The organism is Streptomyces sp. NPDC018693, from assembly GCF_044391385.1.
Classification (GTDB): Bacteria; Actinomycetota; Actinomycetes; order Streptomycetales; family Streptomycetaceae; genus Streptomyces.
Genome location: NZ_JBIRZZ010000001.1, coordinates 806,583 through 863,004, shown reverse-complemented (window position 1 = coordinate 863,004; position 56,422 = coordinate 806,583). Strand labels below are relative to the sequence as shown.

Genomic DNA, 56,422 nt, shown 5'->3' with positions numbered 1-56,422 from the left:
TGGCCGGCCAGCTGTTCGCGATGCAGGCCGTCCTGATAGCGGTCGTCGTCGCGGGATACGCGCTGTTCACGTACGTCGGCGACCGGCGGCAGGCCGAGGAGGCGGCGGGCCGGCAGGCGACGGCGGTGGCCCGTACGGTGGCGGACTCGCCGTCGGTCCGGGCGGCGATCGGCACCGACGACCCGTCACGCGAGCTCCAGCCGTACGCGCTGCACGTGATGCGCGACACCGACGTCGACTTCGTGACGATCATGAACCCGCAGGGCATCCGCTGGACCCACCCCGACCCCGAGCAGATCGGCAAGCACTTCCTCGGCAACACCGGGCGGGCCCTGAAGGGCGAGACCTTCACCGAGACCTACACCGGCACGCTCGGCGCGTCGGTCCGCGCGGTCGCCCCCGTCGAGGACGACGACAAGCGGATCATCGGCCTGGTCAGCGCGGGCATCCGGGTGGAGGCGATCAGCGAGCGCGTACAGGACCAGGTCTACGCGCTGTTCGGATGGGCGGCCGGCGCGCTGGTCCTGGGCGCCGTGGGGACCTACGTCATCAACGCCCGGCTACGACGGCACACGCACGGCATGAACGCGGCCGAGCTGAGCCGGATGCACGACTACCACCAGGCTGCGCTGCACGCGGTGCGTGAGGGGCTGCTGATGCTGGACGGGCAGTTCCGGGTGGCGCTGATCAACGACGGCGGGCGGGAGCTGCTGGGGCTGGGCGCCGACGCGGTCGGCACCTCGGTGGCGGAACTGGGGCTGCCGGCACCGCTGACGGGGGCGCTGCTGGCGTCGGAGCCCAGGGTGGACGAGGTGCATCTGACGGCGGACCGGGTGCTGGTGGTGAACACCTCCCCGGTGTCGGGCGGGGAGCGCCGGGGCACGGTGGTGACCCTGCGCGACGTGACGGAACTCCAGTCCCTGATGGGCGAGCTGAACTCGGAGCGGGGTTTCACCCAGGCGCTGCGCTCGCAGGCGCACGAGGCGGCGAACCGGCTCCACACGGTCGTCTCGCTGATCGAGCTGGGGCGGGCCGAGGAGGCCGTCGACTTCGCGACCGCCGAGCTGGAGCTGGCGCAGGCGCTCACCGACCAGGTGGTGGCGGCGGTGAGCGAGCCGGTGCTGGCGGCTCTGCTGCTGGGCAAGACGGCCCAGGCGAACGAGCGGGGCGTGGAGCTGGTGGTGTCCGACGACAGCCGGCTCGACGACGGGGTCCTCCCCGAGGGCCTGCCGGCCCGTGACCTGGTGACCATCCTCGGCAACCTGATCGACAACGCGGTGGACGCGGCGCAGGGCAGCGTGGGGGCGCGGGTGACGGTGACGGCGTACGCGGGCCAGGAGGAGCTGGTCCTGCGCGTCTCGGACACCGGCGAGGGCGTCGACCCCGCCCACGCCGACCTCGTCTTCCAGCGCGGCTTCTCGACCAAGCCGGCCGGGCCGGGGGGCCGGGGTCTCGGTCTGGCGCTGGTACGGCAGGCTGTGCAGCGCCACGAGGGGACGCTGTCGGTGACCCAGGCCGACGGAGGTGGGGCGGAGTTCGCGGTGCGGCTGCCCTTGCGGGCGGGCGCGGCGGCGGCGTCTTCGGCTTCGGCGCCGGTGAGTGGAGGCAGCGCGTGAAGAGTGATCAGCCGATCCGGGTGCTGGTCGTCGAGGACGACCCGGTGGCCGCGGACGCGCATGTGATGTACGTCGGGCGGGTGCCGGGGTTCGTCGCGGTCGGGAAGGCGCACACGGGCGCGGAGGCGCGGCGCCTCCTCGACCGGACGCCGGTCGATCTGCTCCTGCTGGACCTGCATCTGCCGGACGGGCACGGCCTGCAGCTGGCGCGGTCGCTGCGGGCGGCGGGGTATCACGCGGACGTCATCGCGGTGACGTCCGCCCGGGATCTGGCGGTGGTGCGCGAGGGCGTCTCGCTGGGTGTCGTGCAGTACGTTCTGAAACCCTTCACTTTCGCGACGCTGCGGGACCGGCTGGTGCGGTACGCGGAATTCCGGCGAGCCGTCGGGGAAGCGAGCGGCCAGGACGAGGTCGACCGTGCGCTGGCAGCCTTGCGCGCGCCGGGACCCGCGGCGCTTCCGAAGGGGCTGAGCGCACCCACGCTGGAGCGGGTCACCGGGGCTGTGCGGGAGACGGAGGAGGGGCTCACGGCGGCGGGGGTCGCCGAGGCGGTGGGGATCTCCCGGATCACGGCTCGGCGGTATCTGGAGCACCTGGTGGAGGCGGGGAGGGCCGAGCGGAAGCCGGTTTATGGGCAGGTGGGGAGGCCGGAGCTGGTCTATCGGTGGGTGCGGGGGGTGGAGCGGGGGCGGTAGTCGCACGTTCTCGGGCCTGGGAGTTGCCGAGTCCCACGGCCCAGGCACGGGCATGGGCGGCCCTGTCACCGGCGTTGGCACGGGTGAAGGCGTCAGCGGCCCGGAGCACATAGGCGATGGCTTCGGCACGACGGCCGGCCAGTACGTGTGCGGTGACCAGGGACAGGAAGTCCTCTCCCGCCCTGTACCAGTCCTCGACCTCCAGCCAGATCCCCACGGCTTTGGTGTGCGCCTCGATCGCCTCGTCGCCCTTGTGCATGTCCGTCAGGACGTGACCGAGATGACGCCAGACCTGGGCCACGCCGGGACGATCGCCGACAGCCTGGAAAAGATCACGCGCCTGAGTCAGGGCGGGCACCGACTTCTCCACCCGGCCGGCCTTCCACAGGGTGACACCGAGGCCGGCCCACGCGAGGGCCTCGCCAGAGCGGTTCCCAGCAGTCTGGAACCGGTCGTGGGCTTGGACGTGCGCCTCGATCGACTCGTTCAGTCGGCCCGCCGCCCCCAGGGCGACAGCAAGACCCAGCCCGGTCCATGCCAGTGCCTCACTGCCGTGGTTCCCGGTGGTCTGGCAGAGGGCGTGGGCGCGAGTGTGCGCGTCGAACGCCTCCTCCACTCGGCCCGCCTTCTGCAGGGCAATGCCGAGACCGGTCCACACGATGGCCTCACGGCTGTGGTCACCGACGGCCTGGCACAAGTCGCGAGCGCGAGTGTGTGCCTCGATCGCCTCTCCCAGTCGCCCCACCTTCTGCAGGGCGCTGCCGAGTTTGTCCCACGCCCTGGCCTCGCGACGACGGTCGCCCACGCGGTGGGCGGCCTCCTGCGCGACGCGGGAGACGGCGATCCAGTCATCGAAGAACCGCCGCCAATCGAGATACACCCCCAGGGACTCCACCAACCGCCCAGCTGTGTCCGCGAACCGCTCCTCCCGCACCCACTGCGCCGCCGCCACAAGGCCGGCCCGTTCACCGTCCAGCCAGGCCAACGCCTGTCCCTGGTCGGCGAACCGCCCCGGCTCCAACGTACGCGAGAGCCACCGCAACCGGGCATCGGCCTCACGCGCCCACCGGTCGTAGAACTCCAGCACCCGCTTCCGCGCAGCCATCCCCTCCTCCCGCAACTCCGCGTCCGCAGCCACCACCGCCAGCCCGAAGGCCCGTACCAGGTCGTGCAACCGCCACCACCCTCGCGTGCCCGCCTGCTCGACGAGGTGAGCCCGGGCCAAGGCTCTCAATTCCCGCGACGGAGCAGCCTCGGCACCGACCAGCGCGGCCACGACTTCGTCGCTCACCTCAGGCCCGGGCGCGTGAGCGAGCAGTCGTAAGAGCCGGGCCTGCTCGGCAGGCAGCCGACGGTAGGAGAGGTCAAAGGCGGCACGGACGCTGCGGTCGCCGTCGTCGAGGTAGTCAAGGCGGTCGCGTGACGCCGCCAGTTCGCCGGCGAGTTCCGCGACGGGCTTGTGAGGGTCCTCGGCCAGCAGCGCCGCCGCGATCTGGAGCGCCAGCGGCAAGTGGCCACAAAGTACGGAGAGTTGTGTGACAGCTTCGGGAGCGCCGGAGATCCGTCGATCAGCGGGGTGGGCGATCCTCAAGGCACAGTCCAGGAGTTCATACGCTCCCTTCGCCGTGAGCTGGTCCAACGACATGAGCCGAGCCTGAAGTTGAGGCAGCTGTTCCCGGGACGTCACCAGAACCCGGTGACGGCTGTCTCCCGGCAACAATGGCCGCACCTGCTCAGGCGACGACGCATTGTCCGCCAGGATGAGCACCGCACCCCGCTCCTCCGCCCACCGAGCCAGCAACGACCGGTACAACGCAGCCCGCTCATCCGCCGTGGCCGGAATGTGCTCCGGCTCGACACCCAGCGCCCTCAACAACGACTGAAGCGCCTGGTCAGCAGAGACCGGCGCCTCGTCATACCCATGCAGATCCACGAACAGCACCCCGCCCGGAAACCACCCCCGCCCCCGGGCCTCATGAGCCGCGGCCACCGCCAGCGCCGTCTTCCCGATCCCCCCGAGCCCGGACACGGCAGCCACCAGCACGGCCTCCTCGGACGCCCCGCTCAACGCGTCCAGCAGCCGCGCCAACTCCTCATCGCGCCCGGTGAACCCGGCGGCCCTCGCCGGCAACGAGTCCAACGCCGTCGGCGCCGCCGCCTGTCTCCGGTACTCGATCTTGCCGATGACGGGACCGGCGTACTGCCCACCCGCGAAGTGCACATGATCGTCGTACGCCGGACTCATGCGGCACCGTCACCCCGTCCCCGCTCGCCCAGCGCATACCGCACCACGAACACCCCCAGCCCCATCACGGCCCCCGCCTCCACCACCGACACCGTCAACAACCCACCCGACACCTGCCCGCCACCCCAGTACACGGCCAGCGCACTCAACGGCACGACACAGAACGCCAGCAGATCCACCACACACTGCACGACCTTGCGCGACGCCCTGCGCGCGTCAGTCCGATGAAAGGTCTCCCAGCCGAACGCGTCGGCGGAACCCGCGAGTTGGGCGAGCCGAGGGCCCAACTCCCCCCGCACATATCGCCCGATCGCCGAGATCTTCTCGTCGTTGACCAGATAGGTCCACCCCAGCACCACGCACACCGGCGGCAGCCCGAGCAGCATCTCCGTCCGCTTCGCCTGTGCCGCCGCCGCGACGACGGCCGCGACGACCGTCAGTGTCACGTACAGCAGATTGTCCCGGAACCCGATCCGCGACTTCTGCTCGTCCTTGATGCTCTGGTACTCGGCCAGCAGCAACTGCCCCACCGTGACGTCCCGTTCGGCCACCGCGACCCCGCCCTTCCCCCCAGCGCTTGGCAGTACCTTAAGGGTGTGCCAGAGACAAAACCCACCGTTGTGGTCCTCACCGCACTCGCACTCGAATACGCCGCGGTGCGCACGCACCTCACCGACCGCGAGGAGAGAGTGCTCCCGGGCCGCAACCGCGTCGAGATCGGCCGCCTCCACCGCACCCCCTGGCAGGTGGCCCTGGCCGAGCTGGGCGAAGGGGCCCTCAACACGACCGCGTTGACCACCCAGATCCTCACCGCGCTCGACGCCGAGGCCGTGCTGTTCGTCGGTGTCGCGGGCAGCCTGAAGGAGGACATCGGGATCGGGGACGTCGTCCTCGGCACCAAGGTCTACGGCATCCACGGCGGCAAGTGGGCCGACGGCCGCTTCCTCTCCCGCCCCGAGTCCTGGCACGCGTCCGTCCCCCTGGTCCAGGCGGCCCGTTCCGCCGTACGGGACATGGACGACGTACGCCCCCACTTCAAGCCGATCGCCGCAGGGGACGTCGTCCTGGCCGACGCACGCGCCGAGATCGCCACCCACCTCCGCGAGCACTACAACGACGCCGCCGCGATCGAGATGGAGGGCTCGGGCGCGGCCCACGCGGCGCATGTGAACGGGCAGTTGGACGCGCTGGTGATCCGGGGCGTGAGTGACCGGGCCAACGGGGGCAAGAGCTCGGCAGACGCCGCAGGCTCCCAGGAACTGGCCGCAGCCCGGGCCGCCAAGGTCGCCATGGCCGTACTGCGCAAACACCGACCCCGCGACCGAGCCCCGTCCGGCACCGAGGAGGGCCCCCAACACACCGGCGATCACATCCACTTCGCCGGCGGCACCTTCCACGGACCGGTCATCGGGAAGATCGAGTACGGAAAGCCGTAACCACGGCCCCGTCCCCCGCGCCACCGCCACCCTCCCACCCCGTCCCCTCGGCTTCACCGGCCGCACCACCGACCTGAGCCGGGTCCTGCGCTGCCTGGCCCCGCCCACCCCCGGCGAGGACGACGCCCGCCCGGTCGTCATCTCCGCCGTCACCGGCATGGGCGGCATCGGCAAGACGGCCCTGGCGGTGGAGGCGGCGCACCGGGCCTGCGGGACGGACTGGTTCCCGGGCGGGACGCTCTTCGTCGACCTGCGCGGCTACGACGACAACCCGGTCACCGCCGACCAGGCGGTGCTCGCGCTGCTGGACGCGCTCGGCGTGCGCGGGGCGGATCTGCCGCCGACGCCGACGGGGCAGTACGACGCGTACGGGGCTCTCCTCGCCAAGGAGCGCGAGCGGATGCTGCTGATCCTGGACAACGCCTCGGACCCGTCCCAGTATCTGCCGCTGCTGCCCGGCACCGACCGCCACCGGGTGCTGATCACCTCCCGGGACCGCCCGGACAGCCTGCCCGTCCGCCGTATCGACCTGGACGCCCTCGATCCGGAGGAGTCCGTCGCGCTCGTCACCCGCGCCCTGCGCGACAGCGACGAACGTGACGACCGTCCGGCCCGCGAACCGACCGCCCTGCGCCGACTGGCCCGCCTCTGCGGCCACTTGCCCCTCGCCCTGCAGATCGCCGCGGCCATGCTCCGCCGGCGCCGCCACCGCGACCTCGCCTCGCTGGTCGCCGAGATCGAGCGGGCCGGGGACACGGCCGCCGTCCTCGACCGGGGCAGTCCGGGTGGTACGGATCTGTACGGGCGGTCGCTCGCGCTGCGCCCGGTGCTGGAGACGTCGTACCGCCGGCTCCCGCCCGACCAGGCCCGTCTGCTGCGGCTCCTCGCCGTCGCGCCCGGCGCGGAGACCAGCACGGAGGCGGTGGCCGCGCTGACCGGCCTGGACCTCGACGCGGCGCTGTGCGCGCTGGAGGAGCTGGCGGCCACGCATCTGGTGACGCCGGTCCGAGGCGTGCGCTGGCGCGTGCACGACCTGGTGCGCGCCTTCGGGGCGAGCGTCGTCACGGCGGACGCGGAGCTGCGGAAGGAGGGGGAGGCGGCACGCGAACGGGTGCTGGCGTTCTACCTCCGCTGGGCGACCGCCGCCGACGAGCGGCTGAACTGGGTGCCGGGGATGCCGGAGCCGGAGCGGTTCGCCGACTGGGCGCAGGCGCTGGAGTGGCTGGACGGGGAGCGGGCGTGCCTGGTGGCGGCGGCACAGTGGTCGGACGAGGAGCGGCACTCGGAGCTCGCGGTGGAGCTGACCGTGCGCATGGCCCGGTACCTGGACCACCGGCGCTACAACGACGACTGGGTCACCGTCGCCCGTACCGCCCGCGACTCCGCGCACCGCGCGGGGAACACCCTGGCCGAGGCCCATGCGTCGAACCGGCTCGGTCTCGCTCTGGGACGGCTCGGCAGGGCGGAGGAGGCGATCGCCGCGCATACGCACGCCCGCGACCTGTTCGAGACCGTGGGGGAACCTCTGGACCTGGCCCACGCATGGGAGGGAATCGGCATCGCCCTGCAAGATGCGGGCCGGCTGGAGGAGGCCCTGGACGCCGACCTCCGCGCGCTCCGTCTGCACCGCGCCGCCGGGAACCGGCGCGGCGAGGGCAACGCGTGGAACCATCGCGGCATCGCGCTGGACGAGGCCGGCCGGCTGCCGGAGGCCATCGAGGCGTTCACCCGCGCCATCTGTCTGTACGACGGCGTCGGCGACCTCAACCGCGCGGGCATGGCGTGGAACAACCTCGGCTCCGCCCAGGGGCGATCGGGGCGTCTGACGGAAGCCGCGCTCGCCTGCGCCACCGCGTTCGAACGCCACCAGGCGTTCGGCGCCTGGTACAACGCGGGGTGCGCCCTGTGGAATCTGGCCTGCGCCCACGAGCTGGCCGGCCGCGCCTCCGAGGCCCGGTCCACCTGGCTGCGTGCCGCCGAGTTCCTGACCCGCGGCGAGGCGCCCGACGAGGCAGCCCGGGCCCGCGCCCTCGCCGAGGCGCTGCCGGGCACGGAGTGAAGCCGTCCTCCCGGGCCTCCCGGGCCTTCCGGTCTCCTGTCCTACCCGCCGGTACCCGTACATTCCTACAATGCGTGATTGTGTCCGAACCGATCGTAGTCAGACCACCCCCACGCCCCTAGCTTGGTGCCCCGTGCGCCGACCCTCACCTCACACCCGTCAGCCAGGTCCCCCGTTCAACGCCCCCGCCGCCCGCCGGCTGCGTGCCGCGCTCGGGATGGGGCCCGAGCATGTCGCCCACGGGCTGCGGGTCTCGTACGGGCTCCCCTATGTCACCCCGGATCTCGTGATCGCCTGGGAGCGCGGGACGCTCACCCCGAGCAGTCCCGAGCTGACCGCGCTCGCGGGTGTGCTGTGGTGCTCCCCGGGGGAGCTGATCGGGCGGGCCCGGACCCTGCGTGAGCACCGTATCGCCCGTGGGCTGGCGCCGGAGGACGTCGCCCGTGCGGTGGGGTGTGAACTGTCCGCTTATCTGCGGATGGAGGAGACCGGGCAGTGGCGCGGCAGCGAACGGCAGGGCGCCGCGCTCGCCGACGTCCTGCGGTTGTCCCTGGCGGACTTCGTCACCGTGACCGGGCGACAGGAGCGGCTCACCGAGCTGCTGCACAGTGCCGTGACGACGCGCTGGCAGGCGTACGTCCGCCCGGTCGGGAAGATCGTGCCGCTGGACCGGCGGGTGCTGGAGGGCACCCTCCAGCACCTGCACCAGGACTACCAGGGCCATATGGCCGCCACCCTCAGCTGGGGCGGCGGCAGCGGGGACGCCGGCGAGGCGGGGCGTGCCTACCTCGCCGGGATCGTCGACACCTTCTGGGCCGCTGTGGAAGACGCGAGCGGCTAGAAGACCGACTCCGTCTCGTCCATCCGGTCCGTCGGCACCGTCTTCAGCTCGGTGACCGCCTCGGCCAGCGGCACCATCACGATGTCGGTGCCGCGCAGCGCGGTCATCCGGCCGAACTCGCCCCGGTGTGCGGCCTCCACCGCGTGCCAGCCGAAGCGGGTGGCGAGGACCCGGTCGTACGCCGTCGGCACGCCGCCGCGCTGGACATGGCCGAGGATGACCGGGCGGGCCTCCTTGCCGAGCCGCTTCTCCAGCTCGTACGCCAGTGCCGTACCGATGCCGCGGAAGCGCTCGTGGCCGAACTGGTCGATCTCGCCCTTGCCGTAGTCCATGGTGCCGTCGGCGGGGTGGGCGCCCTCGGCGACGCAGATGACGGCGAACTTCTTGCCGCGTGAGAAGCGTTCCTCGACCATCTTGACCAGGTCGGCGGGGTCGAAGGGGCGTTCGGGCAGGCAGATGCCGTGGGCGCCGGCGGCCATGCCGGACTCCAGGGCGATCCAGCCGGCGTGCCGGCCCATGACCTCGACGACCATCACCCGCTGGTGGGACTCGGCGGTGGTCTTGAGGCGGTCCATGGCCTCCGTGGCGACACCGACCGCGGTGTCGAAGCCGAAGGTGCGGTCGGTGGAGGAGATGTCGTTGTCGATGGTCTTCGGGACGCCGACGACCGGCAGGCCCGCGTCGCTCAGCATGCGGGCGGCGGTCAGCGTGCCCTCGCCGCCGATCGGGATGAGGGCGTCGATACCGAAGTCACGGGCGATGTCGGGGGCGTTGTCGCACGCCTCACGCAGCCGGTCGCGCTCCAGGCGGGAGGAGCCGAGGATGGTGCCGCCGCGGGCCAGGATGCCGCTGACGGACTCCAGGTCGAGGTTGCGGTAACGGGCGTCCAGCAGGCCCGCGTAGCCGTCCACGAAGCCGATCACCTCGTCGCCGTAGTGCGTGACCGCTCGGTGCACGACCGACCGGATCACTGCGTTCAGGCCGGGGCAGTCGCCGCCTGCGGTGAGAACTCCGATACGCATCGTGCTGTGTCTCCTGCTCGCTGTTGATTCGGTGAGCCATTGCCGATTGTTTCATGCCCCTCGGGCCGTTGCCGCTCCCGAGCGTCCGGCCTGACGGCCCCTCCTCGCGGGACCTTGGTCCCGGCTGAAGGGTCCGGACACCGACGGGCGCCTTATCCAGCCCGGAGGGTATTGTCAAGAGGGTTCTGCTCACCTTGGTGGGCGATTTTTGTACACCGAGGTGTACACCGTGGCGTACCCGAGGCGTACCCGAGGTGTACGTCGAGACGCGAAGGAACGGAGAGCACACGTGACGCGCAGCGTGTACGTGACCGGCATCGACCGCGGCGACGGCCGCCAGGTCGTCGAGCTGGGGGTCATGGAGCTGCTGACCCGGCAGGTCGACCGGGTGGGTGTCTTCCGGCCCCTCGTCCACGACGGACCCGACCGGCTGTTCGAACTGCTGCGGGCCCGCTACCGACTGGCGCAGGACCCGACGACGGTCTACGGCCTGGACTACCAGGAGGCGTCCACACTGCAGGCCGAGCGCGGCACCGACGAACTGGTGGCCACCCTCGTGGAGCGCTTCCACCTGGTCGCGCGGGACTACGACGTCGTCCTCGTCCTCGGCACCGACTTCGCCGACACCCAGCTCCCGGACGAGCTGTCCCTGAACGCGCGCCTCGCCAACGAGTTCGGCGCGTCGGTGATCCCGGTGGTCGGCGGCCGCAAGCAGACCGCCGAGTCGGTGCGCGCGGAGACCCGCAATGCCTTCCGCGCGTACGACGGGCTGGGCTGCGACGTGCTGGCCATGGTGGTCAACCGGGTGGCCCGCGCCGACCGCGAGGTGATAGCCGAGCGGCTCGCCAACCGCCTCCCGGTGCCCTGCTACGTACTGCCCGACGAGCCCGCGCTGTCCGCGCCGACGGTCGCCCAGATCAGCCACGCCCTCGACGCGAAGGTGCTGCTGGGTGACGACTCGGGGCTCGCCCGGGACGCCCTCGACTTCGTGTTCGGCGGTGCGATGCTGCCGACGTTCATCAAGGCCCTCACCCCGGGCTGCATGGTCGTCACCCCGGGCGACCGCGCGGACCTGGTGGTGGGCGCGCTGGCCGCGCACAGCGCCGGCACCCCGCCGATCGCCGGTGTGCTGCTCACCCTGGACGAGCGGCCCGGCGACGAGATCCTCACCCTGGCCGCCCGGCTCGCCCCCGGCACCCCGGTGCTGTCGGTGCCGGGGTACAGCTTCCCCACCGCCGAGCAGCTCTTCGCCCTGGAGGGCAAGCTGAACGCGGCGACCCCGCGCAAGGCGGAGACCGCGCTCGGCCTGTTCGAGCGGCATGTCGACACCGCCGAGCTGCTGAAGCGGGTGTCCGCGCCGAGCAGCGACCGGGTCACGCCGATGATGTTCGAGCACAAGCTGCTGGAGCAGGCCCGCGCCGACCTGCGGCGGGTCGTGCTGCCGGAGGGCACCGAGGAGCGCGTCCTGCACGCGGCCGAGGTGCTGCTGCGCCGGGGCGTGTGCGACCTGACCCTGCTCGGCCCCGAGGACCAGATCCGCAAGAAGGCCGCCGACCTCGGCATCGACCTCGGTGGCTGCCGGTTGATCGACCCGGCGACCAGCGAGCTGCGCGACGCCTTCGCCGAGAAGTACGCCGACCTGCGCGCCCACAAGGGCGTCACCGTGGAGCTCGCCTACGACGTCGTCTCCGACGTCAACTACTTCGGCACCCTGATGGTCCAGGAGGGACTGGCCGACGGCATGGTGTCCGGGTCGGTGCACTCCACGGCGGCGACCATCCGCCCGGCCTTCGAGATCATCAAGACCAAGCCGGACTCGTCGATCGTGTCGTCCGTCTTCTTCATGTGCCTGGCCGACCGGGTCCTCGTCTACGGCGACTGCGCGGTCAACCCCGACCCGAACGCCGAGCAGCTGGCCGACATCGCCGTCCAGTCGGCCGCGACGGCCGCGCAGTTCGGTGTGGAGCCGAGGATCGCGATGCTGTCGTACTCGACCGGTACGTCCGGTACGGGTGCCGACGTCGACAAGGTGCGGGAGGCCACGGAGATCGTGCGTTCGCGCCGGCCCGACCTGAAGGTCGAGGGGCCGATCCAGTACGACGCCGCCGTGGAGCCGACGGTCGCCGCGACCAAGCTGCCCGGGTCCGAGGTCGCCGGGCAGGCGACGGTGCTGATCTTCCCGGACCTCAACACCGGCAACAACACGTACAAGGCCGTGCAGCGGTCGGCCGGCGCGATCGCCGTCGGCCCGGTGCTGCAGGGTCTGCGCAAGCCGGTCAACGACCTGTCCCGGGGCGCCCTCGTCCAGGACATCGTCAACACCGTCGCCATCACGGCGATCCAGTCCCAGAGCCCCGTCGAGAAGGCGTCCCAGCAGTGATCCCCACCCGCATCCTCGTCCTCAACTCCGGCTCCTCGTCGGTGAAGTACCAGCTGCTCGACATGCGCGACAACGGCCGGCTGGCGGCGGGTCTCGTCGAGCGCATCGGCGAGCAGACCTCCCGTCTGAAGCACAGCCCGCTGGCGCACGGCGGCGAGAGCCGGGAGTGGACCGGCCCGATCGCCGACCACGACGCCGCGCTGAAGGCCGTGGCGGCGGAGCTGGCGAAGGACGGGCTCGGGCTGGACTCGCCCGAGCTGGCCGCGATCGGGCACCGGGTGGTGCACGGCGGCAAGCACTTCACCGAGCCGACCGTCATCGACGACGCCGTCCTCGCCGAGATCGAGCGGCTGATCCCGGTCGCCCCGCTGCACAACCCGGCCAACCTCACCGGTATCCGCACGGCCCAGCATCTGCGCCCGGATCTGCCGCAGGTCGCCGTCTTCGACACCGCGTTCCACACCACGATGCCGGAGTCGGCCGCGCGCTACGCGATCGACGTCCGCACGGCCGACGAGCACCGCGTCCGCCGCTACGGCTTCCACGGCACCTCGCACGCGTACGTCTCCCGGGCGACGGCGAAGCTGCTCGGCAAGGCGCCCGAGGAGGTGAACGTCATCGTGCTGCACCTGGGCAACGGGGCGTCCGCGTCGGCGGTCGAGAAGGGCCGGTGCGTCGACACGTCCATGGGGCTGACCCCCTTGGAGGGGCTGGTGATGGGTACACGCTCCGGAGACATGGACCCGGCGGTCATCTTCCATTTGGCGCGTGTTGGCGGAATGTCCATCGACGAAATCGACACTCTTCTCAACAAGAAGAGCGGGCTGATCGGCCTGTGCGGCGACAACGACATGCGGGAGATCCAGCGCCGGATCGACGAGGGCGACGAAGAGGCGAAGCTCGCCTTCGACATCTACATTCACCGTTTGAAGAAGTACATCGGCGCCTATTACGCCGTGCTCGGCACCGTGGACGCGGTCGCGTTCACCGCCGGGGTCGGTGAGAACGCGGCACCGGTGCGGGCGGCGGCCGTCGCGGGCCTGGAGGCACTGGGCCTGGCGGTGGACGGCGAGCTGAACGCCGTACGCGGCGACGAGCCGCGGCTGATCTCGCCGGAGCACGCGCGGGTGGCCGTCGCCGTGGTGCCGACGGACGAGGAACTGGAGATCGCCACGCAGACCTACGCGCTGGTCGGAAGGAACACCTGAAGGAACACCTGAAGGAACCACTGAAGGAACCACTGAAGGACAACCGAGAGGAAAGCAACTGAGCGGCAGTCCTCTCATTTGTATCTTCCGCCAGACGGATTATTCCGCCGCGAAACAAACGGATAGGATCGCCCCATGCGCCGTTCGAAAATCGTCTGTACTCTCGGCCCCGCGGTCGACTCCCATGAGCAGCTCGTCGCACTGATCGAGGCGGGCATGAACGTGGCCCGCTTCAACTTCAGCCACGGCACGCACGCAGAGCACCAGGGGCGGTACGACCGCGTCCGTGCCGCCGCGAAGGAAGCCGGCCGGGCCGTCGGTGTGCTGGCCGACCTCCAGGGCCCGAAGATCCGTCTGGAGACCTTCGCCGAGGGTCCGGTGGAGCTGGTGCGCGGTGACGAGTTCACCATCACCACCGAGGACGTACCGGGCGACAAGACGATCTGCGGCACCACCTACAAGGGCCTGCCCGGCGATGTCGCGCGCGGCGACCAGATCCTCATCAACGACGGCAACGTCGAGCTGAAGGTCCTGGACGTCGAGGGCCCCCGGGTGAAGTCGATCGTCATCGAGGGCGGCGTCATCTCCGACCACAAGGGCATCAACCTGCCCGGCGCGGCGGTGAACGTCCCCGCCCTGTCCGAGAAGGACATCGAGGACCTGCGCTTCGCCCTCCGCATGGGCTGCGACCTGGTCGCCCTGTCCTTCGTCCGGGACGCCAAGGACGTCGAGGACGTCCACCGCGTCATGGACGAGGAGGGCCGCCGGGTCCCCGTCATCGCCAAGGTGGAGAAGCCGCAGGCGGTGGAGAACATGGAGGACGTCGTGATGGCGTTCGACGGTGTGATGGTCGCGCGCGGCGACCTGGCCGTCGAGTACCCCCTCGAAAAGGTCCCCATGGTGCAGAAGCGGCTCATCGAGCTGTGCCGCCGCAACGCCAAGCCGGTGATCGTGGCGACCCAGATGATGGAGTCGATGATCACCAACTCCCGCCCGACCCGCGCGGAGGCGTCGGACGTGGCCAACGCGATCCTGGACGGCGCGGACGCGGTCATGCTCTCCGCCGAGTCCTCGGTCGGCGCGTACCCCATCGAGACCGTCAAGACGATGTCGAAGATCGTCACCGCGGCCGAGCAGGAGCTTCTCTCCAAGGGCCTGCAGCCCCTCGTCCCGGGCAAGAAGCCGCGCACCCAGGGTGGTTCGGTCGCCCGCGCGGCCTGCGAGATCGCCGACTTCCTCGGCGGCAAGGGCCTGATCGCCTTCACCAAGTCCGGCGACACGGCCCGCCGCCTGTGCCGCTACCGCGCGGCCCAGCCGATCATCGCCTTCACCACGGACGAGTCCACCCGCAACCAGCTGACGTTGAGCTGGGGCGTGGAGTCCCACGTCGTCCCCTTCATCAACAGCACCGACGAAATGGTCGAGTTGGTCGACCAGGAGGTCACCAAGCTGGGCCGCTTCAGCACCGGCGACACGGTCATCATCACCGCCGGCTCGCCCCCCGGCGTCCCCGGCACCACCAACATGGTCCGGGTCCACCACCTGGGCGGCGGCGCCCGCGACTGACCCGGTCCTTCTACGACGCTGAGGGCGCCCCCTGTGGCAGGGGGCGCCCTCGGCGTTCCTCGGGTCAGTCGACCAGGCCGGACTCCGCCGGGAAGCCGGGGGGCCAGGGCTTGGACGTGTCGTACAGGGCCTCCCGGTCGCCCATCAACTCGTACTCGGCCTCACGCCAGCTCGGTTTGCGGCTGATGACGAAGCTGTCCCACGACTCGCGTGACAGACACGCGACGGTCCCGTGGCCCGCTCTCACCCGCGGGAAGCGGCAAGGGCGGGTCACATCCAGATCAGCCGGTGATGTACTGGTGCATCCCTGGGATGGTCAGGGTGCCGCCGAACTGGGCGGCCTGTACCACCTTGACGTTGGTGAAGTAGATCAGCGGGATGTCCAGGGGCGGCGGGCTGTCGGGGCTGAAGGTGACCGGGATCAGGCCGAAGAGGTTGCCCGAGATGCTCTCCGTGTACATCACGGTGTCGCCCTTACGGATGGTGGACATGGTGCCCTTGCCCGCCTGCACGTGGTACGTCTTGCCGATCTGCTTGTCCTTGACGATCTGGTGCAGGTCGCCGATGTCGGTACCGCCGGTGATGACGTACTTGAGCACCTGCTTCTTGACGCCGTTCCTGGTCTGCACCTGGACGACGCCCTCGTAGCGCGCGCCCTTGAGCAGCAGGGAGCTGGCCTCCAGGTGCCAGGGCTCGTCCGCCACCGCGATCTTGTTGTCGACGCCGCTCTCGTCGTCCGTGGCGAGGGGGCAGTCCTCCGGGTCCACGGCGGAGGTCTCGCTCGGGCTCGGCGAGGCAGTTGCCGCGTCGGCCGCGTCCTCGGCGGCCTTCGGGGCCTTCTGTGTGGTCCTGGCGGCCGTGTCGTTGGTGTCCTTGGCCGTGTCCTTGACCGTCTCGGTGACCTTGTCGGTCGTCTCCTTGGCGGTGCCGGACCCGCTGTCCGAGGAGGGCTTGTCGTCGCCCGACCCCTCGCTCGACGGGGCCGTCTCCGTGGCGGACGGCGACGGGCTCGCCGTCGGCTCGGCGTCCGAGCCGGAGTCGTCACCGCTGCCGCCGGTGAAGAAGTCCGTGATGGCGCCGCCGATGGTCTCCAGCAGGTTCTCGCCGGTCGGGGACTCCGACGGGGACTCCGGCGCGGTGTCGGAGTTGCCGGACGAGGAGGACGACTGCTCGGTCCTCTTGGCCGGTTCGGAGTCCGGGGAGGCGGACGGGTCGGGCTCGGTCTTGTCGCCCGTGTCCGCCTTGTCGCCCGTGTCTTCCTTGGCCTTGTCCTTGTCGTCGGAACCTGAATCCGGCGAAGAGGAACCGGGCTTGTCCTCGGAGCCCGAGGAGTCCTGCGTGTCCCCGGAGTCGCTGTCGGTCTTGTCCTCGGAGCCGCTCGCGCTCTCCGACGAGTCGTCGTCGGACGCCTCGATGGCCGCCATGCACGCCTTGTACTCGTCGGCCGTCAGCTCCTTGGAGGTGGCCGCCGGGTTGTTGTCGGCGACCGCGAGGGACCCGGTGAAGCCCATGCCCATCAGCACCGCCGTGGGCATCGCCGCCATGGCTATCGCCCGGCCGCCCGGCATGTGGAACCTGGTGAACAGCGGCTTCTTGGGTGCCGCGTGGCGCGGTCCGGATCTCTCACGGGCTGATTCCGCGTCAGCCCCGTGGGTGACCTCGTCAGTCGGCACTGTGCCTCCCGTTCGCCCCGTTGGCCGGGATCGTTCCTGACAGATCGTTCGGCTCGCCCGTCGCGTCCTCGGCCACCGGGGTGTCGACGCCCGAGGGCTCGCCCCCCGGCGCATCTCCGCCACCCGCCACGTCCTTGACGACCGCGGACTCCTCGGGCTTGCCCGGCCCCCAGGCGACGGCCATGGCTCCGCCGACCATCGCGAACAGGAAGCCGATGAGGAACCCGCCGAAGTTGGACACGGGGATGGACACCAGGGCCAGAAGAATCGCGGCGACGCCCGCGAAGGTCCTTACGTGCTGCTGGAACCAGAGGCTGAAGCCCAGGACCACCAGCAGCACGCCGATGATCAGCGAACCGGCTCCGGCGGTGGTGGACATGGCCAGGGTCAGAGCCCCGAGCTGGATGTGCGCATACGGGAAGTACATGATCGGCACACCACCGATCATCACGTACAGACCCGCCCAGAACGGGCGGTTGCCCCGCCAGGCGCGGAAGTTCCGCCGAAAGACCCGGAGGTAGTGCTCATCGTGGCCGGGCGCGGCAGGAGTCTCTGCGCTCATGGAAAACAGCTCCCTGGTACGGCTGTGGTGAGGTGGTACTGCGTGGAGATGCACGAGGGTGCGGAGTTGAGGGCTGAGAGGTGACGGGCGGGGGCGCTACCGGACCACCGGCCCCCCCGCCCGTTACGAAGTGCCTAGTAGCACTCGTACTTCGGGCCGTCGCCCCACGCCAGCTTCATGCTGAGGTTGGCGAGCTTGAAGGTACCGGCGGTGGTGGCCCACGCCGTCTGCTCCACGTTGGTCAGCGTCGCCCGATCGGCCTGCTGGGCGAACCCGTACGGGTGCGCCTGCTTGTTCTGGACCTCGCCGGCCTTGGGCTGCGGGCCCTTGTTGATGCTGCCGGCCGCCACACCGATGTCGATGCCCTCGAACACCGCGTCTTCGGCGTCCAGTTGGGCGACATCGATGTAGAGCTGGGAAGCCTCGACGTCCGTGCCCTTGTTGCCGGCGGTCAGCTTCAGGGTGACCTTGCCGAACGGCGTCGGCGTCACCACCGACTGGCACATGTTGGTGATCTTGGCGTTGTTGAACGCCGACACCGCTACCGCATGGCGCTCCGTCTCACCCTCAAGGCTCTTGCCGGTGTCGATGGCGCCGTACTGGCTGAAGCCGGTGCCGACGAGCTTGCCCGCCTTCACCTTGAAGTCCTGCCCCGACACACTGAACGACGCGGCGAGAGCACCCTGCGCGAGGGCGACACCTATCGCGGCTGTCGCGGCAACGCTGGGCACCATGACCACAGCGAACCGCTTCCATCTGGTCCCGCCACGCACCTGGGACTCCATATTTCCTCCTTCTCGGACGTACATCTCCTGCTCCGGATCGCCTCCGTCGACGGCGGCTCGGCCGGGCAGGGATGGGAGAAGTGCTACGTCCTCGGGAAGGGGAGCGCCCGCGCTCGGCGGCACGGATACCGCGCCCGAATCACCGGCGATCACCCCCGAGCGACAACCACTGGTCGCGCCTGACACGCATCACGCACAACCTTGCTGGACAGGCTTCGCGTTGGGAGACACCCGCTGCGAAGACCCCCCTGTCCAAGAGCCGGCGCCACTGCCGTCGGCTCTGCTCGGTGGGGACCCAGGAAGTCCCGTGACCCGATTGGCTGTCGGGGTACGGGAAGGGACCGAGCGTCGCCGATCGTGGTGCATTCTCGGCCCGGGCACAAGGGGGTTCGTTACTCGCTAGTAACGGCCGGATAACCGAACCACGGCTCCAAGGTCTCGACCGGCGACGCTGGGTGGCCTCAAGTGCCGAGACAAAACTATTGATCGTTGGACAGAAGCAGACAGATCAACAGCCGCGACTTACTGCTAGTAACAGCGGCGGCGATTACCAAGATTTGGTAAAGCGCGGCCGCATCGGGGCCCCGTCGGCAGAACCTTCACTCAGGCACCACGCAGTCGACGGGACCCCCGACCCGGTCGGCTCAGAACAGCGCGCGCGCCAGCGCCCGCCGAGCCGCAGCCACCCGCGGGTCGTCCGCGCCCACGACCTCGAACAGCTCCAGCAGCCGCAGCCGTACGGCATCCCGGTCGTCCCCGGCCGTTCGGGCCACCGTGTCGATGAGCCGCCCGAAGGCGTCCTCGACATGCCCGCCCACCAGGTCCAGGTCGGCGGCGGCGATCTGCGCCTGCGGGTCGGTCGGCTTGGCGGCCGCGTCCCGGCGCACCTGCTGCGGGTCCATGCCCTGCACCCGCTGGAGCAACTCCGCCTGGGCAAGGCCGAGTCTGGCCTCGGTGTTGCCCGGGTCGTCGGCGAGCACGTTCTTGTACGCCTGGACCGCGCCGCCCAGATCACCGGCGTCCAGCGCCCGTACGGCGGCCTCCAGCAGGGCGTCGTAAGGCCCGGCGGGCACCTCTGCGGACTCCGTACGCCCCCCCGGCTCGGCCTCGGGGTCGACGGTCAGGCCGGTCAGGCCGAAGCGCTGCTCGGCGACCTGCACCAGCTGGTCGAGGGTCTGCCGGATCTGCTGCTCACCGGCGGCCCCCTGGAAGAGCGGCAGTGCCTGCCCCGCGACGACCGCGAAGACGGCCGGGATCCCCTGGATCCCGAACTGCTGCATCAGCATCTGGTTGGCGTCGACGTCGATCTTGGCGAGCAGGAACCGCCCGTTGTACTCGACGGCGAGCCGCTCCAGGACGGGGCTCAGCTGCTTGCAGGGCTGGCACCACTCGGCCCAGAAGTCGATGACGACGGGCACCTCGGCGGAGCGCTGCAGAACATCGCGCTCGAATCCGGCCTCGTCCACGTCGATGACGAGATCGGCGGGCGAGACACCCCCTCCCCCGCCCTTCCGGGCCGCTTCGGCGCGCGCCTGCTCCGCCTTTGCCTTGGCCTCCTGGGCCGCCTTCACCGCGGCGAGGTCGACGACTCCGCTCATGGACATGTTCCGTGGCTGCATGAGTCCTATCCTCCCCCGTCCGCGCGCGTGCGTGAAAAACCGGGCGACGCTCCAGCGCCGGGTCCCCACCCCGCACATCCGCTCGTACACCCGTAGGCACCCGTGTACGTCCCACACAGGCTTACGCTACGAGTCGTAGCGTAATGCCGGGGAGGCCCGACGGCCCCCCGCACCTAGGTGATCTCCCTCACGACCGCCCGTAAAACCGCCGGCGTTATGGTCGGGGAATGCAGAGCCGCAGTCCCGCCGGCCGTCCCGGCCGCCCGCGCAGCGCCACGGCGGACGCGGCGATCCTGGCCGCGACCCGCCAGGCGCTGGTCGAGCTGGGCTGGTCCAAGCTCACGCTCGGGGACGTGGCGACGCGGGCCGGGGTCGCCAAGACGACCCTCTACCGCCGCTGGTCCGGCAAGAACGAACTGGTCGTCGACGCGGTCGCCGAACTCTTCGACGAGCTGTACCTGCCCGACCGCGGCAGCCTCGCCGCCGACATCGAGGGCGTGGTCCTCCAGTTCGCGGCGATCCTGGCCCGGCCGGAGGCGAGGAGCGGGCTGATGGCGGTGGTCGCGGAGTCCACGCGCGACGACGCCCTGCGGGCCCGCATCCGCGACTCGATCGTCGAGCGGCAGAAGCGGCTGGTCGTGGAGGGCCGCGCCCGCGCCCGACAACGCGGCGAGCTGCCCCCCGAGACGAACCCGCAAGAGGCAGCCCGCACGGCCGACCTCGTCTTCGACATGGTCGCCGGCGCGGTGGTCCACCGCACCCTGGTCAGCGCGGAACCGGCCGACGAGGAGTGGGTCCACAGCTTCACGAGAGTGCTACTGCTGGGGCTGAAATCCGCAGCGGCTTAGCAACGGCCGTCTTCAGTCGCAGCGGCACCCCGCGACGCCGGGCTGCGCACCCACCCCCGCCCAGCCCCTAGAAGCCCGCGGGCTCCGTGTACACCCCCCACTCGTCCCGCAGCACCCCGCAGATCTCCCCGAGCGTCGCCTCCGCCCGCACCGCGTCCAGCATCGGCTCGATCATGTTGGCCCCGTCCCGCGCGGCCGCGAGCATCGCGTCGAGGGCGGAGCGGACCCGGGCGTCATCGCGAGCCGCCTTCCGGTCCCCCAGCAACCGCACCTGCTCCCGCTCCACCTCATGGCTGACCCGCAGGATCTCCAGATCCCCGGTCACCGACCCGGTGTGCACATTGACGCCGACGACCTTCTTCTCGCCCTTCTCCAGGGACCGCTGGTACCGGAAGGCGGACTCGGCGATCTCCCCGGTGAACCAGCCGTCCTCGATCCCGCGCAGAATGCCGGAGGTGATCGGCCCGATCGGGTGCTGCCCGTCCGGGTGGGCCCGCAGCCCCCGCTCCCTTATCTGCTCGAAGATCTTCTCCGCGTCGGCCTCGATGCGGTCCGTCAACTGCTCGACGTACCACGAACCGCCCAACGGATCCGCGACGTTGCCGACCCCGGTCTCCTCCATCAGCACCTGCTGGGTGCGCAGCGCGATCTCGGCGGCCTGCTCGCTGGGCAGGGCGAGGGTCTCGTCCAGGGCGTTGGTGTGCAGGGAGTTGGTGCCGCCGAGGACGGCGGCGAGGGCCTCCACGGCCGTCCGTACGACGTTGTTGTACGGCTGCTGCGCGGTCAGCGAGACCCCGGCGGTCTGGGTGTGGAAGCGCAGCCACTGGGCCTTGTCCGTCTTCGCCCCGTACACGTCCCGCATCCACCGCGCCCAAATGCGCCGCGCCGCACGGAACTTGGCGATCTCCTCGAAGAAGTCGACGTGCGCGTCGAAGAAGAAGGACAGCCCGGGCGCGAAGACGTCGACGTCCAGCCCACGACTGAGCCCCAGCTCCACGTACCCGAAGCCGTCCGCCAGCGTGTACGCCAGCTCCTGTGCGGCCGTCGCGCCGGCCTCGCGGATGTGGTAGCCGGAGACGGACAGCGGCTTGTAGGCGGGGATGCCGGCCGCGCAGTGCTCCATGAGGTCGCCGATCAGGCGCAGGTGCGGCTCGGGCTGGAAGAGCCACTCCTTCTGGGCGATGTACTCCTTGAAGATGTCGGTCTGGAGGGTGCCGTTGAGCACGCCCGGGTCGACGCCCTGCCGCTCTGCGGCGACGAGGTACATGCAGAAGACGGGGACGGCCGGCCCGCTGATGGTCATGGAGGTGGTCACGTCCCCCAGCGGGATGTCCCGGAACAGCACCTCCATGTCGGCGGCGGAGTCGATGGCGACCCCGCAGTGCCCGACCTCGCCCAGCGAGCGCGGGTCGTCGGAGTCCCGCCCCATGAGCGTCGGCATGTCGAAGGCGACGGAGAGGCCGCCTCCGCCGTTGCCGAGGATCATCTTGTACCGCTCGTTGGTCTGCTCGGCGTTCCCGAACCCGGCGAACTGCCGGATGGTCCACGTCCGCCCTCGATATCCGGTCGGATACAGGCCGCGCGTGAAGGGATACTCCCCCGGCCACCCGATCCGCTCGAAGCCGTCATAGGTGTCCCCCGGCCGGGGCCCGTACACCGGCTCCACGGGATCGCCGGAGAGCGTGGTGAAGTCAGCGTCGCGCTTACGCGCGGCGTCATACCGGGCCTGCCAGCGTCGGCGGCCCTCCTCGATGGCGTCAGCGTCCATAGCTTCGAATTTACTAGGACGTCCTAGTAAATGATAGTCGTGCACGTCAGGACGCGCGTGCAGGACACCGCGGGGCACCGGCTACGCTCGACGTCATGAAGAAGAGCGTCCTGACCCGTTACCGCGTGATGGCCTATGTCACCGCCGTGCTGCTGGTGCTGCTGACCGTGGGTGTCATCGGCAAGCGCCTGCTGCACCTGGACGGATTCGACAGCTTCACCACGATGGTCGGCATCGCTCACGGGTGGCTGTACGTGCTGTACCTGATCTTCGCCTTCGACATCGGCAACAAGGCGAAGATGCCGGTCGGCCGACTGCTCTGGGTCCTGCTCGCGGGCACCGTCCCGACCGCCGCCTTCTTCGTGGAGCGCCGCGTGACCCGCGAAGTGGAACCGCTCATCGCGAAGGACACCGCTCCCAGTCCCGCCGCGGCCTGACCTCGGCCGCGGTCGTGCGGCCCCGGCGGGCGGACCTCACTTCGTGATGTAGTGACACTGCACGGCACGCAGCTTGCCGTTCACATGGAACTTCGCGCACGCCTTGCCGTACTTCGGCAGCACCTGCGGTGTGGCGTCACGCAGAGGGTCACCCTTGCACTGCGCGTGCGTCGCCCCGCGTGAGGTCTTGTAGGTCCTGTTGTCCGTGTCCGCGTAGGAGAAGTCGATCCTCCAGTTGCAGAACCTGGAGAAGGTCGCCGCGAGACCCCCGCAGTCGACACCCGCGAACTGGCTTGTGATCCGCTTGCCGGAGCCCTTGATGGTGTGGGTCAGAAAGCAGCCGACCGGAACGCGTACGCCGGCTCCGCGCACGTCGTAGTCGAACGTTCCGATCGCGGTGGACCCGGTGGCGGAAGCGTGAGCCGATCCCCCCGCACCCACCGTCAGGCAACGGCCAACACGGCCGCGCTTCCGGCGGTCAGCACTGCCCGAAGACTTTTCCCGATGCTCAACAAGGCGCTGTCCTCACTGCCTGCGAAACTCTCTGCGAACTGTCCGCGCAGCCGGATCCGATCGTCCGGATCACGGTCGACCGACAGAATCGCAGCAGAAAACGTGAGGTCAGGCGTCTACGCGGGTCATCGGAGGCGAAACCACCGTCAAGCGCTAGCCTCCGCTGATTGTTGACGGACGGCAGTCAGCTCTCGTCGAAGTCGTGTGCCGCCACCCGCAGGGGTCGCAGCATCGCGAAGATCTCCGCGCATTCCTCCGCGTCGTACGCGCCGAGGCCGAAGTCCATGGCCATGAGGTCGCGGGTGGCGGACTCGACGACCTCGCGGCCCTTGTCGGTGATGGTGGCGAGGGTGCCGCGGCCGTCGTTGGGGTTGGGGCGCTTGGCCACGAGGCCGGACCTGACCAGGCGGTCGACCGTGTTGGTCACCGAGGTGGGGTGCACCATCAGACGCTCGCCGATCTTCGACATCGGCAGTTCGCCCGCCTTGGAGAAGGTGAGCAGGACCAGCGCCTCGTAGCGCGCGAAGGTCAGGCCGTACGGCTTGACCACCGCGTCGACCTCGGCGAGCAGGATCTGGTGCGCGCGCATGATCGAGGTGATCGCGGCCATGGACGGCACGTTTCCCCAGCGCTGCTTCCAGAGTTCGTCGGCGCGGGCGATGGGGTCGAAAGGGAGACTGAGGGGCTTTGCCACGTCATCAGACCCTACCCGTCGGTCATATCGTGGTCAGCCCTGTCTCGGCTTTCGGTACGCGAGACAGGGCCGGCTGTCAGCAGGTCGTGCCCGGCTTCACCGGTGTCAGGTCGATGAGGTAGCCGTCCACGGCGTCGTCCACGCAGCTGCCGCCGCGCCCGTACGCGGTGTGCCCGCGTCCCTCGAACGTCAGCAGCATGGCCCCGGGCAGCTGGCGTGCCAGGCTCCGGGCCTCGTGATACGGCGTGGCCGGGTCGCCGGTGGTGCCCACCACGAGGACCGGCGGCAGGCCGTCGCCGGTGGCCCGGTGCGGGCCGGGCCCGCGCTGTGGCCAGCCCTTGCAGTCGAGCGCGGCGACCACGCTCTCGGAGCCGAAGTCGCCCTCGGCGAGGTGCGCCTGGTCGAGGGCCTTCCAGTACTCCTCGGGGTTCTTGGGGTGGGGGATGTCGACGCAGTTCACCGCGGTGATGGCCACGTCGGAGTTGTCGGGGTGGACCTCCTGCTCCTCCACGTCGTCGCCGCCCTCGCCCTCGCCCTCCTCCCCGGCGGCGATCGCCGCGAGGCTCGTTCCGTCCCCCGCGGCCGCCTCGCCCAGGCCCTGGGACAGGGTCTCCCACTGCTCCTCCGGCGTGTACATCGACGCCACCACGGCACTGTGCAGGGTCAGCGCGTCCAGGCCCCACTCGGCGTCGTCGACCGGCAGTGGCTCCTCGGCGGTCCGCTCGTAGAGGTCGTCGAGCAGCTCGCGGATACCGGCGGGCGTGTCGGCGGGGCAGGCGTCCCCCGCCACGTCGGCGCAGTGCTCGGCGTAGTCGTCGACCGCGGCCCGGAATCCGGCCGCCTGGCTGCGGGCACGCTCGGACCAGTCCAGCGAGGGGTCGATGGCTCCGTCCAGCACCATCGCGCGGACCCGCCGCGGAAACAGCTCGCCGTAGGCGGTGCCCAGCGATGTCCCGTAGGACCAGCCGAGGTAGCTCAGTTCGCCGTCGCCGAGGGCGGCGCGCAGCACGTCCAGGTCGCGGGCGGCGTCGACCGTGCCGACGTGCGGCAGGATCGCGCCGCTGTGCCGCTCGCAGGCGGCGGTCACGCTCTCGGCGGCGGCCAGTGCGGCGCTGCGCTGCTCGTCGGTCGCGGGGTGGAGCGGCTGCGGCTCGGCGTCATCGGCGTCCGTAACGGTCCCGGTCTCGGCGTCCGTATCGGTCCCGGGCTCAGGGTCCGTATCGGTCCCGGTCTCCGGATCGGCCCGGGTCTCCGTATCCGCCTCGTTCTCGCCTTCGTCCTCGGCGCCGCAGTCCACGGCCGGCTCGCTGCCCGCCACACCGCGCGGGTCGAACCCGACGATGTCGAAGCGGGCCCGCAGGCGCTCGCTGAACGCCGCCGCCCCGCCGTCCTGGAGCAGGGCGACCCCGGATTCCCCGGGCCCGCCCGGGTTGAAGACCAGGGACCCGACGCGGCGGGCGGGGTCCGTCGCGGTGACCCGGATGAGGGGGAGGGTGAAGGTCCTGCCGTTGTCGGGTGCCGAGTAGTCCATGGGGACCTTCAGCGTCGCGCACTCCTCCTCGCCGCAGGGCTCCCAGCGCAGCTGCTGGCTGTAGAAGACGCGCAGGTCGGCGCGGGCGGCGGGGTCCTCGGCGGCTGCCTCGGGCTTCTTCTGCGTACAGCCGCCGAGGGATCCGGCGGCGAGGGCGGCCGCCGCGGCCAGGACGACGGCGCGGCCGTGCCGCGTGCCAGGGGTGAACAAGGGTTACTGCTCCGGAATACGGGTCGACCACGGCCGTGGCGTGCGCACGGCAACAGCACCGTACGGAGCGGGACGGCTCCCTCGCATCGTTCTCCGGTAGAGGCCGCTTCCGCCCGTTTTCCCTCGGAGGGATGACAACCGATGCGCCCGTAAACGCATCCGGGCAGCGCCGCCCACCCGACTACACCGCGCTTCTGCGCGCCTCCACCACCAGCAGTAAGCAGCACGCCATGCCCAGCGCCCCGGCACCCACGACCGTCGCCCGCACCCCCACCAGCTCCGCCGCGACCCCGGCGAGGGCCGGATGCGGGGCTGCTGCCGTCGCGGCGGTACGGGCATCAGGTGCTGTACGAGCGGACGCCGTTGGGGATGGCGCCGGTGTCGGGCGGCGACTGACTTCACGTCAGCCCTCATATTGAGCGATCGCTCAAACAGGTGTACCTTCCCGTTCGAAGAGATTTGAGCGGTCGCTCAAAAGAACAACGGCCCTACTGGGGGATGCACATGGGTCAGCCGGGCAGACAGAAGGGGCTGTACATCGAGGCGCGGATCCGTGCCGACCTCGACGAGCTGTGGGCACGGACGCAGGACCCCGCCCAACACCAGCGCTGGGACCTGCGATTCACCCGGATCGACTGCCTCCCGCGCGCGGAGGGCGAGCCGCAGCGGTTCCGGTACGCCACGCGCGTGCTGCCGTTCGTCACGGTCGCCGGCACGGGCGTCTGCGCGGGCGAGCGGGAGCGCCCGGACGGCACCCGCACCTCGGCGCTGCGCTTCGCCTCCCCGCATCCGCTGTCCCTCCTCGCGGAGGGCAGCGGCTACTGGCGGTACATCCCCGACGGCGACGGGGTGCGCTTTGTGACGGGCTACGACTACCGCCCGCGCTGGGGACGCCTCGGGGCGGTCGCCGACCGCTGGGTGTTCCGCCCGCTGATGGGCTGGGCGACGGCCTGGTCGTTCGACCGGCTGCGGCTGTGGCTGGAGCGGGGCGTCACGCCCGAGCGGGCGCGCTGGAACTGGCTGGCGGAGCTGGCCGTCCGTACGACGGTGGTGCTGGGCGCCGGCACCGCGCTGGCCGCCGGCCTGGACCCGGCGCTGCGTGCCCTCGGCCCCCTCGCGGCCTCGCTGGCGTTCCTGTGCCCGCTGCTGCTGAGCGTGGCCCTGTGCCTGGCCCTTCTCACCCCGCCCCTGGCGGGCACCCCGGCCGCCCGCCGCTGTCTGCGCCGGCCACCGACCGGCGTGTCGGCGCCCCGGCTGCTGCGAGCACTGGAGAACCCGCGATGACGTCACCCTCCCGCACCTCGATCTTCCGTACGGCGATGGGCGACGACTTCGACCGGCTGCACCCACAGCTGCGCCGCCGCTTCTCGGTGGGGCTGGCGAGCGGTCAGGCGTGCACGGGCCGGGGGGTGATGGACCGGATCTGGCACGGGCCGGGGTTCGTGAAGCCGTTCCTGGCGCTCGGCGCGACGCGCAACATCCTCGTCCCGAGGACGGGCCGCCGGGTGCCCTTCGTGATCGAGAACGTGCCGTACGTGGACGGGTTCGGCCGTGAGACGGTGAGCTTCGTGCGCACCTTCGACCTGCCCGGCGGGCCCCGCCGCTTCGACGCCCAGATGGTGCTCGGCCCGAAGGGCGACCGCGTCCTCGACTACCTGGGCACCCACCAGCACCTCGCGACCGACCTGTACTTCCGCGCCGAGCCGGACGGTTCACTGCTGATCCGCTCCGGTGAGCACCGGTTCCGGGAGGGGCCGGTGGATGTGCGGGTGCCCGAACTGATCGGGGCGACGGCGGAGGTGCGGGAGTCGTACGACGACCGAGCCGGCCGCTTCCGGATCAGTGTCCGGGTCGTGAACCGGTACTTCGGCCCGCTGTTCGGCTACGACGGCTCCTTCACGGCGACGTACACCGATGCCGGCCGCCGCGGGGTCCGGCCCGGGCTGCGGCCGGTGCGTGAGGAGGCCAGGGCGTGAGTCCGGAGACGGCCAAGTCCCTGGAGACGAAGACCAGGCTGCTTCAGGGCGCGCTGCGCACCCTCACCGAGCAGGGCATCGCCAAGACCTCGGCCCGTACCGTCGCGGCGACCGCCGGGGTCAACCAGGCGCTGGTCTTCTACCACTTCGGCTCGGTGGACGAACTGCTGGCGGCGGCCTGCCACTACGGCGCGGAGCAGTCGGTGGCCCGCTACCGGGAGCGTTTAGCGGCGGTGCGGTCGCTCTCCGAGCTGCTGGCGGTGGGCCGCGCCATCCACGAGGAGGAACGCGCGGGCGGCCATGTCACCCTGCTCGGCCAGCTCCTGGCGGGCGCCCAGACCCACGAGACCCTGGGTCCGGCCACGGCGGCGGGCCTGGACCTGTGGATCGTCGAGATCGAGAGGGTCCTGGTCCGGGTCCTCGCGGGCACTCCCTTCGGCGAGTTCGCCGACCCGGCGGGCCTGGCCCGCGCCGTCGCCGCGTCCTTCGTCGGCATCGAGCTCTACGAGGGCGCGGACCCGTCCGGCGCCGCCTCCGCCCTGGACGCCCTGGAGCAACTGGGCGTCCTGGTGAGCGCGTTGGAGGAGCTGGGGCCGGTGGCGCAGCGGGCGGTGCGGCAGTACCTGCGGAGGGCTTCGGGGAGGCGGTGACGGGGCCGACGGCAGGGAGAGCCGCGGGGCTGGGCCGTCAGCGGATGTGCCACTCGTGGCTCGGCACGCAGTCGTGCACCGTGCCGGCCCAGTGCGCGAACGGTCCGGTGAAGAACGCCCGGGTCAGCAGGGCGTCTCCGGCCCGCTGTGCGCGTACCGGAAGGCCGAGCTCATGCGACGAAGCGTCCCCCTCGACGGAGAAGCCGGGCAGCAGGCCCCGGGCTTGCGCGCGCGCGTGGAGTTCCTCGGTCACGTGGGACGGCGGCCGCCCGATCAACGCGTCGCCGTCGACGAAGACCTGCGGACCGCGCAGGGCGTCGACGGCGACGGCCATCAGGCCGCCGGTGTCGGCGTAATAGGCGGTGACAGCCGTTTCGTACCAGGGCGCACCGTCCGCACGGAAGTCGGTCCGGAGTGTCAGCACGCCGTGCGGGCGAGGCAGGGCCGAGCCGTCGGCCGTGAAACCGTGCTCGACCATGACAGACCAGACTCGGCGACGACCGACCACACCCCCAGCGCTACTCGCCCTGCCCCGCCAGGTGCCGCTCGACGGTCTCCACCTTGGAGGTGAGCCCGTCCGTCACGCCGTGGCGGATGTCGGCCTTCAGGACGAGGGAGACGCGGGGGGCGCGGGCCTCGACGGCGGCGACGGCTCGCTTGACGACGTCCATGACCTCGTCCCAGTCGCCCTCGATCGAGGTGAACATGGCATCGGTACGGTTCGGCAGTCCGGACTCACGCACCACGCGTACGGCATCGGCCACGTACGCGCCCACATCGTCGCCGACGCCCAGCGGTGTCACGGAGAAGGCGACGATCATGCGTTCACGACGCCTTCCTTGCGGGCACGGGAGGCGATCACGGCGTCCTCGGCCTCGCGGCGCAGCTTGCGCTCGGCGAAGAAGCCGCCGGCCGGCAGGACGGAGAGGGCGAAGTAGAGGGCGGCGGTCTTCAGGTCCCACTTCGCGCGGTTCCAGGCGTCCGCCCAGAAGATCACGTAGAGGATGAACAGCACACCGTGGACCGCGCCCATCACGGGCACCGCGTTGAAGTCCGTGGTCCGCTTCAGCACCGAGCAGACCAGCAGGATCAGGAAGGACACGGCCTCGGGGGCCGAGACCAGGCGCAGGCGGCGGAGGGCGGAGGCTGTCTTGAGGTCCACGGGTCAGTCACCTTGGGATTCAGTCGGGGGCTTCTTGGATTCAGCCGGTTGTCGCGGTCGGGGCTTTGTGAACACGCGCACAAGCGTTCGTCCATTGTGGCAAACGGCGTCGGCGACCCGCCCCTAGGGGTGCGTTCAGGGTCGTTCTCCTCCCCTTGGCCCTGGCAGGTCCGCCCGCGCGGCGGATACCTTCCCTCTCGTGGCGATGTTTCGACTGCAAGGCAGCAAGGTGCTCGCCGTCGACATGACCGGAGATGCCGTGAAAGCGAAGAACGGCTCGATGGTCGCGTATGACGGGCAGATGGCCTTCAAGAAGCTGACGGGTGGCGGCGAGGGGCTGCGGGGCATGGTGACCCGGCGGCTCACCGGCGAGCAGATGACCATGATGGAGGTGAAGGGGCAGGGGACGTGCTGGTTCGCGGACCGCGCCTCCGACATCAACCTCATAAGCCTCCAAGGGGACAAGCTGTATGTGGAGTCGAGCGCTCTGCTCGCGACCGACGGCGGACTGAGGACCGGGACGACCTTCACCGGTCTGCGCGGCGCCTCGCAGGGCAACGGCCTGTTCACCACGACCGTGGAGGGCCACGGCCAGGCGGCGGTCATGTCCGACGGGCCGGCGATCGTGCTGCGGGTCAGCGCTCAGTACCCGCTGACCGTCGACCCGGGCGCGTATGTCGCGCACCAGGGGAACCTGCGGCAGTCCTTCCAGTCGGGTGTGACGTTCCGCACGTTCCTCGGGGAGGGCGGCGGCGAGGCGTTCCAGATCCGCTTCGAGGGCGACGGCCTGGTCTACGTCCAGCCCAGCGAGCGGACCACGATCGCGGGGGATGTGTGACATGGGCTTCCGTGAGATCAACTCGAAGATGATCGAGGCGACCGTCACCCCGGGCCAGCGACTGTTCAGTCAGCGCGGCGCGATGCTCGCGTACAAGGGCGAGGTGTCCTTCACGCCCAACATGCAGGGCGGTCAGGGCGGCATGATGTCCATGATCGGGCGTCGGCTCGCCAACGAGGACACCCCGCTGATGACCGTGGAGGGCAACGGCACGGTGCTGTTCGGGCACGGCGGCCACCACATCGAGGTGATCAACCTCTCCGGCGACACCCTGTACGTCGAGGCGGACCGCCTGCTCGCCTTCGAGGGCACCCTGCAGCAGGGGACCATGTTCATGGGCTCCCAGGGCGGGGTCATGGGCATGGTCCGCGGCCAGGTCAGCGGCCAGGGGCTGTTCACGACGACCCTGAAGGGCCATGGCGCGGTGGCCGTCATGGCGCACGGCGGTGTGATCGAGGTCCCCATCACCCCCCAACGGCCCGTCCATGTCGACCCGCAGGCGTACGTCGCCCACCACGGCGACGTACGCAACAAGCTGTCGACCGCGCTCGGCTGGCGGGACATGGTGGGCCGCGGCTCCGGCGAGGCGTTCCAGCTGGAGCTGAGCGGCAGCGGTGCGGTGTACGTCCAGGCGTCCGAGGAGAAGCTGTGACCGCTGTGACCATCTACGACCCGATGACGCTGCCCGCCGACGACAACGTGGACAGCTACACCTTCTGCGTGGAGCTCAAGGGCTCCCAGTGGTTCCTGCAGAAGGGCAAGATGATCGCCTACTACGGCTCGATCGAGTTCAACGGCATCGGGCACGGCGCTTTGGACCGGCTTGTCCGTACGTCGTTTCATTCGCCGTTGCACGCGAGCGACTGGGTGGTGGCCCAGGGCTCGGGCAAGATGCTCCTCGCCGACCGGGCCTTCGACGTCAACTCGTACGACCTGGAAGACGGCAACCTGACCATTCGCTCGGGCAACCTGCTCGCTTTTCAGCCAACTCTGTCGCTGAAGCAATCGATCGTGCCGGGTTTTCTGACGCTGATCGGAACCGGGAAGTTCGTGGCCGCATCTAACGGTCCGGTGGTGTTCATGGAACCTCCCATTCGGGTGGACCCACAGGCACTCGTCGGCTGGGCCGACTGTCCGTCCCCGTGCCACCACTACGACCACGGGTACATGACAGGCGTACTGGGCGGTCTACGTGCACTGACGGGCCTCGGGGGGACCTCCGGGGAGGAGCACCAGTTCGAGTTCGTGGGGGCCGGCACCGTACTGCTCCAGTCGTCCGAGACGCTGATGGCGGAACAGGCGACGGGGGCGATCCCGTCCGCGGCCGGGGTACCCGGTGGCGGCGGGGGTCACGGACCCCAGGGATCGCAGGCGGGGGCACCGCGCCTTCCCGGACAGCTGGGGGACCTCCAGCGTCGCTTCGGGCTGTGAGCGGTAGTCTGCGGAGTGTGACGTCGAACGCGTGCGCACCGTCACACCACCCTCATTAGTTCGCCTTTCAACATCTTAGGTAGACTTCATTCATGGAGACCGACACGGCCACGCGCTGGCTGACCGATGCGGAGCAGTGCGCCTGGCGCACCCACCTGGAGGTCAACAGGCTGTTGACGTACCAGCTCGAAAAGGACCTGCAGCCGTTCGGCCTGACAATGAACGACTACGAGATCCTGGTCAATCTCTCCGAGTCGGAGGACGTCCGGATGCGGATGAGCGACCTCGCGTCCGCCACCCTCCAGTCCAAGAGCCGCCTCTCGCACCAGATCACCCGCATGGAGAACGCGAACCTGGTACGCCGCGAGAACTGCGAGTCCGACCGCCGCGGCCTCTACGCGGTCCTCACCGACCACGGCATGGAGACCATGAAGAAGGTCGCACCCCACCACGTGGCGTCCGTCCGCCGCCACTTCATCGACCTCCTCTCCCCGGAGGCCATGGTCGAACTCGACCACGCCCTGAAGCCCATCGCGGAACACCTCCGCGGGCAGCGGGGCCGCCCCTGACGCCGCTACGGCGTCATCGGACAGGCGGAGCTCCAACAGAGCTCCGCCTGCGGGCGCTCGGCCGGTGGTACTGATCCCCCGCTGCCCTTGCACCTGCCCCAAGTCAGGCAGTGCGCGGGGTCAGGGTGATCCGCGGTTCAGCTCTCCGTGAGCCCCGCCACCAGCTCATCCGCCGCCCGATAAGGATCCAGCTCCCCCGCCACGATCCGTTCCGCCAGCGCGGTCACATGGCGGTCGCCGTGGAGGTCACCGATCCGCTCCCGCAAAGCCGTGACCGCGATGGTCTCCACCTCGTGGGCCGCGCGGGCGAGGCGGCGCTCCGCGAGGACTCCGTGTTCCTCCATCCAGGCGCGGTGCTTCTCCAGGGCCTCGACGACCTCGTCGACGCCCTCGCCACGCGCCGCGACCGTCTTGACGATCGGGGGGCGCCAGTCGCCGGGGCCGCGGGCCTCGCCGAGGCCGAGCATGTGGTTGAGCTCGCGGGCGGTGGCGTCGGCGCCGTCGCGGTCGGCCTTGTTGACGACGTAGACGTCGCCGATCTCCAGGATGCCCGCCTTGGCGGCCTGGATGCCGTCGCCCATCCCGGGGGCCAGCAGGACCACCGACGTGTCCGCCTGGGAGGCGATCTCGACCTCCGACTGGCCGACACCGACCGTCTCGACGAGGATCACGTCGCAGCCCGCCGCGTCCAGGACGCGGATCGCCTGCGGGGCGGCCCAGGCGAGGCCGCCCAGGTGGCCGCGGGTGGCCATGGAGCGGATGTAGACGCCGGGGTCGGAGGCGTGGTCCGACATGCGGACGCGGTCGCCGAGCAGGGCGCCCCCGGAGAAGGGGGACGACGGGTCGACGGCGAGGACGCCGACCCGTTTGCCCTGTTTGCGGTATGCCGTCACCAGCGCCGACGTCGAGGTCGACTTACCGACGCCGGGAGAGCCGGTGAGGCCGACGACATAGGCTCCGCCCGTCAGCGGGGCCAGCGCCGCCATGACCTCTCTGAGCTGCGGGGACGCCCCCTCCACCAAGGAGATCAGCCGGGCCACGGCCCGGGGCCGGCCTTCCCTGGCCTGGGCGACCAACGAGGAGACGTCCTGCATCACAGCTCCGTTCACGTAGGGAAAGACAGGTCAGGCCCTGGGGACCCGCACGATCAGCGCGTCGCCCTGGCCGCCGCCACCGCACAGCGCGGCCGCGCCGACCCCGCCGCCGCGTCGCTTCAGCTCCAGCGCCAGGTGCAGCACGAGCCGGGCGCCGGACATCCCGATCGGGTGACCGAGGGCGATGGCTCCGCCGTTGACGTTCACCTTTTCCGTGGACACCCCGAGGTCCTTCATTGACTGGACGGCCACGGCGGCGAACGCCTCGTTGATCTCGACGAGGTCCAGGTCCGAGACCTCCAGGCCCTCCTTCTTCAGGGCGTGCAGGATGGCGTTGGACGGCTGGGACTGCAGGGAGTTGTCCGGGCCGGCGACATTGCCGTGGGCGCCGATCTCGGCGATCCACTCCAGGCCCAGCTCCTGCGCCTTGGCCTTGCTCATCACGACCACGGCCGCCGCGCCGTCGGAGATCTGCGACGAGGTGCCGGCGGTGATGGTGCCGTCCCTGGTGAACGCCGGGCGCAGCTTGCCCAGCGACTGAGCGGTGGTCTCGGCGCGGATGCCCTCGTCCTTGCTGAAGACGACCGGCTCGCCCTTGCGCTGCGGGATCTCGACCGGGGTGATCTCGGCCTCGAAGACGCCGTTCTTCTGGGCGGCGGCGGCCCGCTGGTGCGAGAGGGCGGCGATCTCGTCCTGCTCGGCCCGGCCGATGCCGAGGCGCGCGTTGTGCTTCTCCGTCGACTCGCCCATCGGGATGGTCTCCCAGGGGTCGGTCAGACCGTCGTACGCCATCGCGTCGAGCATCTGCACCGCACCGTACTTGTAGCCCTCGCGGGTCTTGGGGAGCAGGTGGGGGGCGTTGGTCATGGACTCCTGGCCGCCGGCGACGATCACGTCGAACTCGCCGGCGCGGATCAGCTGGTCCGCCAGGGCGATGGCGTCCAGGCCCGACAGGCAGACCTTGTTGACGGTGAGCGCCGGGACGTTCATCGGAATGCCCGCCTTGACCGCGGCCTGGCGTGCCGGGATCTGCCCTGCCCCGGCCGTGAGCACCTGGCCCATGATGACGTACTGCACCTGGTCGCCACCGATCCCCGCACGGTCGAGGGCGGCCTTGATCGCGAAGCCGCCGAGGTCGGCTCCGGAGAAGGACTTCAGCGAACCCAGCAGTCGTCCCATGGGCGTACGCGCACCCGCGACAATCACCGAGCTGTTGGTAGATGACATGAGCTGCGATCCCCTTACCGGCTGCACAGCCGAGGAGTGAACGAGGGTTTACTTCGAATGTACTGAGTGGCACTTCGTGCCGTCATCGGGCCGTCGGTGTGATCGCGCGCACGTTGCGTAACCACCTCCTGGGCGCTCCACTGAATCCATGCTGACGCGAATCGACCACATCGGGATCGCCTGCCACGACCTCGACGCGACCGTCGAGTTCTACCGGGCCACATACGGCTTCGAGGTGTTCCACACCGAGGTCAACGAGGAGCAGGGCGTGCGCGAGGCCATGCTCAAGATCAACGAGACGTCCGACGGCGGCGCCTCCTACCTGCAGCTCCTTGAGCCGACCCGCCCCGACTCCACGGTGGCGAAGTGGCTCGACAAGAACGGCGAGGGCGTCCACCACATCGCCTTCGGCACGGCGGACGTGGACAGGGAGGCCGGGGACATCCGCGACAAGGGTGTCCGGGTGCTCTACGAAGAGCCCCGGCGCGGTTCCATGGGGTCACGGATCACCTTCCTGCACCCCAAGGACTGTCATGGTGTTCTGACAGAACTGGTCACTTCGGCGCCTGTTGAGTCGACTGAGCACTGACCCACGTACATATGGGCCGGTAGGGTTGGGGGCGGTCGCTCCCCCAAAGGGGCGGCCGTGTGCCGGGGTCCGGGTTTCGGGGGTACGAGCGGCGGGCAGTAGCCCATGCTGCGCCGTTGATCTGACACCATTCCCCGGGGGCCCCGTCCGGCGGATGGACGGAGCTCGTTGGAGAAGCCTTCGACCAGGGGACGGATGGGACCGCGCAGTGCGGGGCTACGAGAGCCAGGAGCGGGAGCCGGCGGCTGACGTCGACCACCTCACTCGGTTCGAAGCCGAGATGAAGCGGCTGAAGACCGAACGGGAAAAGGCGATCCAGCACGCCGAGGACCTCGGCTACCAGGTCGAGGTGCTGCGCGCCAAGCTGCACGAGGCGCGGCGCACCATCATGACCCGGCCCGCCTTCGACGGCGGCGACATCGGGTACCAGGCGGAGCAGCTGCTGCGGAACGCGCAGGTGCAGGCCGACCAGCTGCGCCAGGACGCCGAGCGTGAGCTGAGCCAGGCGCGGGCGCAGACCCAGCGGATCCTCCAGGAGCACGCCGAGCAGGCCGCGCGTCTCCAGGCGGAGCTGCACCAGGAGGCGGTGACCCGCCGCCAGCAGCTCGACCAGGAGCTGGCCGAGCGCCGCCAGACCGTCGAGGCGCACGTCAACGAGAACGTGGCCTGGGCCGAGCAGCTGCGCGCCCGTACGGAGTCACAGGCCCGTCGGCTGCTGGAGGAGTCCCGCGCCGAGGCCGAGCAGGCCATGGCGGCCGCCCGCGCGGAGGCCGAGCGGCTGACCGGTGAGGCCCGGCAGCGGCTGCAGAGCGAGGCGGAGGCGGCCCGCGCGGAGGCCGAGCAGATCCTGCGCCGGGCGCGCACGGACGCCGAGCGGCTGCTGAACGCCGCGTCCACCCAGGCCCAGGAGGCCAGCGACCACGCGGAGGCGCTGCGCTCGTCCACCGTGACCGAGTCGGACGCCGCCCGCCGGCAGGCGCAGGAGCTGAGCCGCGCCGCCGAGGAGCGGATGGCGCAGGCCGAGGAGGCGCTGCGCAAGGCGCAGGCCGAGGCGGAGAAGCTGGCCGCGGAGGCCAAGGAGGCCGCCGCCAAGACCCTGTCGAGTGCCGAGGCCGCCAACGAGACCCGCACGCGTACGGCGAAGGAGCAGGTCGCCCGGCTGGTCAGCGAGGCCACCAAGGAGGCGGAGGCGACCAAGGCGGAGGCCGAGCAGGCGCTCGCCGACGCCCGCGCCGAGGCGGAGAAGCTGGTCGCGGAGGCCGCCGAGAAGGCTCGTACGATCACCGCCGAGGAGAGCGCGACCCAGCTGTCGAAGGCGGCGAAGACCGCCGAGGACGTGCTCAACAAGGCGGCCGAGGACGCCAGGAACACCACCAAGGCCGCGGCCGAGGAGGCCGAGCGGATCCGCAAGGAGGCCGAGGCCGAGGCGGACCGGCTGCGTGCCGAGGCGCATGACATCGCCGAGCAGCTCAAGGGCGCGGCGAAGGACGACACCAAGGAGTACCGCGCCAAGACGGTCGAGCTGCAGGAGGAGGCCCGCCGGCTGCGCGGCGAGGCCGAGCAGCTGCGCTCGGAGGCGGTCGCCGAGGGCGAGAAGATCCGGGCCGAGGCGCGCAAGGAGGCCGTCCAGAAGATCGAGGAGGCCGCCAAGTCCGCCGAGGAGCTGCTGGCGAAGGCCAAGGCGGACGCGGACGAGCTGCGCCAGAGCGCGACGGCGGACAGCGAGAAGGTCCGCACCGAGGCCATCGAGCGCGCCACCGCGCTGCGCCGGCAGGCCGAGGAGACCCTGGAGCGGACCCGGCAGGAGGCCGAGCGGCACCGGGCGGAGGTCGTCGAGCAGGCCGAGGCGGTCACGGCGGACGCCGAGCGGGCCGCGCGTGAGCTGCGGGAGGAGACCGAGCGGGCCGTCGAGGCGCGGCAGGCCGAGGCCGCCGCCGAGCTGACCCGGCTGCACTCGGAGGCGGAGGCCCGGCTGGCCTCCGCCGAGCAGGCGCTGACCGAGGCCCGGGAGGAGGCCGCGCGGATCCGCCGCGAGGCCGCCGAGGAGACCGACCGGCTGCGTTCGGAGGCCGCCGAGCGGATCCGTACGCTGCGGCAGCAGGCCGAGGAGGAGGCCGACCGGCTGCGCACCGAGGCCGCCGCCGACGCGTCCGCCGCCCGCGCCGAGGGCGAGTCCGTCGCCGTACGTCTGCGGTCGGAGGCAGCGGCGGAGGCGGAGCGGCTGAAGTCGGAGGCGCAGGACAGCGCCGACCGGGTGCGGGCGGAGGCGCAGGCCGCGGCGGAGCGACTGGCGGCGGAGGCGTCGGAGACACTGGCCGCCGCGCAGGAGGAGGCCGTACGGCGTCGTCGGGAGGCCGAGGAGACCCTCGGCGCGGCCCGGCAGGAGGCCGACCAGGAGCGGGAGCGGGCCCGCGAGCAGAGCGAGGAGCTGCTGGCCAGCGCGCGCAAGCGGGTCGAGGACGCGCAGGCCGAGGCGGTCCGGCTGGTCGATGAGGCCGAGCGGCGGGCCGGCGAGATGGTGTCCGCGGCCGAACAGCATGCCCAGCAGGTGCGGGACTCGGTGGCCGGGCTGCACGAGCAGGCCCAGGAGGAGATCGCCGGGCTGCGCAGCGCCGCTGAGCACGCGGCCGACCGTACGCGCCGGGAGGCCGAGGAGGAGGCGGACCGGGTCCGCGCCGACGCCTACGCGGAGCGGGAGCGGGCCGGTGAGGACGCGGCGCGGCTGCGCCGGGAGACGCAGGAGGCGTCGGAGGCCGCGAAGGCGCTCGCCGAGCGCACGGTGGCCGACGCGATCGCGGAGGCCGAGCGGCTGCGTACGGACGCTTCGGCGCACGCCCAGCGGGTGCGTACGGAGGCGTCGGACGCGCTGGCCGAGGCCGACCAGGCCGCGTCCCGGACCCGCGCGGACGCCCGTGAGGACGCCAACCGCATCCGGTCGGACGCCGCCACTCAGGCGGACACGCTCATCACCGAGGCCCGCGCCGAGGCGGAGCGGCTCCAGACGGAGACCATCGCCGAGGCCGAGCGGCTCCAGTCCGAGACGGCTGCCGAGGCCGAGCGGCTGGTCACCTCGGCCCGCGAGGAGGCCGACCGGATCCGTGCCGAGGTGGCGGACGCGCTGGCCGAGGCCGACCAGTCCGCCGCACGCACCCGGGCCGACGCCCGTGAGGACGCCAACCGCATCCGGTCGGACGCCGCCACCCAGGCCGACACGCTCATCACCGAGGCCCGCGCCGAGGCGGAGCGGCTCCAGACGGAGACCATCGCCGAGGCCGAGCGGCTCCAGTCCGAGACGGCCGCCGAGGCCGAGCGGGTCCGTGCCGAGTCGGTCGCCAAGGCGGAGAAGCTCATCGGGGACGCCACCGACGAGGCGGAGCGGCTGCGCGCCGGGGCCGCCGAGACGGTGGGGGCGGCCCAGCAGCACGCCGAGCGGCTGCGCGCCGAGGCCGAGCGGGTCAGGGCGAAGGCGGAGGCGGAGGCCGAACGGCTGGTCAACTCCGCGCGGGAGGAGGCCGACCGGACGCTGGACGAGGTCCGCAAGGAGGCCAACAAGCGGCGCTCGGAGGCCGCCGAACAGGTCGACAAGCTCATCACGGAGACCACCGCCGAGGTCGACAAGCTGCTCACCGAGGCGCAGGAGCAGGCCCTGCAGACCACCGCGGACGCGGAGTCGCAGGCCGACACGATGGTCGGCGCGGCCCGCAAGGAGGCCGAGCGGATCGTCAAGGAGGCGACCGTCGAGGGCAACTCCCGGGTGGAGAAGGCCCGTACGGACGCGGACGAGCTGCTGGTCGGCGCCCGCCGGGACGCCACCGCCATAAGGGAGCGCGCGGAGGAGCTGCGCGACCGCATCACCGGCGAGATCGAGCAGCTGCACGAGCGGGCCCGCCGCGAGGTCGCCGAGACCATGAAGTCGACGGGCGACCGCTGCGACGCGCTCATCAAGGCCGCCGAGGAGCAGCTCGCCAAGGCGCAGGCGAAGGCGAAGGAGCTGGTGTCGGAGGCCAACTCCGAGGCGGGCAAGGTCCGTATCGCCGCCGTGAAGAAGGCCGAGGGGCTGCTCAAGGAGGCCGAGCAGAAGAAGGCGTCGCTCGTCAGGGAGGCCGAGGAGCTCAAGGCGGAGGCGATCCGGGAGGCCCGGCGCACCGTCGAGGAGGGCAAGCGCGAACTGGAGGTGCTGGTGCGCCGCCGGGAGGACATCAACGCCGAGATCTCCCGTGTCCAGGACGTCCTGGAGGCGTTGGAGTCCTTCGAGGCGCCGTCGTCCGGCAAGGACGGTGGGGTCAAGGCGGGCGCGACAGTCGGAGCGCCTCGATCGGGTGGCAAGTCTACGGACAGCTAGCGAAGTGGGCGGTTTCCGGTGAAGTCTGGGGTCTTTGCCCTGGTCTTTGGCAAGCCGTCCGGCGTTCAGCCACCCAAAAGGGGTGTCATTTTCCAGATCAAACACGCATCCGCTCGATGACACGCCGCTACGGCCCCTAGGATTCCACCTATCACCTCACCGGTCTCATTCGACAGGAACCCCATGAGCGACACTTCCCCCTACGGCTTCGAGCTTGTGCGGCGTGGGTACGACCGCGCTCAGGTGGACGAACGGATCTCCAAGCTCGTCTCCGACCGTGACAGCGCTCTCGCCCGCATCACCGCTCTGGAAAAGCGCATCGAGGAGCTCCATCTCGAGACGCAGAACGCGCAGGCGGCCGTGACGGAGTCCGAGCCGTCCTACGCCGGTCTCGGCGCCCGCGTCGAGAAGATCCTGCGTCTCGCCGAGGAAGAGGCCAAGGATCTGCGCGAGGAGGCCCGCCGCGCGGCCGAGCAGCACCGTGAGCTCGCCGAGTCGGCGGCCCAGCAGGTGCGCAACGACGCAGAATCGTTCGCTGCGGAGCGCAAGGCCAAGGCCGAGGACGAAGGCGTCCGGATCGTCGAGAAGGCCAAGAGCGACGCCTCCCAGCTGCGTGCCGAGGCGCAGAAGGACGCGCAGTCCAAGCGCGAGGAGGCGGACGCCCTCTTCGAGGAGACGCGCGCCAAGGCCGCGCAGGCCGCCGCCGACTTCGAGACGAACCTCGCCAAGCGCCGCGAGCAGTCCGAGCGGGACCTGGCGTCCCGTCAGGCCAAGGCCGAGAAGCGCCTCGCCGAGATCGAGCACCGCGCGGAGCAGCTGCGCCTGGAGGCGGAGAAGCTGCGCACGGACGCCGAGCGCCGCGCCCGCCAGACGGTGGAGACGGCACAGCGTCAGGCCGAGGACATCGTGGCCGACGCCAACGCCAAGGCCGACCGCATCCGCTCGGAATCCGAGCGCGAGCTGGCCGCCCTCACCAACCGCCGCGACTCCATCAACGCGCAGCTGACGAACGTCCGCGAGATGCTCGCGACGCTCACCGGTGCCGCGGTGGCCGCCGCCGGCGCCCCGGCGACGGACGACGAGCCGATCTCCCGGAGCGTTCCGGCCCAGCAGTCCCGGTAACGGTAACGGCCCGGCGTACAGCGGCTGAAAACCTACGGAGCCCTCTGCCCCTGATGTGGCAGAGGGCTCCGTCCCGTTCTAGCGTGGCCGCATGATCGAGCTCGAAGGTCTGACCAAGCGGTACGGCGAGAAGGTGGCGGTCAACAACCTCACGTTCACGGTGAGACCGGGGGTCGTCACCGGTTTCCTCGGCCCCAACGGCGCCGGCAAGTCCACCACGATGCGCATGATGCTCGGGCTCGACCGCCCCACCGCCGGTGACGTCCGCATCGACGGCATCCACTACGACCAGCTCAAGGATCCGCTGAAGTACATCGGCGCCCTGCTGGACGCGAAGGCCGTGCACGGCGGGCGCAGCGCCTTCAACCATCTGCTGTGCCTGGCGCAGAGCAACGGCATCCCTCGCCAACGGGTCCATGAGGTGCTCGACACCGTCGGGCTGACCTCGGTGGCGAAGAAGAAGGCCAAGGGCTTCTCGCTCGGCATGGGCCAGCGGCTCGGCATCGCGGGCGCGCTGCTCGGCGATCCGCGGATCCTGATGTTCGACGAGCCGGTCAACGGGCTCGACCCCGAGGGCATCCACTGGATCCGGAACCTGATGAAATCGCTGGCGGCACAGGGCCGGACGGTGTTCGTGTCCTCGCACCTGATGAGCGAGATGGCGCTCACCGCGGACCATCTCGTCGTCATCGGGCAGGGCCGACTGCTCGCCGACACCTCCATGGCCGACTTCATCGCCCGCAACTCACGGTCGTACGTCCGTATCCGCACCCCGCAGCGTGAGCGGCTGCTCGACGTCCTGCACGGGGCCGGGATCACCGCGGTGGAGGCCGGCGAGGTGCTGGAGGTCGACGGGGGCAAGTCGGAGCAGATCGGGGAGCTGGCGGCGCAGCACAGCGTCGTGCTGCACGAGCTGAGCCCTCAGCAGGCGTCCCTGGAGGAGGCGTTCATGCAGCTGACCGCGGAGTCGGTCGAGTACCACGCGCACACCGACCCGGCGGCGGCTGCTCCCGCGGCGCAGTGGGGCGACGACTGGAGGAGGGACTGACATGGCGGCGACCCAGGTCATCAGGTCCGAGTGGACGAAGATCCGCTCCGTCGCGTCCACGGTCTGGACGCTCTCCCTCGCCGTGATCGTCACCATCGCCCTCGGCATGCTGATCGCGGCGCTGTCGAAGAACGAGTTCGCGAACCTGAGCGAGCGCGACCAACTGTCCTTCGACCCGACGTTCATCAGCTTCGCGGGGATGAGTCTCGGTCAGCTCGCGATGATCGTGTTCGGGGTGCTCGTCGTGTCGAACGAGTACAGCTCCGGCATGATCCGCACCTCGCTCGCCGCGGTGCCGCAGCGCGCCACCTTCCTGTTCAGCAAGATCGCGGTGGCCACCGGGCTGGCCCTCGTCGTCGGCCTCGCCACCAGCGTCGTGGCGTTCTTCCTCGGGCAGGCGATGCTCGGCGAGCACAAGGCGTCGATCGGCGACCCCGGGGTGCTGCGCGCGGTGATCGGCGGCGGGATCTACATGACCCTGATCGCCGTGTTCTCGATGGGCGTGGCCGCGATGCTGCGCTCGCCGATGCTGTCGCTCGGCATCCTGATGCCGTTCTTCTTCCTGATCTCCAACATCCTCGGCAATGTCGACGCCACGAAGAAGGTCGGCCAGTACCTGCCCGACCAGGCCGGCAGCAAGATCATGCAGGTGGTCACGCCGGTCGACGACGACACGCCGTACGGGCCCTGGGGCGGGCTGGCGATCATGGTGGTGTGGGTGGCTGCGGCGCTGATCGGGGGCTACGTGCTGCTGAAGCGGCGTGACGCGTAGGAGCGGGCACGGAACGATCTCTTTTTACCTCCCCTTGGGTGGAACCGTCAGCGCCTCGATATCCTCCTAACCCTTACGGGGGCGGGTGTTCCCGCTGTCCTGAACCTTTCGATGGGTGCGGAGCATGATCGAGGCAGTCGGCCTGACCAAGCGCTACGGCGACAAGACCGCTGTGTACAACCTTTCCTTCCAGGTGCGGCCCGGTGCCGTCACCGGCTTCCTCGGGCCGAACGGCTCGGGCAAGTCGACGACCATGAGGATGATCCTCGGGCTGGACAACCCGACCGAGGGGTCGGTGACGATCGGCGGCTACCCGTACCGCAAGCTGCCGAACGCGCCCCGTCAGGTGGGCGCCCTGCTGGACGCGAAGGCCGTGCACGGCGGCCGGTCCGCCCGCAGCCACCTGCTGTCCCTCGCCCAGCTGTCGGGCATCCCGGCGCGGCGTGTCGACGAGGTGCTCGGCGTGGTGGGCCTGCAGGAGGTGGCGAAGAAGCGCTCCAAGGGCTTCTCCCTCGGCATGGGCCAGCGGCTCGGCATCGCCGCCGCGCTGCTCGGCGACCCCCAGGTGCTGCTGTTCGACGAGCCGGTCAACGGCCTCGACCCCGAGGGCATCCTGTGGGTGCGCAACCTGATGAAGGCGCTCGCGGCCGAGGGCCGTACGGTCTTCGTCTCCTCCCACCTGATGAGCGAGATGGCGCTGACCGCGGACCATCTGATCGTCATCGGGCGCGGTCAGCTGCTCGCCGACATGAGCGTGCAGGACTTCATCGAGGCGAACTCCGCGGGCTTCGCCCGGGTGCGCACCCCGGACACCGAGCCGCAGCTGCGGGAGAAGCTGACGGCGGCGCTGACCGAGGCGGGCGGGCAGGTGCTTCCCGAGCAGGACGGCGCCCTGCGGGTGACGGGACTGGCCCTGCCCCGCATCAGCGACCTCGCGCACGACAGCGACGTACGGCTGTGGGAGCTGTCCCCGCACCAGGCGTCGCTGGAAGAGGCGTACATGCGGATGACCCAGGGCGCCGTCGACTACCGCTCGACGATCGACCAGAAGGCCGGCCTCCAGCAGCCCCTGCCGCCGGGCGCCCAGCCGCCCATGCCGGTCCCCGGTCAGGGCCAGCCGGGCTGGTACGCCCCGCCGCCGCCCACGGGTCCCTACGGCGGCCAGGGCGCCGCCCCTGGCGCGGTCCCCGCCCCGGGCGCGCCCAACCCGTACGCCCAGCCGTTCGCCCCGCAGGCTCCCGCATCCGCCCCGAACCAGTCCGAGGACGCACGATGAGCACCCCCCAGTCGCAGCCGCCGCAGATGGCGCCGGGAGCCGCGTACCCGGCCTACACCTCGCCGATCCCGATCGTGCGCACACACCTCGGGCATGCCATCGCCTCCGAGTGGACCAAGATCCGGTCGGTGCGCTCGACGATGTGGACGCTGGGCGTGTTCGTGCTGCTGGTCGTCGGCCTCGGGCTGGGGACCGCGGCGCTGGTCGCCGCCAACGCCTCCGAGGGCGACATGTCGGGCCAGAACCCGCTCGGCCTGGGCTTCTTCGGTCTGCTGCTCGGCAGCATCTGCGTCATCACGCTCGGCGTCCTGACCACGGCCTCCGAGTACGGCACCGGCATGATCCGTACGACGATGACCGCCTGCCCCTCGCGCGGCCGGGTGCTCGGCGCCAAGGCGCTGGTCTTCTTCCTCGTCGCGTTCACCGTCACGCTGGTGTCCAGCCTGGTGGTCGCCCTCTTCGACGTGGCCATGGTGACCGACGCCGCCGAGCCGTCCGGCGCGGAGTGGCTGAAGGGCACCGTCGGGGTGTCCCTCTACATCGCGCTGCTCGGCATGGTCTCGCTCGCCATCGGCTCGATCATCCGCCACTCGGCCGGCGCGATCACCATCATGATCGGTGTGCTGCTGGCCCCGCTGGTCATCGCGCTGTTCATGTTCTCGTCGTCGCTGGAGGACGTGCGCCAGTTCCTGCTGGAGTACTCGATCCCCAACCAGCTGAGCGTGTTCTACGAGTCGTCCCTCAGCGACAGCGGCCCGACCGGCTGGGACCCGCTGTGGATCGCGCTCGGCGCCACGGCCGCGGTGTTCGCGCTCGCCTTCGCGCTGCTGGAGCAGCGGGACGTGTGAGCACGCCCTAGAACCTCGGCGCGTTACGGGACCGCCGCACCCCCGGGTCGCGGCGGTCCCGCGCGTTCCAGCAGGACTTGTGCCAGTGCCGGCGGTCGTCGACCCCCGCGTGCTGTGGCCAGGCCACCACGTGCGGCACCCCGTCGGGGATCAACTGGTCGCAGCCGGGGCAGCGGTACGTCTTGCCCTGCGCGCTCGCCCCGGCCACATGCCGTACGCTCCACTCCTCGCCCTGCCAGCTCACCGTCGACTGCCAGCCGCCGTAGCGGCTGGCGCGGTCGTCCTCGGCGCTCCGGCCGGACGACGAGCCGGCGGCCTTGGGTCGGTTGCGACGCGGGGACACGGGACACCTCACGGAGCTATACAGGATGCGGGGATCCCATCCAGCGTACGCGGCGCCGCGCGCGGTACACGTAAGGCGACGAGTGCCCAAGTCCCCAGCGGGCACCCGATTCTGCAGACAATCCGCAAATCTCTCCGCCAGGCCGTGTCCTCGGCACGTGTCAGACGGTTATGCCGGGTGGGGGAGCTCCGCGTCGGAGCCAAGGAAGCAGGAAAGTGCCATGCGCGTAGGAAGTTTCGTGTTGGCGGCCCAGTTCCCGGGTCAGGGCCAGGGGGAGGCGCTGCACCGCGCCGTCCGCTCGGCCGAGGTCGCCGAGGAGGCCGGGCTGGAGTCGGTCTGGCTGGCCGAGCACCATTTCGTGCCGTACGGCACCTGCCCGTCCGCCATCACCCTCGCCGCGTTACTGCTGGGCCGCACCCGCCGCATCCGGGTCGGTACGGCGGTCAGCGTGCTGCCCACCACCCACCCCGTCACCCTCGGCGAACAGGCCGCGCTGCTGCACCTGACGAGCGGCGGCCGCTTCTCCCTCGGCGTGGGGCGGGGCGGGCCCTGGGTCGACCTGGAGGTGTTCGGGGCCGGGCTCGCGGCGTACGAGACGGACTTCCCGGAATCACTCGATCTGCTGGTGCGCTGGCTGCGTGAACCAGCCGTCGGCGCCGACGGCGAGCGATTCCGCTTCCGTGAGGTGCCCGTCGTACCACGGCCGTCGGAAGCGCTGACGGAGACCGAGGGGCCGGAGGTCGTCGTCGCCTGCACCTCCCCCAAGTCGGTGCGGCTGGCCGCCGAGCGCGGGCTGCCGATGCTGGTCGGTATGCACCAGGGCGACGAGGAGAAGGCCGAGATGATCGCCCTGTGGCGGCGGCACGCGCGCGCGGCCGGGCGGCCGGTGGAGGAGATCCGCCGGGCCGCCCATGTCTCGGCGGGCGTCTGCCAGATCGCGGACCGGCGGACGGACGCGGTGGAGACCCTGGTGAAGGCGATGCCGGGCTGGCTGCGGCAGGGGCTCGACGCGCATGTCACGGTGGACGGGCGGCTCCGGCAGATGCGGGATCCGGTGGCGTACACCGAACTGCTCTGCGGGCTGCACCCGGTGGGCACTCCGCGGCTGTGCGCCGACCGCCTGGCGGCGACCAGCGAGCGGACCGGCATCTCCCGCTTCGCGCTGCTCGTCGAGGGCTCCGGCGATCTGGCGGCGACGGAGGAGAACGTACGGCGGCTGGGCGCGGAGGTGCTCCCGCAACTGCGCTGACACGTTGACGGCACTTCTTGATGGCACGTCCATGGCACGTCCTGATTGCACGTCTTGATTGCACGTCTTGACGGCGCTTCCCAACCGCCTTGCTCCGCCCGGCGCTTGCCGCTCCAGTAGTGCATGCACCTCCCGCGTGTGGAGCGGCAAGCCGCAGGCTCACCGCGTCAGCAGTCCCGTAGTTCCGGGGACTGGTTCAGCAGTTGGGCGCGCACCGACGTGAAGCGGGCGAGTGTGTCGTCGACCGCGGGGTCCAGGGGGAACACGGCCACCCGGTGGCAGTTCTGGAAGGCAAGCCGAACACCGAAGTGCCGCTGCAGGGCGCCGCGTATGGCGTCACTCGCGAGCGCACGCAGCAGCTGACCGCGTGCCTGCTCGTCCGGCGGGGGCGTCTGGTTGTCGGCGAAGGCACCGCCGTCGACCTTCAGCTGGGCCACCAGGGAGCTGATCATCTCCCATGCGAAGGGCAGGGAGGTCCGGACGCAGTCGACGAATTCTGCTTCGTCGACCTCGCCTCGCTCGGCCTGTTCGAGTAGGGCCGGTGAGACGTCGAGCGACATGGGTTCTCCTCTCGCACCCCAGAAGAACAGGGGTTGCCGGACAGATGGGGGAGTTCGCATGCCGAAATCCCGCACACGCTGAGTACACGCATCGCGACCTCCCGTTCACTACGGTAGGCAACGGACGGTGACGGCACCAGGAGAATGGGAACACAGGGAATTCCGCTTGGGGCCACAATCGGCCAGGATCGGTCAGGGGTAGGAACCCCTGGTTTCCAGGAGAAATCGGTGTGGCCCGGAGGGCCTGCGTTGAGGGTGGTGGTGGGCGACGGGTGGGAGAATCGCGCGCATGGCGGGGCGTCGGATAGCGTTGCCGACCATGCGTCTCGTCATTGCCAGGTGCTCCGTGGACTACGCGGGCCGACTCACCGCACACCTCCCCTCCGCCCCCCGTCTCATCCTGGTGAAGGCGGACGGCAGTGTGTCGATCCACGCGGACGACCGGGCCTACAAGCCCCTGAACTGGATGTCGCCGCCCTGCACGCTGAAGGAGGGCAGCGGCGACGAAGAGGGCGTCTGGACCGTCGTCAACAAGGCGGGCGAGAAGCTCATCATCACGATGGAGGAGATCCTCCACGACTCCTCGCACGAACTCGGCGTCGACCCCGGCCTGATCAAGGACGGCGTGGAAGCGCACCTGCAGGAACTGCTCGCCGACCGCATCGAGACCCTCGGCGACGGGTACAGCCTCATCCGCCGCGAGTACATGACGGCCATCGGGCCGGTCGACATCCTGTGCCGGGACGCCGACGGTCAGACGGTGGCCGTGGAGATCAAGCGGCGCGGCGAGATCGACGGCGTGGAGCAACTCACCCGCTACCTGGAGCTCCTGAACCGCGACCCCCACCTCGCCCCGGTCCGCGGCATCTTCGCCGCCCAGGAGATCAAGCCCCAGGCCCGCGTCCTCGCCACCGACCGCGGCATCAACTGCCAGATCCTCGACTACGACGCCTTGCGCGGCATCGAGGACGACAAGCTCCGCCTGTTCTGACCCACCCGGCGGGCCCACATCCCCGGGCCCGCCACCTCCCCACAACCTCCGAACCGCTCCTCCCACCACGCCCCTCACCCTGCGACCCGCCACGTCAACGCCTCTCCCCCGCCGCACCCCCTCACCCCGCGGCCTCCGGCTCCCCTCTCCCGCCGCACCCCTCACCCCGCCGCCCGCCACCTCGAGCGCCTCTCCCCCGCCGCGCACCCCTCACCCCGCCGCACCCCTCACCCCGCCGCCCGCCACCTCGAGCGCCTCTCCCCCGCCGCGCCCCTCACCCCGCGGCCTCCGGCTCCTTTCCCCCCGGCCGCACCCCACCGCACGGCCCGCCACCTCCGGCGCCTCTCCCCCTCCGCGCCCCTGACGCTGCGGCCCGCTGCCTCGACGCCTCTCCGCCCGCCGCACCCCTCACCCCGCAGCCCGCTGCCCGCGGCTCCCCTCCCCCGCCGCACCCCCACCGCACGGCCCGCTGCCTCGACGCCTCTCCGCCCGCCGCGCCCTCGTTCTCCTCGCCGCTTCCTCGCCCTGCTCCCTCTCCATCCCGCTCCCCTCTCCCCCGCCCCTTCTTCCCGCCGCGACGGCGCTCAGGCGAGACGGCGGAGCCCGGCGGTGCCGATGCGGCCTGAGGCCGTCCGGAGCCGCCGGGCTCCTTTGTTGTGGCTGGTCGCCGTCGCGGCGGGAGCAGGGGCCATGGGTCACATCAGCGAGCCGGGCGAAGGAGATCCGCTGCTGGTCTCGGATGTGCTCGCGGACTGGGTTGTGGACTCGCTCTGGGCCGGGCTGGACGGCACCGCCCCGCTGGCCGTTGTCGTGTCGTCCCCGGTCGGCGACTCGGTGCCGGACGGGGTCGGCGACTCCGACGGGGTCGGCGTATTGCTGTTCGTCGGCGACATGGACGGCGACGCGCTTCCGGACGAGCCCGACGGCGACGGCGAAGTCGAGGAGGACGCGGACGGCCTCGGTGACGTACCGCCGCCGCCACTGCCACTGTCGGAGCCCTGGCTGCTGCTGGTCCCCGGCGAAGGCTCCCTCGGGCCGGTGGGCCCCGTGGGCGTCGTGGGGTCGTCCGAGGTGCCCGGGGTACCGTCGGGGCCGGGGTCGGTGGGGCGGCCGGTGGCCTCGCCGGTGTCGCCGCCGGGGGCGTCCGTGTTGCCGCCGGGCGTCGCCGCGCCGAGGTCGTCGTCGCCGGGGCCGACGCCGGCGGAGGGGTTGACGCCGACCCGGTCGGAGGGATCACCGGCGTCGTTGTCGGAGGTGGCGCCGAGGGTGACGACCGTGCCGAGGACGGCGACGAGCAGGGCGCCCGCACCGGCGGCCACGAGATTGCGCTTGGCGAGGCCACGCAGACCGCTGCGGCGGTGGGCGGCCGGAGCGGCGGTGCCGAGGGGCTGAGGGGTGATCAGGGTCGGTCCGGTGGGCGGCCCGGCGGTCAGCACGGGACGCGGCGGCGGCGCCGACTCCTCGTGGCGGGCCTCGGACACCTCCTCCCCGGCCGTCGCGGCGGCGACCCCGGGCACGTCGCCCGAGCGGTCGGCGACCAGCGCCAGCGCCCGCCGCCCGGCGACGGTGCCGCGCTTGTCCGCGACCGCGCCGCGCAGCCCGATGGAGGACTCCAGCTCGGCACGGGCGCGGTCGAGCTGTCCCTCGCACAGTGCGAGGATGCCGAGTTCGTGGTGGAAGTACGCCTGGTCGGCGACCTCCCCGGAGATCCGGGCGGCCTCGGCGCCGGCCCGCAGCGCCTTCTCCCAGGCGCTCCACTGCAGTCCGGCGGCGAACGCGGGCGCCGCGGTCCGGGCCAGCCGTACCGGCGTGCTCTCCTCGCCCTCGGCGGGCGGCGCGGCCGTCGGTGCCAGCGCGGTGAGGGCGACGAGGACCGCGTCGGCCTCGGCGCAGACCCGCTCGGGGGTGACGGACGGGTGTCCGGCCCACCAGGCGTAGTGCTGGGCGGCAGTACGGCGCAGTTCGTCGGCGTCGGTGGCGTACCCGGCGGCCTCCAGCTGGGTCTGGACGCCGGCGGCGAGCCGGTAGCGGGGACCGACCGGGGAGACGAGCCCGCAGGCGGCGAGTTCGCCGAGGGCCGCGTCGGCGTGGGTGTCGCCGACGAGGGCGGGCAGATGGGCCTGGTGCGGTACCTCGCCGTCGAGCGCGACGGCGAAGCGGAGGGTGGCCCGGGCGGAGGCGCTGAGCCGGGCGGCGAGCAGCGGGGCGGGCGCGGCGGCCTCGCCGAGGGAGGGCAGCGGTATCTCCTCGCCCTCGGCGGGCGTGGCATCGGCGGGCGCCGGGAGCGGTCGGGCGTCCTCGAAGACGCCGAACTCGTCGACGGCGTCGGCCCCGGCCCTCAGCTGGTCGCGCCGCCGCAACAGGGCACCGGCCTGTACGAAGCGCAGCGGCAGGCCCTCGGACTCGAACCAGAGGTCGCCGGCCCAGTTGGTCTCCTCCTCGGTGAGCATCCGGCCGACGGCGCGCTCGATGATGTCGATGCCGCCCGCGCGGTCCAGGCCGGGGAGGGCGACCTCCTCGACGCCGGAGTCGGCGGAGGGCGGCGGGATGTCCGGGGTCGCGCCGAAGAGGAAGGCGCACTCGGGGGTGGCGTCGAGCAGTTCGTCGAGGGCCGCGCCGCCGAGGTCGAGGTCGTCGATCACCACGACCGCGCCGATCTCACCGACGAGGGAGCGCAGTTCGTCCGGGTCCGGGCGGTACGCGGGGGCGTCGTACACCGCGTGGAGCAGGTCGTGGAGCAGGTCGCCGGTGGTGCGGTGCAGGCCGCAGAGGCGGACCACGCCGTCGGGGGCGAGGTCGGCGCAGTCCTCGGCGACGAGGTCGAGGAGGCGGGTGCGGCCGGAGCCGGCGGGGCCGACGAGACGGACGGAGCGGCCGCGGGCGAGCAGCCGGACGAGCTGTTCGCGCTCGTCCTGCCGGCTGAGCAGGGGCAGCACGGGCTGGGCGGGCCCGGCCGGGGCGGGCGGCCGTGCGGCGCGTTCGGCCTCGGCGCGGGCGGCGGTCGTACGCCGGGTGGGACGCGCGGGGCGCTGGGTGGGCGGGCACCGCTCGATCTCGGTGCCGTCGACCGGGTTGACGGTGACCAGGTGATCGCCGGCGACGAGCCGCGAGGTACGGGCCACGGCCGGGGCGTGCTGGCCGAGGTCGGGTGTCAGGGGGTCCCTGGACGGGCGTGGGCGCGGCGCACGGCTGTCGCCACCGTGGCCGTACTCCTCGGGTCCCCGGTTGGTCGGGTCCATAGGTTCATGCCCCCCAAAAGCGTCGTGTGGCGGTAGCCCCTCCCGGCCTTGCTGCACACTTCGCTGTCGCTTCTGGTCCGGTGCCCGCGCGAGGGATGCGGGCGGCGGGCAGACGAACCGTAAACCTTCGCACAGTATCTCCGACAGGCCGGGGTACCGAGGCGTCCGAGACGTCACAGTCCGGTGAGGATTGCGCGCGACGCACGTTTCGCCGCGGCACGTACCCCCTGGTCATCACCGTGGTCACGTCCGTGGTCACACCCGGGGCAGCGACTCCGCCGCGAGGCCGCCCTCGATGGCGAGGATGCGGTGCAGCCGGGTGGCCACCAACAGGCGCTGCATCTGCGGCGGTACGCCGCGCAGCACCAGGCGGCGGCCGCAGCGGCCGGCGCGCCGGTGGGCGCCCATGATCACACCGAGTCCGGTGGCGTCCCAGGAGTCCAGTTCGGACAGGTCGAGTACGAGGTCGCCGACTCCGTCGTCGACCGCCGTGTGCAGGGCCGTACGGGCGTCCGCCGCGCTGCGGACATCGAGGCGGCCCCCGACGACCAGCTCGGCGTGGTCGCCCCTGATGTGCATATGCGCTCCCCTAAGCGTGCGACGGTGCTCCGCGGTATGGCTGTCCGGCGTTGCAACCTCTGACTGCGAGAAGCGGCCGGAGGTTGCCGTCTGTAAGCGAACCGATACCGAATTCACCCCTAGGTGTGATGCGCCTGGGGTGTGTGCGGTGGTTGTACAAGATCTCAGTATCTGTAGAGCCCTGCCCGCTCCTGCACCAGATGTCACCGGCGTCCACCGTCCGGCGCATCGGTCGGCCCACCGCCTGTTGGGGACCCTAGCGCTCGCGCGGGGCGGTGCGGCGGGCTAAGTAACGCGTTTCACGTCTCACGACATGAGACGCCCGTCACGTGCCCCGACGGGAAGTCCTGGACAGGGCAGGCGAGTTCACCTTTTCGCCCAGAAGTCACCTTCTTTGTCCCTACTGTCCGTGCGCTGGAACCGGGGCGGGCGCCTCGGATAGAGCCCACCCATGAGAACCCGAATCGCCGCCGCGGCACTCACGTCTTCCCTCCTCTGCCTTCCCCTGGCCGGATGCGGCACGAGCGACGACGGCACCGACACCGAGCAGCCTCCCTCTACGGCCACCGCGAAGGCAGCGCCGGAGTCCTCCGAGCCCCGCACGCCCGAGGAGTTCCTCGCCCGCGCCCGGCAGGCGATGTCCGGCGAGCCCGGCTGGACGTTCACCGTGGCGGGCAGTGAGGGCCTGGCCTCCCCCGGCGGTGACAGCACCGCCACGTACACGGCCACGGTCGACCGCACGACCGACAACCCCATGACCCTCCACTCCACCGGCACCACCCGCTCCAAGGGCGTCGACAAGCCGGAGGAGGTCTACGTCGTCGACGGCACCGCCCACGTCAAGAAGGGCACCGACGGGGCCTGGAAGAGCGGCCCGGTCACCGACCCGGAGATGGCGAACGTGATCGAGGACCCGCTCACCGCCCTCGACGCGTTCGCGGGCCACGGCGAGGTGTCCGTACGGACGTCACCCGAGGCCGTCGAACTGCGCGCGGCACTCGGCTCACCGGCCACCCTGTCCGCCGTACGGGACGAGCCGGTCGCGCAGAAGGCAGTACGTGAATTCCAGTCGACGCTGGACCAGTTGCGCGCGGCCGGCGTCTCCGCGCCGGACGACCGGATCACCGTGGAGAGCGTCGAGGAGACCGTGACCCTCGACCCGTCGACGTACCGCCTCACCGCGCACCGCTTCCGCTGCGTCTTCCTGATCCCCTACCAGGGACGGACGATGCGCTACAGCCAGGACGTCTCCGAGCGCACCGAGGGCGTGTTCACGGGGACCGTCACCCTGCCGGCGGGCGTCGCGGCAAGCTCGTGACCAGCGAGACGGGAATCACAGGACCCGGTTGCAACTCCCGGCCCGGTCAGTGTGTCGTACGGTGCGCCCCCCGCCCTACCCATCGGGAGAAGTACGTGCACAACCACCTTCGCCGCGCAACCGCGGCCGCCTTCGCCGCCTCCGCGCTGGCCCTGCTCGCCGCCTGTGGCGACGGCGCCGCGGACGGCAAGGCCGCCACCCCGCGCGACGAGACCTCGGCCGCATCGGCGTCGGCCTCCCCCACCCCCTCCGAGCCGGCGGCCGAACCGCTGAGCAGCCGTGAGGCGAAGAAGGCCCTGCTGGCCGACGGCGATCTTCCGCAGGGCTGGAAGCGCGACCCCGAGCTGATCATCGACGCGTCCGGCGGCGCCCCCGAGGACCTGCTCGCCAAGCCGGCCGACGCGACCTGCCTGCCGCTGGTCGACCTCTTCAACACCGGCCGGGTCGCCGACGGCTACAAGGCGAACGCGCAGGCGGTCTTCCTCAAGGGCGACAGCATCTTCGGCCATGACGTCAGCGCCTACGCCGCCGACAAGGCGGAGAGCGTGATGACCGCGCTGGGCAAGGCCGTCACCGGCTGCGGCACCTTCGACTCCGAGTACGGCGGCGGGAAGGCCAAGGTCACCACCAAGCCCCTGAAGGTGACCGAGGCCGGCGACGAGACGCTGGGCTTCAGCGTCAAGGTGGACCTCGGCGACGAGGTGGTGGACGTGGAGTACGGCGTGGTCCGCGACGGCGCCAACATCACCAGCGTCCAGCACAACTGGGTCGACGACCACGACGCCGACGCCTTCACGAAGGGCCTGGCCAAGGCCGCCGAGAAGCTGAGCGCGGCAGCCGGGAACTGACCCTGTTCGCGGCCGGGGCCGGCGTCGCTACGCTGGCCCCATGGTCAATCTCACCCGCATCTACACCCGGACCGGCGACCAGGGCACCACGGCCCTCGGTGACATGAGCCGGGTCCCCAAGACGGACCTGCGGATCGCGGCGTACGCCGACGCGAACGAGGCGAACGCGGTGATCGGTACGGCGATCGCGCTGGGCGGGCTGGACCAGGAGGTCGTCAAGGTCCTCACCCGGGTGCAGAACGACCTGTTCGACGTGGGCGCGGACCTGTCGACGCCGGTGATGGAGAACCCGGAGTTCCCGCCGCTCAGGGTCGAGCAGTTCTACGTCGACCGGCTGGAGGCCGACTGCGACCGCTTCAACGCGGAGCTGGAGAAGCTGCGCTCCTTCATCCTGCCGGGCGGCACCCCGGGCGCGGCCCTGCTGCACCAGGCGTGCACGGTCGTACGCCGGGCGGAACGCTCCACCTGGTCCGCCCTGGAGGTGCACGGCGAAGTGATGAACCCGCTGACCGCCACCTACCTCAACCGCCTCTCCGACCTGCTGTTCATCCTGGCCCGCACGGCGAACAAGACGACCGGCGACGTGCTGTGGGTGCCGGGCGGGGAGCGCTAGGCGGTCTTCTGCCGCTTGGGGAACAGCGTGTAGCCGGCCGCGATGATCAGGTTGATGCCGATCACCCACAGCATCCGGTACCGCCAGGTCTCAAGGGAGCCGGTGTCGCCCTCGTCGCCGACGTACCAGATGGCGGACTGCAGCAGTGCGATGGCGACGACGGCGGCCAGGATCCAGCGGCCGGCGACCTTCCACTCGTGGATCGCGCGGGCGGTGCCGTACTTCGGCGGCCGTACGGGCCGCGGGCCGTCGGCGAAGCGGTGGGCGACCCTGGCGTCGGCCCACTTGACGGTGGAGTGCCCGAGGCCGACCGTGAAGCCGATGTAGACGGCGGCGAGACCGTGCTTCCAGTCCGGCTCGGCGCCGTTCCTCAGGTCGATCGCGGTCACGACGAACAGCACGATCTCCAGCAGCGGCTCGCACAACAGCAGGGCCAGGCCGGTCCGGGGCATCCGCAGCACGTACCGGAAGGTCAGCCCGGTGGCCAGCAGCACCCAGAAGGCCACCTCGCAGGCGACGATCAACCAGACGATCACGGTTCGCTCCTCTCGCTCACCCCTCCAGGCTCGCGGCAAAATCCGTCGGTCACGTCGTCGTCGATGACGAAGTCGCGGTACATCGAAAGATGCACCAGGACGCCGTCCGGGACCCTCCCCACGGTTCAGGCGGGCGGCGCCCGGGCCGTGTTGGATGGGGTCATGGCCGTACGACTCCCCCGCCCGCACCGCTTCGACGTGCTGCTCGCGGTCGCCGGGCTGCTCGGCGGGCTCGCGATGTACGCGCTCGGCCTGCACACGTCGGGCAGCGGACTGATCTCGTCCACGTGGGGGACCATCCCGCTGACCGTGATGGCCGGTCTGGAGCTGCTGCGTCGGACGAAACCGCAGTTCGCGCTGGTGATGGGCACGCTCGCCCTGACGTTCGACATGCTCACCCCGGGCAACGCGGCGACCATCATCATGTACACGGACCTCGCCTACTCGGCCGTGCTGTACGGCTCCCCGGCCGCCGCCCGCCGCATCCCCGTCACCACCGGACTGGCCACCCTCGCCGTGACGCTCGGCTTCCTGATCTGGTGGCGGAATCCGCAGGCCCTGTTCGTCGGACTGGGCGCGGGCATCGTGTCGTTCGGTCCGGCCGCCACCGGCGCCCTGGTGCGCAACCACCGCGACGCGGCCGAGGCGGCCCGGCTGCACGCCGAACAGACCGCGCTGCTGGCCGAGATGGACCGGGCGCAGGCGGTGACCGCCGAACGGGCACGGATGGCAAGGGAGTTGCACGACATGGTCGCCAACCACCTCTCGGCGATCGCCATCCACTCCACGGCCGCGCTGTCCCTGGACGATCCGAAGACCTCCCAGGAGGCCCTCGCCGTCATCCGGGAGAACAGCGTCGAGGGGCTGGCCGAGATGCGCAGGCTGATCGGCATCCTGCGCGACAGCAGCGGCGATCTCGAGCCGTCCGTGGCCCCGACGCTCGACGGGCTCGGCGCGCTGGTGGAGGGCGCCCGCACCAACGGGCTCGACATCACCCTCGAAGACGCGGAGGACGCCGAGGACACCGACCACGGCCCGCTGCCCGCCCCGGTCGAGCTGGCCGCCTACCGGATCGTCCAGGAGTCGCTGACCAACGCCCTGAAACACGCCGCCCCCGGCCGGGTGCGGGTGTCGCTCGACCGCCGGGACGAGTGCCTGATGATCGCGGTGACCAGTCCGTACGGTGGTGACGGCGGCCCCCGCGCGCCCGGCTCCGGCGCCGGTCTGGTCGGCATGCGGGAGCGGACGGCCCTGCTGGGCGGCACGTTCGCGGCCGGGCCGGAGGGCGCCCGGTGGACCGTACGCGCCACGCTGCCCCTGACCGAAGGAGCCTGACCGTGATCCGTGTGCTCGTCGCCGAGGACCAGTCCGCCGTGCGCGCCGGGCTGGTGCTCATCCTGCGCAGCGCGCCCGACATCGAGGTGGTCGGCGAGGCGGCGGACGGGGAGGAGGCGGTGGCGCTGGCCCGGGAGACACGGCCGGACCTGGTGCTGA

General features: G+C 71.2%; 52 protein-coding genes and 1 pseudogene (2 of these 53 only partly in view). 31 read left to right on the top strand and 22 right to left on the bottom strand.

The window, feature by feature from the left end; all coding sequences use genetic code 11:
• Together ACH5AC_RS04120 and ACH5AC_RS04115 are read left to right on the top strand one after the other, a co-directional pair.
• Positions 1-1,616 carry the 3' portion of an ATP-binding protein gene (locus tag ACH5AC_RS04120; RefSeq protein WP_398860027.1) on the top strand. The gene continues 31 nt to the left of window position 1, outside the view, so the window shows 1,616 of its 1,647 coding nt (coding positions 32-1,647); its start codon lies beyond the left edge, outside the window; its stop codon occupies positions 1,614-1,616.
• Positions 1,617-1,681: 65 nt separating this feature from the next.
• Positions 1,682-2,311: a response regulator gene (locus tag ACH5AC_RS04115; protein ID WP_398860077.1), complete on the top strand. Its 630-nt coding sequence runs from the start codon at positions 1,682-1,684 to the stop codon at positions 2,309-2,311.
• A 220-nt stretch (positions 2,312-2,531) separates the two neighbouring features.
• On the opposite strand, the pseudogene ACH5AC_RS04110 reads toward ACH5AC_RS04115, so the two are convergent.
• Both ACH5AC_RS04110 and ACH5AC_RS04105 read right to left on the bottom strand, forming a co-directional pair.
• A pseudogene (locus ACH5AC_RS04110) lies at positions 2,532-4,556 on the bottom strand (tetratricopeptide repeat protein); the annotation flags it as partial.
• Positions 4,553-5,107, bottom strand: a complete 555-nt coding sequence (locus tag ACH5AC_RS04105; protein ID WP_398860026.1) for a hypothetical protein — start codon at positions 5,105-5,107, stop codon at positions 4,553-4,555. The gene ACH5AC_RS04105 and the pseudogene ACH5AC_RS04110, both read right to left, overlap by 4 nt.
• Before the next feature lie 45 nt (positions 5,108-5,152).
• Between ACH5AC_RS04105 and ACH5AC_RS04100 the strand changes: the two genes are divergently transcribed.
• The 3 genes from ACH5AC_RS04100 to ACH5AC_RS04090 all read left to right on the top strand — a co-directional run bounded on the left by ACH5AC_RS04100 (position 5,153) and on the right by ACH5AC_RS04090 (position 8,892).
• Complete coding sequence (locus ACH5AC_RS04100) at positions 5,153-5,992, top strand: nucleosidase (RefSeq protein WP_398860025.1); 840 nt, start codon at positions 5,153-5,155, stop codon at positions 5,990-5,992.
• 157 nt (positions 5,993-6,149) lie between these two features.
• A complete protein-coding gene (locus ACH5AC_RS04095) occupies positions 6,150-8,051 on the top strand; it encodes an ATP-binding protein (RefSeq protein ID WP_398860024.1) in 1,902 nt (633 codons plus the stop codon).
• A 133-nt stretch (positions 8,052-8,184) separates the two neighbouring features.
• A complete protein-coding gene (locus ACH5AC_RS04090; RefSeq protein ID WP_398860023.1) occupies positions 8,185-8,892 on the top strand; it encodes a helix-turn-helix domain-containing protein in 708 nt (235 codons plus the stop codon).
• On the opposite strand, the gene ACH5AC_RS04085 is transcribed toward ACH5AC_RS04090, so the two are convergent.
• A complete protein-coding gene (locus ACH5AC_RS04085; RefSeq protein ID WP_398860022.1) occupies positions 8,889-9,914 on the bottom strand; it encodes an ATP-dependent 6-phosphofructokinase in 1,026 nt (341 codons plus the stop codon). The two genes, ACH5AC_RS04090 and ACH5AC_RS04085, sit on opposite strands and share 4 nt — an antisense overlap.
• Positions 9,915-10,203: 289 nt before the next feature.
• Between ACH5AC_RS04085 and pta the strand changes: the two genes are divergently transcribed.
• The 3 genes from pta to pyk all read left to right on the top strand — a co-directional run bounded on the left by pta (position 10,204) and on the right by pyk (position 15,068).
• Positions 10,204-12,294 carry a phosphate acetyltransferase gene (pta, locus tag ACH5AC_RS04080; RefSeq protein WP_398860021.1) on the top strand — a complete coding sequence of 697 codons (2,091 nt, stop codon included), beginning with the start codon at positions 10,204-10,206 and terminating at the stop codon, positions 12,292-12,294.
• The gene (locus ACH5AC_RS04075) at positions 12,291-13,502 is read left to right on the top strand and encodes an acetate kinase (RefSeq protein WP_398860020.1); all 1,212 of its coding nucleotides are present in this window, start codon (positions 12,291-12,293) and stop codon (positions 13,500-13,502) included. The genes pta and ACH5AC_RS04075 overlap by 4 nt, the downstream gene beginning before the upstream one ends.
• A 135-nt stretch (positions 13,503-13,637) precedes the next feature.
• On the top strand, positions 13,638-15,068 hold the full coding sequence (gene pyk / locus ACH5AC_RS04070; RefSeq protein WP_398860018.1) for a pyruvate kinase: 1,431 nt from the start codon (positions 13,638-13,640) through the stop codon (positions 15,066-15,068).
• Between the two features lie 64 nt (positions 15,069-15,132).
• On the opposite strand, the gene ACH5AC_RS04065 is transcribed toward pyk, so the two are convergent.
• From ACH5AC_RS04065 to ACH5AC_RS04045, 5 genes are all read right to left on the bottom strand, one after another.
• Entirely contained in the window at positions 15,133-15,315 is a 183-nt protein-coding gene (locus ACH5AC_RS04065; protein ID WP_398860017.1) for a hypothetical protein, read from the bottom strand.
• 34 nt (positions 15,316-15,349) lie between these two features.
• The gene (locus tag ACH5AC_RS04060; RefSeq protein WP_398860016.1) at positions 15,350-16,741 is read right to left on the bottom strand and encodes a hypothetical protein; all 1,392 of its coding nucleotides are present in this window, start codon (positions 16,739-16,741) and stop codon (positions 15,350-15,352) included.
• A complete protein-coding gene (locus ACH5AC_RS04055) occupies positions 16,731-17,303 on the bottom strand; it encodes a DUF6114 domain-containing protein (RefSeq protein ID WP_398860015.1) in 573 nt (190 codons plus the stop codon). Before ACH5AC_RS04055 ends, ACH5AC_RS04060 begins: the two co-directional genes overlap by 11 nt.
• Before the next feature lie 134 nt (positions 17,304-17,437).
• Entirely contained in the window at positions 17,438-18,088 is a 651-nt protein-coding gene (locus tag ACH5AC_RS04050; protein WP_398860014.1) for a DUF6230 family protein, read from the bottom strand.
• Positions 18,089-18,732: 644 nt separating this feature from the next.
• The gene (locus ACH5AC_RS04045) at positions 18,733-19,707 is read right to left on the bottom strand and encodes a tetratricopeptide repeat protein (RefSeq protein WP_398860013.1); all 975 of its coding nucleotides are present in this window, start codon (positions 19,705-19,707) and stop codon (positions 18,733-18,735) included.
• A 227-nt stretch (positions 19,708-19,934) separates the two neighbouring features.
• Here ACH5AC_RS04045 and ACH5AC_RS04040 point away from each other — a divergent pair, with 227 nt between their 5' ends.
• Entirely contained in the window at positions 19,935-20,555 is a 621-nt protein-coding gene (locus ACH5AC_RS04040) for a TetR/AcrR family transcriptional regulator (RefSeq protein ID WP_398860012.1), read from the top strand.
• A 67-nt stretch (positions 20,556-20,622) separates the two neighbouring features.
• Here ACH5AC_RS04040 and ACH5AC_RS04035 read toward each other — a convergent pair whose 3' ends face one another.
• Positions 20,623-22,323, bottom strand: a complete 1,701-nt coding sequence (locus tag ACH5AC_RS04035; protein WP_398860011.1) for a methylmalonyl-CoA mutase — start codon at positions 22,321-22,323, stop codon at positions 20,623-20,625.
• Positions 22,324-22,418: 95 nt separating this feature from the next.
• Between ACH5AC_RS04035 and ACH5AC_RS04030 the strand changes: the two genes are divergently transcribed.
• Positions 22,419-22,760 carry a DUF3817 domain-containing protein gene (locus ACH5AC_RS04030; RefSeq protein WP_398860010.1) on the top strand — a complete coding sequence of 114 codons (342 nt, stop codon included), beginning with the start codon at positions 22,419-22,421 and terminating at the stop codon, positions 22,758-22,760.
• A gap of 36 nt (positions 22,761-22,796) precedes the next feature.
• On the opposite strand, the gene ACH5AC_RS04025 is transcribed toward ACH5AC_RS04030, so the two are convergent.
• The 3 genes from ACH5AC_RS04025 to ACH5AC_RS04015 all read right to left on the bottom strand — a co-directional run bounded on the left by ACH5AC_RS04025 (position 22,797) and on the right by ACH5AC_RS04015 (position 25,708).
• Positions 22,797-23,132 (bottom strand): hypothetical protein, encoded by a 336-nt coding sequence (locus ACH5AC_RS04025; protein ID WP_398860009.1) that lies wholly within the window; start codon positions 23,130-23,132, stop codon positions 22,797-22,799.
• A 325-nt stretch (positions 23,133-23,457) separates the two neighbouring features.
• Positions 23,458-23,967 carry a MarR family winged helix-turn-helix transcriptional regulator gene (locus ACH5AC_RS04020; protein WP_398860007.1) on the bottom strand — a complete coding sequence of 170 codons (510 nt, stop codon included), beginning with the start codon at positions 23,965-23,967 and terminating at the stop codon, positions 23,458-23,460.
• A 76-nt stretch (positions 23,968-24,043) separates the two neighbouring features.
• Positions 24,044-25,708, bottom strand: coding sequence for an alpha/beta fold hydrolase (locus ACH5AC_RS04015; RefSeq protein WP_398860006.1), 1,665 nt, complete (start codon positions 25,706-25,708; stop codon positions 24,044-24,046).
• A gap of 504 nt (positions 25,709-26,212) precedes the next feature.
• On the opposite strand from ACH5AC_RS04015, the gene ACH5AC_RS04010 reads away from it, so the two are divergent.
• From ACH5AC_RS04010 to ACH5AC_RS04000, 3 genes are read left to right on the top strand one after another with little or no spacing between them, the layout of a single operon-like run.
• The gene (locus tag ACH5AC_RS04010) at positions 26,213-26,992 is read left to right on the top strand and encodes a hypothetical protein (protein WP_398860005.1); all 780 of its coding nucleotides are present in this window, start codon (positions 26,213-26,215) and stop codon (positions 26,990-26,992) included.
• Positions 26,989-27,684 (top strand): DUF4166 domain-containing protein, encoded by a 696-nt coding sequence (locus tag ACH5AC_RS04005; protein WP_398860004.1) that lies wholly within the window; start codon positions 26,989-26,991, stop codon positions 27,682-27,684. Before ACH5AC_RS04010 ends, ACH5AC_RS04005 begins: the two co-directional genes overlap by 4 nt.
• Positions 27,681-28,334, top strand: a complete 654-nt coding sequence (locus ACH5AC_RS04000; RefSeq protein ID WP_398860003.1) for a TetR/AcrR family transcriptional regulator — start codon at positions 27,681-27,683, stop codon at positions 28,332-28,334. Before ACH5AC_RS04005 ends, ACH5AC_RS04000 begins: the two co-directional genes overlap by 4 nt.
• Positions 28,335-28,371: 37 nt before the next feature.
• Here ACH5AC_RS04000 and ACH5AC_RS03995 read toward each other — a convergent pair whose 3' ends face one another.
• Genes ACH5AC_RS03995 through ACH5AC_RS03985 form a run of 3 tightly spaced genes read right to left on the bottom strand, consistent with a single transcriptional unit; the run spans position 28,372 to position 29,496 of the window.
• Positions 28,372-28,812, bottom strand: a complete 441-nt coding sequence (locus ACH5AC_RS03995; RefSeq protein WP_398860002.1) for a hypothetical protein — start codon at positions 28,810-28,812, stop codon at positions 28,372-28,374.
• Between the two features lie 40 nt (positions 28,813-28,852).
• Positions 28,853-29,155, bottom strand: coding sequence for an MTH1187 family thiamine-binding protein (locus ACH5AC_RS03990; protein ID WP_398860001.1), 303 nt, complete (start codon positions 29,153-29,155; stop codon positions 28,853-28,855).
• Entirely contained in the window at positions 29,152-29,496 is a 345-nt protein-coding gene (locus ACH5AC_RS03985) for a DUF3817 domain-containing protein (protein ID WP_398860000.1), read from the bottom strand. Before ACH5AC_RS03985 ends, ACH5AC_RS03990 begins: the two co-directional genes overlap by 4 nt.
• A 205-nt stretch (positions 29,497-29,701) precedes the next feature.
• Between ACH5AC_RS03985 and ACH5AC_RS03980 the strand changes: the two genes are divergently transcribed.
• From ACH5AC_RS03980 to ACH5AC_RS03965, 4 genes are all read left to right on the top strand, one after another.
• Positions 29,702-30,334 (top strand): AIM24 family protein, encoded by a 633-nt coding sequence (locus ACH5AC_RS03980; protein ID WP_398860076.1) that lies wholly within the window; start codon positions 29,702-29,704, stop codon positions 30,332-30,334.
• 1 nt (position 30,335) lies between these two features.
• Positions 30,336-30,986 (top strand): AIM24 family protein, encoded by a 651-nt coding sequence (locus ACH5AC_RS03975; RefSeq protein WP_398859998.1) that lies wholly within the window; start codon positions 30,336-30,338, stop codon positions 30,984-30,986.
• 23 nt (positions 30,987-31,009) lie between these two features.
• Positions 31,010-31,765: an AIM24 family protein gene (locus tag ACH5AC_RS03970; RefSeq protein ID WP_398860075.1), complete on the top strand. Its 756-nt coding sequence runs from the start codon at positions 31,010-31,012 to the stop codon at positions 31,763-31,765.
• Between the two features lie 92 nt (positions 31,766-31,857).
• Positions 31,858-32,334, top strand: coding sequence for a MarR family winged helix-turn-helix transcriptional regulator (locus tag ACH5AC_RS03965; RefSeq protein WP_398859996.1), 477 nt, complete (start codon positions 31,858-31,860; stop codon positions 32,332-32,334).
• A 137-nt stretch (positions 32,335-32,471) separates the two neighbouring features.
• Here the strand turns inward: ACH5AC_RS03965 and meaB are convergent, their stop codons facing one another.
• On the bottom strand, positions 32,472-33,428 hold the full coding sequence (meaB, locus tag ACH5AC_RS03960) for a methylmalonyl Co-A mutase-associated GTPase MeaB (RefSeq protein WP_398860074.1): 957 nt from the start codon (positions 33,426-33,428) through the stop codon (positions 32,472-32,474).
• Between the two features lie 30 nt (positions 33,429-33,458).
• Positions 33,459-34,655, bottom strand: a complete 1,197-nt coding sequence (locus ACH5AC_RS03955) for an acetyl-CoA C-acetyltransferase (protein ID WP_398859995.1) — start codon at positions 34,653-34,655, stop codon at positions 33,459-33,461.
• A gap of 148 nt (positions 34,656-34,803) precedes the next feature.
• Here ACH5AC_RS03955 and mce point away from each other — a divergent pair, with 148 nt between their 5' ends.
• The 7 genes from mce (at position 34,804) to ACH5AC_RS03920 (ending at position 44,652) form a co-directional block, all read left to right on the top strand.
• Positions 34,804-35,244 carry a methylmalonyl-CoA epimerase gene (gene mce, locus ACH5AC_RS03950; protein ID WP_398859994.1) on the top strand — a complete coding sequence of 147 codons (441 nt, stop codon included), beginning with the start codon at positions 34,804-34,806 and terminating at the stop codon, positions 35,242-35,244.
• A 208-nt stretch (positions 35,245-35,452) separates the two neighbouring features.
• Positions 35,453-39,586: a polarized growth protein Scy gene (scy, locus tag ACH5AC_RS03945; protein WP_398859993.1), complete on the top strand. Its 4,134-nt coding sequence runs from the start codon at positions 35,453-35,455 to the stop codon at positions 39,584-39,586.
• Between the two features lie 183 nt (positions 39,587-39,769).
• Positions 39,770-40,708: a cellulose-binding protein gene (locus ACH5AC_RS03940; RefSeq protein ID WP_398859992.1), complete on the top strand. Its 939-nt coding sequence runs from the start codon at positions 39,770-39,772 to the stop codon at positions 40,706-40,708.
• 91 nt (positions 40,709-40,799) lie between these two features.
• A complete protein-coding gene (locus tag ACH5AC_RS03935; protein WP_398859991.1) occupies positions 40,800-41,756 on the top strand; it encodes an ABC transporter ATP-binding protein in 957 nt (318 codons plus the stop codon).
• Between the two features lies 1 nt (position 41,757).
• Entirely contained in the window at positions 41,758-42,528 is a 771-nt protein-coding gene (locus ACH5AC_RS03930; protein WP_398859990.1) for an ABC transporter permease, read from the top strand.
• 124 nt (positions 42,529-42,652) lie between these two features.
• Positions 42,653-43,804: an ATP-binding cassette domain-containing protein gene (locus ACH5AC_RS03925; RefSeq protein ID WP_398859989.1), complete on the top strand. Its 1,152-nt coding sequence runs from the start codon at positions 42,653-42,655 to the stop codon at positions 43,802-43,804.
• Positions 43,801-44,652, top strand: coding sequence for an ABC transporter permease (locus ACH5AC_RS03920; protein ID WP_398859988.1), 852 nt, complete (start codon positions 43,801-43,803; stop codon positions 44,650-44,652). Before ACH5AC_RS03925 ends, ACH5AC_RS03920 begins: the two co-directional genes overlap by 4 nt.
• A 7-nt stretch (positions 44,653-44,659) precedes the next feature.
• Here the strand turns inward: ACH5AC_RS03920 and ACH5AC_RS03915 are convergent, their stop codons facing one another.
• The gene (locus ACH5AC_RS03915) at positions 44,660-44,995 is read right to left on the bottom strand and encodes an ATP/GTP-binding protein (protein WP_398859987.1); all 336 of its coding nucleotides are present in this window, start codon (positions 44,993-44,995) and stop codon (positions 44,660-44,662) included.
• A 220-nt stretch (positions 44,996-45,215) separates the two neighbouring features.
• On the opposite strand from ACH5AC_RS03915, the gene ACH5AC_RS03910 reads away from it, so the two are divergent.
• The gene (locus tag ACH5AC_RS03910; RefSeq protein WP_398859986.1) at positions 45,216-46,244 is read left to right on the top strand and encodes an LLM class flavin-dependent oxidoreductase; all 1,029 of its coding nucleotides are present in this window, start codon (positions 45,216-45,218) and stop codon (positions 46,242-46,244) included.
• Between the two features lie 167 nt (positions 46,245-46,411).
• Here the strand turns inward: ACH5AC_RS03910 and ACH5AC_RS03905 are convergent, their stop codons facing one another.
• Entirely contained in the window at positions 46,412-46,804 is a 393-nt protein-coding gene (locus ACH5AC_RS03905) for an SCO5389 family protein (RefSeq protein ID WP_398859985.1), read from the bottom strand.
• Positions 46,805-47,123: 319 nt separating this feature from the next.
• Here ACH5AC_RS03905 and nucS point away from each other — a divergent pair, with 319 nt between their 5' ends.
• The gene (nucS, locus tag ACH5AC_RS03900) at positions 47,124-47,795 is read left to right on the top strand and encodes an endonuclease NucS (protein ID WP_398859984.1); all 672 of its coding nucleotides are present in this window, start codon (positions 47,124-47,126) and stop codon (positions 47,793-47,795) included.
• 695 nt (positions 47,796-48,490) lie between these two features.
• On the opposite strand, the gene ACH5AC_RS03895 is transcribed toward nucS, so the two are convergent.
• Together ACH5AC_RS03895 and ACH5AC_RS03890 are read right to left on the bottom strand one after the other, a co-directional pair.
• Positions 48,491-51,034, bottom strand: a complete 2,544-nt coding sequence (locus ACH5AC_RS03895) for an ATP-binding protein (protein WP_398859983.1) — start codon at positions 51,032-51,034, stop codon at positions 48,491-48,493.
• Positions 51,035-51,289: 255 nt separating this feature from the next.
• The gene (locus ACH5AC_RS03890; RefSeq protein ID WP_398859982.1) at positions 51,290-51,613 is read right to left on the bottom strand and encodes an STAS domain-containing protein; all 324 of its coding nucleotides are present in this window, start codon (positions 51,611-51,613) and stop codon (positions 51,290-51,292) included.
• Positions 51,614-52,064: 451 nt separating this feature from the next.
• Between ACH5AC_RS03890 and ACH5AC_RS03885 the strand changes: the two genes are divergently transcribed.
• The 3 genes from ACH5AC_RS03885 to ACH5AC_RS03875 all read left to right on the top strand — a co-directional run bounded on the left by ACH5AC_RS03885 (position 52,065) and on the right by ACH5AC_RS03875 (position 54,392).
• Complete coding sequence (locus ACH5AC_RS03885) at positions 52,065-52,931, top strand: hypothetical protein (protein WP_398859981.1); 867 nt, start codon at positions 52,065-52,067, stop codon at positions 52,929-52,931.
• A gap of 95 nt (positions 52,932-53,026) precedes the next feature.
• The gene (locus ACH5AC_RS03880) at positions 53,027-53,779 is read left to right on the top strand and encodes a hypothetical protein (RefSeq protein WP_398859980.1); all 753 of its coding nucleotides are present in this window, start codon (positions 53,027-53,029) and stop codon (positions 53,777-53,779) included.
• A 40-nt stretch (positions 53,780-53,819) separates the two neighbouring features.
• Positions 53,820-54,392 (top strand): cob(I)yrinic acid a,c-diamide adenosyltransferase, encoded by a 573-nt coding sequence (locus tag ACH5AC_RS03875; RefSeq protein ID WP_398859979.1) that lies wholly within the window; start codon positions 53,820-53,822, stop codon positions 54,390-54,392.
• Here the strand turns inward: ACH5AC_RS03875 and ACH5AC_RS03870 are convergent.
• Positions 54,389-54,928 (bottom strand): hypothetical protein, encoded by a 540-nt coding sequence (locus ACH5AC_RS03870; RefSeq protein ID WP_398859978.1) that lies wholly within the window; start codon positions 54,926-54,928, stop codon positions 54,389-54,391. The genes ACH5AC_RS03875 and ACH5AC_RS03870 overlap by 4 nt on opposite strands.
• A 162-nt stretch (positions 54,929-55,090) precedes the next feature.
• On the opposite strand from ACH5AC_RS03870, the gene ACH5AC_RS03865 reads away from it, so the two are divergent.
• Both ACH5AC_RS03865 and ACH5AC_RS03860 read left to right on the top strand, forming a co-directional pair.
• Positions 55,091-56,263 carry a sensor histidine kinase gene (locus tag ACH5AC_RS03865; protein WP_398859977.1) on the top strand — a complete coding sequence of 391 codons (1,173 nt, stop codon included), beginning with the start codon at positions 55,091-55,093 and terminating at the stop codon, positions 56,261-56,263.
• Positions 56,264-56,265: 2 nt separating this feature from the next.
• Positions 56,266-56,422: the beginning of a response regulator gene (locus ACH5AC_RS03860; RefSeq protein ID WP_398859976.1), read on the top strand. The gene runs 485 nt beyond the window's last position; 157 of the gene's 642 nt are visible here — the first part of the coding sequence; it begins with the start codon at positions 56,266-56,268; the stop codon falls past the right edge of the window.

Coding starts and splice junctions, on each gene's coding strand:
- ACH5AC_RS04115 (WP_398860077.1), top strand. CDS start 1,682: ATGTACGTCGGGCGGGTGCCGGGGTTCGTCGCGGTCGGGAAGGCGCAC.
- ACH5AC_RS04095 (WP_398860024.1), top strand. CDS start 6,150: ATGGGCGGCATCGGCAAGACGGCCCTGGCGGTGGAGGCGGCGCACCGG.
- ACH5AC_RS04085 (WP_398860022.1), bottom strand. CDS start 9,914: ATGCGTATCGGAGTTCTCACCGCAGGCGGCGACTGCCCCGGCCTGAAC.
- pyk (WP_398860018.1), top strand. CDS start 13,638: ATGCGCCGTTCGAAAATCGTCTGTACTCTCGGCCCCGCGGTCGACTCC.
- ACH5AC_RS04055 (WP_398860015.1), bottom strand. CDS start 17,303: ATGAGCGCAGAGACTCCTGCCGCGCCCGGCCACGATGAGCACTACCTC.
- ACH5AC_RS04050 (WP_398860014.1), bottom strand. CDS start 18,088: ATGGAGTCCCAGGTGCGTGGCGGGACCAGATGGAAGCGGTTCGCTGTG.
- ACH5AC_RS04045 (WP_398860013.1), bottom strand. CDS start 19,707: ATGCAGCCACGGAACATGTCCATGAGCGGAGTCGTCGACCTCGCCGCG.
- ACH5AC_RS04040 (WP_398860012.1), top strand. CDS start 19,935: ATGCAGAGCCGCAGTCCCGCCGGCCGTCCCGGCCGCCCGCGCAGCGCC.
- ACH5AC_RS04035 (WP_398860011.1), bottom strand. CDS start 22,323: ATGGACGCTGACGCCATCGAGGAGGGCCGCCGACGCTGGCAGGCCCGG.
- ACH5AC_RS04030 (WP_398860010.1), top strand. CDS start 22,419: ATGAAGAAGAGCGTCCTGACCCGTTACCGCGTGATGGCCTATGTCACC.
- ACH5AC_RS04010 (WP_398860005.1), top strand. CDS start 26,213: ATGGGTCAGCCGGGCAGACAGAAGGGGCTGTACATCGAGGCGCGGATC.
- ACH5AC_RS04005 (WP_398860004.1), top strand. CDS start 26,989: ATGACGTCACCCTCCCGCACCTCGATCTTCCGTACGGCGATGGGCGAC.
- ACH5AC_RS03995 (WP_398860002.1), bottom strand. CDS start 28,812: ATGGTCGAGCACGGTTTCACGGCCGACGGCTCGGCCCTGCCTCGCCCG.
- ACH5AC_RS03990 (WP_398860001.1), bottom strand. CDS start 29,155: ATGATCGTCGCCTTCTCCGTGACACCGCTGGGCGTCGGCGACGATGTG.
- ACH5AC_RS03980 (WP_398860076.1), top strand. CDS start 29,702: ATGTTTCGACTGCAAGGCAGCAAGGTGCTCGCCGTCGACATGACCGGA.
- ACH5AC_RS03975 (WP_398859998.1), top strand. CDS start 30,336: ATGGGCTTCCGTGAGATCAACTCGAAGATGATCGAGGCGACCGTCACC.
- ACH5AC_RS03970 (WP_398860075.1), top strand. CDS start 31,010: ATGACGCTGCCCGCCGACGACAACGTGGACAGCTACACCTTCTGCGTG.
- ACH5AC_RS03965 (WP_398859996.1), top strand. CDS start 31,858: ATGGAGACCGACACGGCCACGCGCTGGCTGACCGATGCGGAGCAGTGC.
- meaB (WP_398860074.1), bottom strand. CDS start 33,428: ATGCAGGACGTCTCCTCGTTGGTCGCCCAGGCCAGGGAAGGCCGGCCC.
- ACH5AC_RS03955 (WP_398859995.1), bottom strand. CDS start 34,655: ATGTCATCTACCAACAGCTCGGTGATTGTCGCGGGTGCGCGTACGCCC.
- mce (WP_398859994.1), top strand. CDS start 34,804: ATGCTGACGCGAATCGACCACATCGGGATCGCCTGCCACGACCTCGAC.
- ACH5AC_RS03940 (WP_398859992.1), top strand. CDS start 39,770: ATGAGCGACACTTCCCCCTACGGCTTCGAGCTTGTGCGGCGTGGGTAC.
- ACH5AC_RS03935 (WP_398859991.1), top strand. CDS start 40,800: ATGATCGAGCTCGAAGGTCTGACCAAGCGGTACGGCGAGAAGGTGGCG.
- ACH5AC_RS03930 (WP_398859990.1), top strand. CDS start 41,758: ATGGCGGCGACCCAGGTCATCAGGTCCGAGTGGACGAAGATCCGCTCC.
- ACH5AC_RS03925 (WP_398859989.1), top strand. CDS start 42,653: ATGATCGAGGCAGTCGGCCTGACCAAGCGCTACGGCGACAAGACCGCT.
- ACH5AC_RS03920 (WP_398859988.1), top strand. CDS start 43,801: ATGAGCACCCCCCAGTCGCAGCCGCCGCAGATGGCGCCGGGAGCCGCG.
- ACH5AC_RS03910 (WP_398859986.1), top strand. CDS start 45,216: ATGCGCGTAGGAAGTTTCGTGTTGGCGGCCCAGTTCCCGGGTCAGGGC.
- ACH5AC_RS03905 (WP_398859985.1), bottom strand. CDS start 46,804: ATGTCGCTCGACGTCTCACCGGCCCTACTCGAACAGGCCGAGCGAGGC.
- nucS (WP_398859984.1), top strand. CDS start 47,124: ATGCGTCTCGTCATTGCCAGGTGCTCCGTGGACTACGCGGGCCGACTC.
- ACH5AC_RS03895 (WP_398859983.1), bottom strand. CDS start 51,034: ATGGACCCGACCAACCGGGGACCCGAGGAGTACGGCCACGGTGGCGAC.
- ACH5AC_RS03890 (WP_398859982.1), bottom strand. CDS start 51,613: ATGCACATCAGGGGCGACCACGCCGAGCTGGTCGTCGGGGGCCGCCTC.
- ACH5AC_RS03885 (WP_398859981.1), top strand. CDS start 52,065: ATGAGAACCCGAATCGCCGCCGCGGCACTCACGTCTTCCCTCCTCTGC.
- ACH5AC_RS03875 (WP_398859979.1), top strand. CDS start 53,820: ATGGTCAATCTCACCCGCATCTACACCCGGACCGGCGACCAGGGCACC.
- ACH5AC_RS03865 (WP_398859977.1), top strand. CDS start 55,091: ATGGCCGTACGACTCCCCCGCCCGCACCGCTTCGACGTGCTGCTCGCG.